This window comes from Nonomuraea sp. NPDC026600 (assembly GCF_040638335.1).
GTDB lineage: Bacteria > Actinomycetota > Actinomycetes > Streptosporangiales > Streptosporangiaceae > Nonomuraea.
Map to the genome: position 1 here is coordinate 113057 of NZ_JBEZYD010000010.1, position 55323 is coordinate 168379.

58 protein-coding genes and 1 pseudogene (2 of these 59 only partly in view) are annotated in these 55323 nt (G+C 69.4%); 23 read left to right on the plus strand and 36 right to left on the minus strand.

What is annotated here, in order from left to right; genetic code table 11:
- The 4 genes from AB0F17_RS24075 to AB0F17_RS24090 all read right to left on the minus strand — a co-directional run.
- Positions 1-18 carry the beginning of a sugar ABC transporter permease gene (locus tag AB0F17_RS24075; RefSeq protein ID WP_358026468.1) on the minus strand. Its footprint begins 867 nt before the window's first position, so the window shows 18 of its 885 coding nt (coding positions 1-18); it begins with the start codon at positions 16-18; its stop codon lies off the left edge, out of view.
- A 70-nt stretch (positions 19-88) separates the two neighbouring features.
- Positions 89-1348, minus strand: a complete 1260-nt coding sequence (locus AB0F17_RS24080) for an extracellular solute-binding protein (RefSeq protein ID WP_358026471.1) — start codon at positions 1346-1348, stop codon at positions 89-91.
- Positions 1349-1536: 188 nt separating this feature from the next.
- Positions 1537-3399, minus strand: a complete 1863-nt coding sequence (locus tag AB0F17_RS24085) for an acyl-CoA dehydrogenase family protein (RefSeq protein WP_358026473.1) — start codon at positions 3397-3399, stop codon at positions 1537-1539.
- Positions 3400-3494: 95 nt separating this feature from the next.
- A complete protein-coding gene (locus AB0F17_RS24090; protein ID WP_358026476.1) occupies positions 3495-4682 on the minus strand; it encodes an amino acid permease in 1188 nt (395 codons plus the stop codon).
- Between the two features lie 80 nt (positions 4683-4762).
- Between AB0F17_RS24090 and AB0F17_RS24095 the strand changes: the two genes are divergently transcribed.
- Positions 4763-5245: an Lrp/AsnC family transcriptional regulator gene (locus tag AB0F17_RS24095; protein WP_219534828.1), complete on the plus strand. Its 483-nt coding sequence runs from the start codon at positions 4763-4765 to the stop codon at positions 5243-5245.
- Here AB0F17_RS24095 and AB0F17_RS24100 read toward each other — a convergent pair.
- From AB0F17_RS24100 to AB0F17_RS24115, 4 genes are all read right to left on the minus strand, one after another.
- A complete protein-coding gene (locus tag AB0F17_RS24100) occupies positions 5235-5888 on the minus strand; it encodes a response regulator transcription factor (protein ID WP_358026478.1) in 654 nt (217 codons plus the stop codon). The two genes, AB0F17_RS24095 and AB0F17_RS24100, sit on opposite strands and share 11 nt — an antisense overlap.
- The gene (locus AB0F17_RS24105) at positions 5885-7072 is read right to left on the minus strand and encodes a histidine kinase (RefSeq protein ID WP_358026480.1); all 1188 of its coding nucleotides are present in this window, start codon (positions 7070-7072) and stop codon (positions 5885-5887) included. Before AB0F17_RS24105 ends, AB0F17_RS24100 begins: the two co-directional genes overlap by 4 nt.
- Positions 7073-7127: 55 nt before the next feature.
- The gene (locus AB0F17_RS24110; protein ID WP_358026482.1) at positions 7128-8636 is read right to left on the minus strand and encodes a serine hydrolase domain-containing protein; all 1509 of its coding nucleotides are present in this window, start codon (positions 8634-8636) and stop codon (positions 7128-7130) included.
- Positions 8637-8726: 90 nt separating this feature from the next.
- Positions 8727-9269, minus strand: coding sequence for an RNA 2'-phosphotransferase (locus AB0F17_RS24115; RefSeq protein WP_358027064.1), 543 nt, complete (start codon positions 9267-9269; stop codon positions 8727-8729).
- 12 nt (positions 9270-9281) lie between these two features.
- Here AB0F17_RS24115 and AB0F17_RS24120 point away from each other — a divergent pair, with 12 nt between their 5' ends.
- Both AB0F17_RS24120 and AB0F17_RS24125 read left to right on the plus strand, forming a co-directional pair.
- Complete coding sequence (locus AB0F17_RS24120; protein WP_358026485.1) at positions 9282-9488, plus strand: hypothetical protein; 207 nt, start codon at positions 9282-9284, stop codon at positions 9486-9488.
- On the plus strand, positions 9485-10096 hold the full coding sequence (locus AB0F17_RS24125; protein WP_358026487.1) for a TetR/AcrR family transcriptional regulator C-terminal domain-containing protein: 612 nt from the start codon (positions 9485-9487) through the stop codon (positions 10094-10096). Before AB0F17_RS24120 ends, AB0F17_RS24125 begins: the two co-directional genes overlap by 4 nt.
- Positions 10097-10118: 22 nt before the next feature.
- Here the strand turns inward: AB0F17_RS24125 and AB0F17_RS24130 are convergent, their stop codons facing one another.
- Positions 10119-10574, minus strand: coding sequence for a carboxymuconolactone decarboxylase family protein (locus AB0F17_RS24130; RefSeq protein WP_358026489.1), 456 nt, complete (start codon positions 10572-10574; stop codon positions 10119-10121).
- A gap of 180 nt (positions 10575-10754) precedes the next feature.
- On the opposite strand from AB0F17_RS24130, the gene AB0F17_RS24135 reads away from it, so the two are divergent.
- Both AB0F17_RS24135 and AB0F17_RS24140 read left to right on the plus strand, forming a co-directional pair.
- Positions 10755-13235, plus strand: coding sequence for a tetratricopeptide repeat protein (locus AB0F17_RS24135; RefSeq protein WP_358026491.1), 2481 nt, complete (start codon positions 10755-10757; stop codon positions 13233-13235).
- Between the two features lie 174 nt (positions 13236-13409).
- Positions 13410-13547, plus strand: a complete 138-nt coding sequence (locus tag AB0F17_RS24140) for a hypothetical protein (RefSeq protein ID WP_358026493.1) — start codon at positions 13410-13412, stop codon at positions 13545-13547.
- Between the two features lie 125 nt (positions 13548-13672).
- On the opposite strand, the gene AB0F17_RS24145 is transcribed toward AB0F17_RS24140, so the two are convergent.
- From AB0F17_RS24145 to AB0F17_RS24170, 6 genes are all read right to left on the minus strand, one after another.
- Positions 13673-14818 carry an acetyl-CoA C-acetyltransferase gene (locus AB0F17_RS24145; protein ID WP_358026496.1) on the minus strand — a complete coding sequence of 382 codons (1146 nt, stop codon included), beginning with the start codon at positions 14816-14818 and terminating at the stop codon, positions 13673-13675.
- A gap of 72 nt (positions 14819-14890) precedes the next feature.
- Entirely contained in the window at positions 14891-15901 is a 1011-nt protein-coding gene (locus AB0F17_RS24150; protein WP_358026498.1) for a hypothetical protein, read from the minus strand.
- Positions 15902-15926: 25 nt separating this feature from the next.
- Positions 15927-16679, minus strand: a complete 753-nt coding sequence (locus AB0F17_RS24155) for a class F sortase (RefSeq protein ID WP_358026501.1) — start codon at positions 16677-16679, stop codon at positions 15927-15929.
- 5 nt (positions 16680-16684) lie between these two features.
- Positions 16685-17587, minus strand: coding sequence for a hypothetical protein (locus AB0F17_RS24160; RefSeq protein ID WP_358026503.1), 903 nt, complete (start codon positions 17585-17587; stop codon positions 16685-16687).
- A gap of 130 nt (positions 17588-17717) precedes the next feature.
- Positions 17718-18491: a class F sortase gene (locus AB0F17_RS24165; protein ID WP_358026505.1), complete on the minus strand. Its 774-nt coding sequence runs from the start codon at positions 18489-18491 to the stop codon at positions 17718-17720.
- On the minus strand, positions 18488-19885 hold the full coding sequence (locus AB0F17_RS24170) for a hypothetical protein (RefSeq protein WP_358026508.1): 1398 nt from the start codon (positions 19883-19885) through the stop codon (positions 18488-18490). Before AB0F17_RS24170 ends, AB0F17_RS24165 begins: the two co-directional genes overlap by 4 nt.
- 160 nt (positions 19886-20045) lie before the next feature.
- Between AB0F17_RS24170 and AB0F17_RS24175 the strand changes: the two genes are divergently transcribed.
- From AB0F17_RS24175 to AB0F17_RS24190, 4 genes are all read left to right on the plus strand, one after another.
- Positions 20046-21191: an acyl-CoA dehydrogenase family protein gene (locus AB0F17_RS24175; RefSeq protein ID WP_358026511.1), complete on the plus strand. Its 1146-nt coding sequence runs from the start codon at positions 20046-20048 to the stop codon at positions 21189-21191.
- 11 nt (positions 21192-21202) lie between these two features.
- A complete protein-coding gene (locus tag AB0F17_RS24180) occupies positions 21203-22255 on the plus strand; it encodes a ThiF family adenylyltransferase (protein WP_358026514.1) in 1053 nt (350 codons plus the stop codon).
- A 67-nt stretch (positions 22256-22322) separates the two neighbouring features.
- Positions 22323-22448 (plus strand): hypothetical protein, encoded by a 126-nt coding sequence (locus AB0F17_RS24185; protein ID WP_281428996.1) that lies wholly within the window; start codon positions 22323-22325, stop codon positions 22446-22448.
- A 40-nt stretch (positions 22449-22488) separates the two neighbouring features.
- Complete coding sequence (locus AB0F17_RS24190; RefSeq protein ID WP_358026516.1) at positions 22489-22650, plus strand: hypothetical protein; 162 nt, start codon at positions 22489-22491, stop codon at positions 22648-22650.
- On the opposite strand, the gene AB0F17_RS24195 is transcribed toward AB0F17_RS24190, so the two are convergent.
- The gene (locus tag AB0F17_RS24195; protein ID WP_358026518.1) at positions 22647-23075 is read right to left on the minus strand and encodes a MarR family transcriptional regulator; all 429 of its coding nucleotides are present in this window, start codon (positions 23073-23075) and stop codon (positions 22647-22649) included. The genes AB0F17_RS24190 and AB0F17_RS24195 overlap by 4 nt on opposite strands.
- 20 nt (positions 23076-23095) lie before the next feature.
- Here AB0F17_RS24195 and AB0F17_RS24200 point away from each other — a divergent pair, with 20 nt between their 5' ends.
- Positions 23096-23464, plus strand: coding sequence for a hypothetical protein (locus AB0F17_RS24200; protein ID WP_358026521.1), 369 nt, complete (start codon positions 23096-23098; stop codon positions 23462-23464).
- Here AB0F17_RS24200 and AB0F17_RS24205 read toward each other — a convergent pair.
- From AB0F17_RS24205 to pdxH, 5 genes are all read right to left on the minus strand, one after another.
- Positions 23461-24237, minus strand: a complete 777-nt coding sequence (locus tag AB0F17_RS24205; protein ID WP_358026523.1) for an alpha/beta fold hydrolase — start codon at positions 24235-24237, stop codon at positions 23461-23463. The genes AB0F17_RS24200 and AB0F17_RS24205 overlap by 4 nt on opposite strands.
- A 17-nt stretch (positions 24238-24254) precedes the next feature.
- The gene (locus tag AB0F17_RS24210; protein WP_358026526.1) at positions 24255-26474 is read right to left on the minus strand and encodes a SpoIIE family protein phosphatase; all 2220 of its coding nucleotides are present in this window, start codon (positions 26472-26474) and stop codon (positions 24255-24257) included.
- Positions 26475-26597: 123 nt separating this feature from the next.
- Positions 26598-27302 carry a metal-dependent transcriptional regulator gene (locus AB0F17_RS24215; RefSeq protein WP_358026529.1) on the minus strand — a complete coding sequence of 235 codons (705 nt, stop codon included), beginning with the start codon at positions 27300-27302 and terminating at the stop codon, positions 26598-26600.
- Positions 27303-27487: 185 nt separating this feature from the next.
- Positions 27488-28723, minus strand: coding sequence for an MFS transporter (locus AB0F17_RS24220; RefSeq protein ID WP_358026532.1), 1236 nt, complete (start codon positions 28721-28723; stop codon positions 27488-27490).
- Between the two features lie 10 nt (positions 28724-28733).
- Positions 28734-29387 carry a pyridoxamine 5'-phosphate oxidase gene (gene pdxH / locus AB0F17_RS24225; RefSeq protein WP_358026534.1) on the minus strand — a complete coding sequence of 218 codons (654 nt, stop codon included), beginning with the start codon at positions 29385-29387 and terminating at the stop codon, positions 28734-28736.
- A 176-nt stretch (positions 29388-29563) separates the two neighbouring features.
- Here pdxH and AB0F17_RS24230 point away from each other — a divergent pair, with 176 nt between their 5' ends.
- Positions 29564-30670: a citrate synthase 2 gene (locus AB0F17_RS24230; protein ID WP_358026536.1), complete on the plus strand. Its 1107-nt coding sequence runs from the start codon at positions 29564-29566 to the stop codon at positions 30668-30670.
- A 52-nt stretch (positions 30671-30722) separates the two neighbouring features.
- Here the strand turns inward: AB0F17_RS24230 and AB0F17_RS24235 are convergent, their stop codons facing one another.
- On the minus strand, positions 30723-33359 hold the full coding sequence (locus tag AB0F17_RS24235; protein WP_358026539.1) for an ABC transporter substrate-binding protein: 2637 nt from the start codon (positions 33357-33359) through the stop codon (positions 30723-30725).
- Between the two features lie 129 nt (positions 33360-33488).
- Between AB0F17_RS24235 and serC the strand changes: the two genes are divergently transcribed.
- A complete protein-coding gene (serC, locus tag AB0F17_RS24240; protein ID WP_358026542.1) occupies positions 33489-34610 on the plus strand; it encodes a phosphoserine transaminase in 1122 nt (373 codons plus the stop codon).
- On the opposite strand, the gene AB0F17_RS24245 is transcribed toward serC, so the two are convergent.
- Positions 34589-34963 (minus strand): BlaI/MecI/CopY family transcriptional regulator, encoded by a 375-nt coding sequence (locus tag AB0F17_RS24245; protein WP_214643254.1) that lies wholly within the window; start codon positions 34961-34963, stop codon positions 34589-34591. The two genes, serC and AB0F17_RS24245, sit on opposite strands and share 22 nt — an antisense overlap.
- Positions 34964-35096: 133 nt before the next feature.
- Here AB0F17_RS24245 and AB0F17_RS24250 point away from each other — a divergent pair, with 133 nt between their 5' ends.
- Complete coding sequence (locus AB0F17_RS24250) at positions 35097-35633, plus strand: TIGR00645 family protein (RefSeq protein ID WP_358026545.1); 537 nt, start codon at positions 35097-35099, stop codon at positions 35631-35633.
- On the opposite strand, the gene AB0F17_RS24255 is transcribed toward AB0F17_RS24250, so the two are convergent.
- The 10 genes from AB0F17_RS24255 to AB0F17_RS24300 form a co-directional block, all read right to left on the minus strand.
- A complete protein-coding gene (locus tag AB0F17_RS24255) occupies positions 35634-36506 on the minus strand; it encodes a hypothetical protein (protein WP_358026548.1) in 873 nt (290 codons plus the stop codon).
- Positions 36503-37036, minus strand: coding sequence for an RNA polymerase sigma factor (locus AB0F17_RS24260; protein ID WP_358026550.1), 534 nt, complete (start codon positions 37034-37036; stop codon positions 36503-36505). The genes AB0F17_RS24255 and AB0F17_RS24260 overlap by 4 nt, the downstream gene beginning before the upstream one ends.
- A gap of 102 nt (positions 37037-37138) precedes the next feature.
- Positions 37139-37753: a rhomboid family intramembrane serine protease gene (locus AB0F17_RS24265; protein WP_358026552.1), complete on the minus strand. Its 615-nt coding sequence runs from the start codon at positions 37751-37753 to the stop codon at positions 37139-37141.
- 101 nt (positions 37754-37854) lie between these two features.
- On the minus strand, positions 37855-38619 hold the full coding sequence (locus AB0F17_RS24270) for a crotonase/enoyl-CoA hydratase family protein (RefSeq protein WP_358026555.1): 765 nt from the start codon (positions 38617-38619) through the stop codon (positions 37855-37857).
- A gap of 6 nt (positions 38620-38625) precedes the next feature.
- Positions 38626-39399, minus strand: a complete 774-nt coding sequence (locus tag AB0F17_RS24275; protein ID WP_358026557.1) for an SDR family NAD(P)-dependent oxidoreductase — start codon at positions 39397-39399, stop codon at positions 38626-38628.
- Between the two features lie 48 nt (positions 39400-39447).
- Positions 39448-39786 carry an STAS domain-containing protein gene (locus AB0F17_RS24280; protein WP_214643247.1) on the minus strand — a complete coding sequence of 113 codons (339 nt, stop codon included), beginning with the start codon at positions 39784-39786 and terminating at the stop codon, positions 39448-39450.
- A gap of 117 nt (positions 39787-39903) precedes the next feature.
- Positions 39904-40644, minus strand: a complete 741-nt coding sequence (locus tag AB0F17_RS24285; protein WP_358026560.1) for an ABC transporter ATP-binding protein — start codon at positions 40642-40644, stop codon at positions 39904-39906.
- A complete protein-coding gene (cbiQ, locus tag AB0F17_RS24290; protein WP_358026563.1) occupies positions 40641-41396 on the minus strand; it encodes a cobalt ECF transporter T component CbiQ in 756 nt (251 codons plus the stop codon). The genes AB0F17_RS24285 and cbiQ overlap by 4 nt, the downstream gene beginning before the upstream one ends.
- 44 nt (positions 41397-41440) lie before the next feature.
- Positions 41441-42460, minus strand: a complete 1020-nt coding sequence (locus AB0F17_RS24295) for an energy-coupling factor ABC transporter permease (RefSeq protein WP_358026566.1) — start codon at positions 42458-42460, stop codon at positions 41441-41443.
- Positions 42461-42536: 76 nt separating this feature from the next.
- Positions 42537-44363, minus strand: coding sequence for a glycosyltransferase family 2 protein (locus AB0F17_RS24300; protein ID WP_358026569.1), 1827 nt, complete (start codon positions 44361-44363; stop codon positions 42537-42539).
- Between the two features lie 331 nt (positions 44364-44694).
- Between AB0F17_RS24300 and AB0F17_RS24305 the strand changes: the two genes are divergently transcribed.
- Both AB0F17_RS24305 and AB0F17_RS24310 read left to right on the plus strand, forming a co-directional pair.
- Positions 44695-45054 carry a hypothetical protein gene (locus AB0F17_RS24305; protein WP_358026571.1) on the plus strand — a complete coding sequence of 120 codons (360 nt, stop codon included), beginning with the start codon at positions 44695-44697 and terminating at the stop codon, positions 45052-45054.
- Between the two features lie 17 nt (positions 45055-45071).
- Positions 45072-45221 (plus strand): annotated as a pseudogene (locus AB0F17_RS24310) (ClpX C4-type zinc finger protein); the annotation flags it as partial.
- A gap of 416 nt (positions 45222-45637) precedes the next feature.
- Here the strand turns inward: AB0F17_RS24310 and AB0F17_RS24315 are convergent.
- The gene (locus AB0F17_RS24315) at positions 45638-46123 is read right to left on the minus strand and encodes a CHRD domain-containing protein (protein WP_358026573.1); all 486 of its coding nucleotides are present in this window, start codon (positions 46121-46123) and stop codon (positions 45638-45640) included.
- Positions 46124-46283: 160 nt separating this feature from the next.
- On the opposite strand from AB0F17_RS24315, the gene AB0F17_RS24320 reads away from it, so the two are divergent.
- Positions 46284-47210, plus strand: a complete 927-nt coding sequence (locus AB0F17_RS24320) for a D-2-hydroxyacid dehydrogenase family protein (protein WP_358026575.1) — start codon at positions 46284-46286, stop codon at positions 47208-47210.
- Positions 47211-47267: 57 nt separating this feature from the next.
- Here the strand turns inward: AB0F17_RS24320 and AB0F17_RS24325 are convergent, their stop codons facing one another.
- Positions 47268-47837: a CGNR zinc finger domain-containing protein gene (locus AB0F17_RS24325; RefSeq protein WP_358026578.1), complete on the minus strand. Its 570-nt coding sequence runs from the start codon at positions 47835-47837 to the stop codon at positions 47268-47270.
- Positions 47838-47907: 70 nt separating this feature from the next.
- Between AB0F17_RS24325 and AB0F17_RS24330 the strand changes: the two genes are divergently transcribed.
- Positions 47908-48705 (plus strand): class I SAM-dependent methyltransferase, encoded by a 798-nt coding sequence (locus tag AB0F17_RS24330; RefSeq protein ID WP_358026581.1) that lies wholly within the window; start codon positions 47908-47910, stop codon positions 48703-48705.
- Positions 48706-48762: 57 nt separating this feature from the next.
- Here the strand turns inward: AB0F17_RS24330 and AB0F17_RS24335 are convergent, their stop codons facing one another.
- Positions 48763-49863, minus strand: coding sequence for a 5-methyltetrahydropteroyltriglutamate--homocysteine S-methyltransferase (locus AB0F17_RS24335; RefSeq protein WP_358026584.1), 1101 nt, complete (start codon positions 49861-49863; stop codon positions 48763-48765).
- Positions 49864-50028: 165 nt separating this feature from the next.
- Between AB0F17_RS24335 and AB0F17_RS24340 the strand changes: the two genes are divergently transcribed.
- The 6 genes in view from AB0F17_RS24340 to AB0F17_RS24365 are tightly spaced (at most 2 nt apart) and all read left to right on the plus strand, a layout consistent with a single transcriptional unit that may run on beyond the window.
- On the plus strand, positions 50029-51207 hold the full coding sequence (locus AB0F17_RS24340; protein WP_358026586.1) for an ABC transporter substrate-binding protein: 1179 nt from the start codon (positions 50029-50031) through the stop codon (positions 51205-51207).
- A gap of 2 nt (positions 51208-51209) precedes the next feature.
- Complete coding sequence (locus AB0F17_RS24345; RefSeq protein ID WP_358026588.1) at positions 51210-51965, plus strand: ABC transporter ATP-binding protein; 756 nt, start codon at positions 51210-51212, stop codon at positions 51963-51965.
- On the plus strand, positions 51962-52621 hold the full coding sequence (locus AB0F17_RS24350; protein ID WP_358026590.1) for an ABC transporter ATP-binding protein: 660 nt from the start codon (positions 51962-51964) through the stop codon (positions 52619-52621). The genes AB0F17_RS24345 and AB0F17_RS24350 overlap by 4 nt, the downstream gene beginning before the upstream one ends.
- Positions 52618-53478: a branched-chain amino acid ABC transporter permease gene (locus AB0F17_RS24355; RefSeq protein WP_358026593.1), complete on the plus strand. Its 861-nt coding sequence runs from the start codon at positions 52618-52620 to the stop codon at positions 53476-53478. The genes AB0F17_RS24350 and AB0F17_RS24355 overlap by 4 nt, the downstream gene beginning before the upstream one ends.
- Positions 53475-54440 carry a branched-chain amino acid ABC transporter permease gene (locus tag AB0F17_RS24360; RefSeq protein WP_358026596.1) on the plus strand — a complete coding sequence of 322 codons (966 nt, stop codon included), beginning with the start codon at positions 53475-53477 and terminating at the stop codon, positions 54438-54440. Before AB0F17_RS24355 ends, AB0F17_RS24360 begins: the two co-directional genes overlap by 4 nt.
- A protein-coding gene (locus AB0F17_RS24365; RefSeq protein ID WP_358026599.1) for a hypothetical protein crosses the window boundary here: on the plus strand, positions 54413-55323 show its 5' portion. 145 nt of this gene lie beyond the right edge of the window; 911 of the gene's 1056 nt are visible here — the first part of the coding sequence; it begins with the start codon at positions 54413-54415; its stop codon lies off the right edge, out of view. The genes AB0F17_RS24360 and AB0F17_RS24365 overlap by 28 nt, the downstream gene beginning before the upstream one ends.

The window sequence follows — 55323 nt, forward strand, 5'->3', positions numbered from 1 at the left end:
GGCGCGCAACCTTTTCATGCGAAACCTTCCATAACGGTACGGCCAGCGCTCTGGACGCGGAGCGCCGGCCGTACGGGCCCCCGAAGGGTCAGCTGCCCTCGGCGGTCTTCTGGAGTTCGCCGAGCACCTTGGCCGGATCGTCCTTGACGGCCCCGCCGATGGTCTGCTTGATCGCCGGGTTCACCTCGGCCCACTTGGGGTCCTGGAACGGGTAGAAGCTGGCGTTGGGCAGCGCGTCGAGGAACGGCTTGAGCTTCTCGTCGCTCGACAGCTTCTGGATGCCGCCGTTGGTCACGGGCAGCAGCTTGTAGGTGTCGCTGATCTTCTGCGCGGCGCTGCCGGTGTAGAAGAAGTCGAAGAACTTCTTGATCTCGGCGGCGTGGCCGTTCTTGTTGAACGCCATGATCCAGTCCATGACGCCCAGCGTGGTGTCGAGCGGGCCGGCCTTGCCGGGGATCGGCGCGACGCCGTAGTTCTTCAGCCCGGCCGCGTCGAAGATCGGGATGGACATCGGGCCGCCGTTGACCATGCCGACCTTGCCGGCGCCGAAGTCCTCCCAGACGGTCTTACGGTCCTTGGTGCCCGGGTTCGGGGTGGTCAGGCCGGCGTTGACCAGGCCCTTCACGTAGTTGAACGTCTCGACGTTCTGCGGGGAGTTGATCGCCCACTTGCCGGAGGCGTCCTTGTAGCCGCCGCCGTTGCCGAGCATCCACAGGAACGACTCGGCCTGGGCCTCCTCCTGCCCGAGCGGGAGGCCGAACGGCTGGCTGACGCCGGCCTTCTTCAGCTTCTCGGCGTCGGCCTTGAGCTCGTCCCAGGTCTTGGGCGGCTCGGCGATGCCGGCCTTCGCGAACAGGTCCTTGTTGTAGAACAGGGCGCGGGCCGAGGACACGAACGGGATGCCGTACGCGGCGCCGTCGACCTTGCCGAAGTCGGCGAACTTCTGCAGCATGTCGCCGGAGACGTTGGGCGACAGGACCTCGTCGACCTTGTAGAGGAGCTGGTCCTTGACGAAGCCGGAGTAGTCGCCGGTCTGCAGGATGTCGGGCACCTGGCCGTTCTGGACCATGGTGGCGACCTGCTTGTCGATGTCGTTCCAGTTGATGACCTGGACGTCGACCTTGATGTTCGGGTTCGCCGCCTGGAACTCGTCCACGACGCCCTTCCAGAACGTCTCACCAGAGTTCGGCTTGCCTGGGCCGTCGCCGTAGTCGGCGGCGACCATCTTGAGCGTCACCGCGCCGCCCGCGGAGGCCTTCGGGGTGCTCCCGGAATCGCCTCCCGAGCCGCAGCTGGACAGGACCAGCACGGTCGCCAGGCCGAGAGCGGCGCCGCCCACAAGTTTCATGTTCACCGAAAGTACCGCCTTCTCATCGGACGGGTCTCGCTGGTCCGTACCAGCCGCCGGGCGCGTGAGCCGCAGCTCAACGCGTTTGCGTCAGAGTAAGCCCCGATTTGGCGTCTGGTCTATACCGGTTGGTCTCGGTTTGAAAACACTAGGACGCGAAAAACCTCACAACCGGTCTAGACCGCGCGTCAGAGGATCTTTCTCCGGACGTTCTCCCCGCCCTGCGGTGACCCGATCCACGGCCCGTCGATGGACGGGTCGAGAATGCCCTCCTCGACGAAGGTGTAGCGGCCTTCGAGGACGTAGCGGGCCAGCCGCGCGTCCTGGCTGTCGCTGTTGTCCCAGAGCCTGGCGAACAGTGCCTCGGCCCGCCGCCGCGCCTGCTGGCAGAACGTGTCCGCCAGCTCGTACGGCCGCCGCCCCAGGTCGTGGGCGTCCTCCTCGGCCTTGACGCAGACCGCCGTCATGGCGAAAAGTTCGGCCCCGATGTCGATGATCCGGCCGAGGAACGACTGCTTGTGTTCGAGCCGCCCCTGCCAGCGGGACATCCCGTAGAAGGTGGACCGGGCCAGCTTCCTGCTGGTCCGCTCGACGAAGCGCAGGTGGGCGGCCAGCGGGCCGAACTCGGCGTAGCCGGCGGGCAGGTTGCCGCTGCCCGCGACCAGGGTCGGCAGCCAGCGGGCGTAGAAGCGGCCGGCCTGCCGCAGCGCCTGCGCGCGTTCCTTCCTGGACGCGTCGGGGTTGATGAGCTCCCCGGCCGCCGACAGGTGGGCGTCGACCGCCTCGCGGGTGATCAGCAGCCGCATGATCTCGGAGGAGCCCTCGAAGATCCGGTTGATCCGCGAGTCGCGCAGCATCTGCTCGACCGGCACCCCGCGCTCGCCCCGCGCGACCAGCGACTCGGCGGTCTCGTAGCCGCGCCCGCCCCTGATCTGGACCAGTTCGTCGAGCACCTGGTAGGACAGCTCGGAGGCGTAGAGCTTGGCCAGCGCGGCCTCGATCCTGATGTCGTTGCGCTGGTCGTCGGCCATGCGGCTGGTCAGCTCGCAGACGGCCTCCAGGGCGTAGGCGGTGGCCGCGATGAAAGCGATCTTCGTGGCGACGGCTTCGTGCTCACCGATCTTGCGCCCCCACTGAACGCGGGCGTTGCCCCACTCGCGAGCGATCTTCACCGCCCACTTGGCGTTGCCCGCGCAGGTGGCGGGCAGCGACAGGCGCCCGGTGTTGAGCGTGGTGAGAGCGATCTTCAGCCCCTCGCCCTCACGCCCGATGAGGTTCTTGGCAGGCACTCTGACCTGGGAGAACTCGGTGACACCGTTCTCGATGCCCCTGAGTCCCATGAACGCGTTGCGCCGCTTCACCGTGATGCCGGGCGAGTCGGCCTCGACCACGAACGCGCTGATCTTCTTGCCGGTACGGGCCATGACCACGAGCAGGTCGGCGACCACGCCGTTCGTCGTCCACAGCTTGACGCCGTCGAGCACGTAGTCGTCGCCGTCCCTGACGGCGGTCGTGGCCAGCCGCGCCGGGTCGGAGCCCACGTCCGGCTCCGTCAGCAGGAACGCCGACACCTCGCCGCGCGCGCACCTCGGCAGGTACTCCCGCTTCTGCTCCTCGGTGCCGAACAGCTTGAGCGGCTGCGGCACCCCGATCGACTGGTGCGCCGACAGCAGCGTGGCCAGCGCCGGGCAGTAGGACCCGACGAGTATGAGCGCGCGGCAGTAGTACAGGTACGGCAGGCCCAGCCCGCCGTACTCCTCACTGATCGTGATCCCGAACGCCCCGAGCCCGGCCAGTCCCTTGACCACCTCGTCGGGCACCTGCGCGGTCCGCTCGATCGCGGCGGGATCGACGTGCGTGTCCAGATACCTCCGGACGGCTCTGACGAAGTCCTCCCCGCGCTTGGTCGCCTCGTCGGCCAGCGTGGGTGCGGGATAGACCAGGTCGAGGCGGAAGTCTCCAAGGAACAGCTGCTTCGCGAAGCTCGGGCGGGTCCACTCCTTCTCGCGGGCCTGCTCGCCGAGCTCTCTCGCCTTTGCGTAGTCGGTCATCGCGTCCCTCTTCCGTTCGGTGAGGGGTTTCTTTCCTTTTACGGCAAGCATGGGTTGCCCGCCACCCGCCGCACCCGGTTCCGGGCCTGCGCCCGTCAGCGCTTTGCCGCCAGCAGGGCTATCAGGGAAAGAGCCGCCGGTACTGCTAGGTATGTGCCGCAGCAGGCCAGGGCTATGCATGACAAAGCGGTCGCCGCGACGGCCGTGTTGCGCTGCTTTCCCGGCGGAAGGATTCGGGTGGCCGCGGCCACGCCCGCCGTGGTCACCGCGGCCAGGCAGGCCGAGGTGGCTCTCATGAGGGTGTCGAGGTCCGCCGGCCACAGCATGACCAGGCCGGTCAGGGCGGCCAGGAGTGCCAGGCTGCGGTAGGGAGTCTGTCCAGGGGTGCCGCCTTTGCCGAACCAGGACGGCAGGGATCCGTTCCCGGCCATGGACGCGCCCAGGCGGGCGGCACCGGCTATGTAGGTGTTGATCGCGCCGAAGGTGAGGGCGATGGCCGCTGCCATCGTGATCGGACCGGCCGCGGCGCCGATGCCGGTCGCCAGCAGGGCGGACATGGGGGCCGGGCGGCCCAGGACGGCGATCGAGGTGATCGAGACGCTCAGGTAGAGGACGGCGATCACGAGCAGGGTCACCGTGGTGGCCCTTCTGATGTCGCCGATCTCCGCCGATAGGTGGGTGGCGGCTTCCCAGCCGACGAAGGCGAAGAAGAGCACTCCGGCCGCGGAGACCACGCCTGCCAGGCCGTACGGGGCGAATGGGGTGAAGTTCGCGGCGCTGGCGTGTGGCGCGGCGGTGGCGACGGCCGTCGCCAGGAGCGCGATCAGGAGGAGTACCAAGGTCATCTGGAGACGTCCCGAGGTGCGCAGGCCCGCGGCGTTGGCGAGGAAGGCGGCGGCGAGCAGCGTGCCGGCGGCGATGGTCTGGTCCACGCCCAGGGTGGCGGCGACGTAGACCGCGCCCACCTGCGCGCCGGCCACGATGCCGAGCGGAACCGCGCCGTAGAACCACCAGCCGGCCACCGCGGCGGCCCGGCCGCCGAACGCGAGGCCGGTGAAGGCGGCCACGCCGCCGCCGTTCGGGTAGCGGGCGCCGAGCGTGGCGAACGTGATCGCCACCGGTGCGCTCAGCGCCAGCAGGCCCACCCAGGCCAGGATCGACGCCGGTCCCGCGGCCTTGGCGGCCAGTTGCGGCAGCACCAGCATGCCCGGTCCGAGTACCCCGCCCAGCAGCATCGCCGTGCCCTGCCCGGCACTCAGGCGACCTTGCGTTTGTTCCGACATGTCACCTGAAATTAGTCGGATGCGTGATGCTGCCTGCCTGCTGGCGAACGTTTGATTGGTTCCGAGGGGATAATGCCGCCGTGGATGAACTTGATTCGGGAATCATTCGACTTCTTCAAACGGATGCGCGGCAATCGAACCGGGAACTGGCCAGACAGCTGGGCGTCGCCCCCTCCACCTGTCTGGAACGCGTCCGCGCGCTGACCCGGCGCGGGGTCATCCGGGGCTACCACGCCGACATCGCCCCGGCTGCACTGAACCGGAGCGTCCAGGCGCTCGTCTCCGTCCAGGTACGTCCGCTCAGCAGGACCGTCATCGAGACGTTCAAGCAGTCGGCGGCCGAGCAGCCGGAGGTGCTGAGCGTGTTCGTCCTGGCGGGCGGGGACGACTTCCTGCTGCACGTGGCGGTCCAGGACCTGGACCACCTGCACGCCTTCCTGCTCGACCGGCTCAGCAAGCGGCGGGAGATCGCCGGGTTCCGTACGTCGGTCATCTTCCAGCAGGTGCACAACACCGCGCCGGGCCTGCTGCCCTACGAGCCTCCGGATGTCCTCAGCCCGTGACCAGGCCCGCCTCATAGGCGATGATCGCGGCCTGGACGCGGTTGTTCACCTCCAGCCGCAGGAGGATGGCGCTGACGTGGGCCTTGACCGTGCCCTGTGACAGGAACAGCTCGCGGCCGATGTCCTGGTTGGACAGGCCGCGGCCGACGAGGGCCAGGACCTCGTGTTCGCGCGGGGTGAGGGATTCCGTCCGCTTGCGGGCGGTGGTGGTGCGGGTGAGCCGGCCGTCGTTCAGCTCGGCGATGACCTGGTGGGCGATGCGTGGCGACAGGTACGCCGCGCCGCCCGCGACCGCCCGGACGCCGATGATCAGCTCGCGCGGGTCGGCGGCCTTGAGCAGGAAACCGCCCGCGCCCTCCTCGAGCGCCCTGGCCACGTACTCGCGTTCGTCGAACGTGGTCAGCATGACCACCGCCACCTCCGGCAGTACGGCCCGCAGCTCGGCCGCCGCGGCCAGGCCGTCCAGGCGGGGCATGCGGATGTCGAGCATCGCCACGTCCGGCCGGTGCGCGAGGGCCAGCTCGACGGCCTCCCGGCCGTCTCCGGCCTCGGCGACCACCTCGATACCGGTGTCGGTGGCCAGGATCGACCTGACCCCTGCTCGGACCATGGGCTCGTCATCGGCCAGCAGGACTCGGATCATGCGCTTTCTCCTGTGTCGGACGGCTGCCAGGGGAACCGGGCCGTCACGGCGAACCCGCCCATGTGCTTCCTGGCCACCGCATTCGGCCGAGCCGACGCGTCCGGCCGGCTCATCGCGTACGGCCGGGCGACCACGGCTGGATGTGGCGGCACGTTCGGTGCGGCCGCGCCGGTCGGTCCGGCCTCCAGCGTGCCGCCCAGTAGGCGGACCCGTTCCCGCAGGCCGGCGAGCCCGGTGCCACCGCCGCCACCGGTAGGCGCGCTATGGTCACCGACCCGCGCGGCCCGTCCACCGTCGCGGCCGCCAACCGGCGCCTGCTCATGCTTGGCGCCTTCGCCGGCCAGGGCCGGTTGCGTGGGCGAGGGTGCGTTGGTCACGGTGACGGTGAGCGTACCGGCGTCGTGTTCGATGGTGACCTGAACCTCGGCGCCCGGCGCGTAGCGGGCGGCGTTGGTCAGTGACTCCTGCGTCACCCGGTGCGCGGCCCGGTCCAGCAGGGGCGGCAGGACCGCCGACCGTTCGTCGCGGTGCAGGGTCACCGCCATGCCGGCCCGCACAGCCCGTTCCACCAGCACTTCGATTGATTCGTCCGGTGGGTCCGTCGTGGCGCCGCCCGAGTCCCGCAGCAGGCCGATGGTACGGCGCAACCGGTCGGTGGCCGTCACCGCCGAGACCCGCAGTTGGGCGGCCGCCTCCCGGTTCGCCTCGCTCATGTCGGCGGCCAGTTCCAGGGCCCCGGCCCGCAGCGCGATCAGCGCCAGTTCGTGGCCGAGCGAATCGTGCATGTCGGAGGCGATACGAGCGCGTTCATGGAGCTTGACGCGTTCGGCGGTGTACTGCTGCTCCCGCTCCAGTTGGCCGACCCGCTGCCGTCCCGCCTCGACCAGCTCCGCCTGCTGCCGCCGGAACCGCCCCGCCAACCAGGGCAGCACGACGAACAGCCCCAGGGCCATCAGCGCGCCCACGCCGTCCCAGACGTTCACCCCCAGCGCCACGACACCGGGTATCGCGACCGCCCCCAGGACCAGCCAGTCCCGGCGTACCGGAAGATGCCTGCCGTGCAGATAGGCGACCACGGCCACCACCACGAACAGCAACTGCCGCCAGGCCGGGATGTAGTCGAGGTGCAGCCCGTTGACCAGGCTGATCCCCGCGACAACCGCCAGAATCGCCCCGTTTCTCACCTGCCTGACCCTATCGAGCGCATGGCCTTGCGGCCCGCGACCCAGACGACCCGCATCACCGCGTCGGCCTTCCTGCCCGCAGCCGGACGAGCCGCATCACCGTCGTGGCCATGCCTGCCAGCGCCGCGACCGTCAGGGTGATCGTGATGGGTATGGCGAAGTAGGTGAGCTGGGCCCAGGTGACCGTCCGCCCGTTCGAGATGAACGAGATCAGGTCCGGATATGCCGCCAATAGCACGATCGGCAGCAGTACCGGCACCATCCGCAACGCGATCAGCCACCCGGGACGCCCGGCCCGCCTGGCCGCCCAGCGTCCTGACCGTCGCACGCCCACGATGCCCAGCCCGGCCGCCGCCAGCCCGATGAGGCCGAGCACCAGCTCGAACGTCTGCCGCTCGCCACCAGGCAGCTCGGGCGTCCGCCCCTCGGTCATCGCGACGAGACCGGTGGCGATGTCGTACGTGGGGTCGGTGAGGGCCGCGCTGTTGGTCATGACCGCGAAGCCGTAGCCGGTCTCGGGGGAGATCGCTTCGACGGCGGTGTAGGTGAACAGGTTGCCGGAGTGCACGAGCAGCTTGGTGTCGTCGTCGAGGCTCCAGCCCATGGCGTAGTCGCTGATCTTCGACGGCGTGTGCATGGTCCGCAGGCTCTGGGGTGTGACGAGTCGCTTGCCCTTGCCGTTCTGGCTGACCAGCCAGGCGCCCATGTCGGCGGCGGTGGTGATGACCCCGCCGGAGCCGCTGCCGTCGAGGAACCCGGGAAGTTCGGGACGCGCCATCCAGGCGCCGAACACCGAGTTGTAACCGTCCGACGGCCGGACCACCTCCTGTCGCAGGGCGCTGTGGGTCATGCCGAGCGGGGTGAAGACGTGCTGCTTCAGGTAGTCGTCGAAGCTCTGGCCGCCGGCCACCTCGACCAGGCGAGCGGCCAGGTCGTAGTTGACGTTGCAGTACGCCCAGTGGGTGCCGGGGTCGGTGGCGAGTGTGCCGGTCTTGAGCCGGTCCACGTACTGGGCGAGGGAGGTGCTCTCCTCCAGGGCGTTGATGTCGAGGGTGGTGTCGGACAGGCCGGAGGTCTGGTCGAGCAGCTGACGTACGGTGATCGTCGTGGCGCGCGGGTCCGCCATGTGGAAGCCGGGCAGTTGCCGGGCGACCGGCTGGTCCAGTTGGATCTTGCCCGCGTCGACCAGCGTGAGCACGGCCATGGCGGTGAACGACTTGCTGAGAGAAGCGACCCGCATGGGGGTGTCGGCGGTGACGGGCTTGCCGTCGGAGCCCTGACCGTAACCGGCGGCGTGAATCACTTGGTCGTTGTGGGTGACCACGACGGATATACCCGGCAGGCCAGTGGCCTCCATGACCTTGCCGAGGTAGGCGTCGATGGCGGCCGGGGTCAGCTCCGCAGTCGACGCCCCCCGGCCGGTCGAGGTAGCGGCCTGCGCGGGTGGGGTGGCGGCCTGCACGATCGAGGTGGCGGCCTGCCCGGTTGAGGCGGCGGCGGGTGCGGACAGCGCGGCGATCAGCGCCGTCGCCGCGGCGAGGGCGCCGATGAGCTTGGGGTGCATGGTGACGACGGTAGAAATCGGCGGCCGGGAAAAGATCCGCCGACCGTCCAGGACCACCCCTGACGAAAGTCTGACGTCAGTCCGGATTCGTCAGTCCGGAAAGCGGAGGAACGCCGGTGGCACCCCGTCCACCAGCCACACCCCGTTGGCGCTGACGCGGAACTCGTGTCCGGCCTCGTGCATCGCCCCGGCGTCCACCGACAGGACCACCGGCTTGCCTCGCCGCGCTCCCACCCGCGTGGCCGTCTCGCGGTCGGGCGACAGGTGGACGTGGTGACGGTTCATCGGTCGTAGGCCCTCGGCTCGGATCGCGGCCAGGCTCCGCGCCACCGTGCCGTGATACAGGTACGCGGGCGGCGGCGCCACCGGCAGGTCCAGGTCCACCTCGATGGAATGGCCCTGGTTCGCCCGGATCATGCCGTTCTCAAGGGCGTACCGCTGCTTGTCGTTGCCTGCCACGACCCGCTGCAGATCAGCCGGGTCGATCGGGAACCCGTGGGAGGCGGCGGCCCGCAGGAAGACGTCGACCTCCACCCAGCCGCGCTCGTCCAGCTCGATCCCGATCCGCTCGGGCTCATGGCGTAGGTGCTTGGCCAGGTATTTCGAGATCCGCACCAGCCTCCGGTCGTCCATCATCCCCCGAGCATGTCCCAGCGACCCGATCTCCGGCAACCCTATTGCGGCCATTTTGTGTACGACGTAAGCTTACAACGTACTCAGAATCACAGCCGGACGCTCAAGATCCTGCCGACCGAGGGGCATGATGTGGTGATCGACGTTCAGCACCTGGTGGTGGGCGCTCTGTCTGTGTTCATGCTGGCCACCACGCTGATCGTTACCCTGGGTGGATGAACGAGCCCGCAGCCCGGCGCGGCCGGGGACGCCCGGCCGTCCTGACCCGCGAACGGATCGTGGGCGCGGCCATCGACGTGCTGGACGCCGAGGGGCTGGACGCGCTCACCATGCGCCGCCTCGGCACCCAGCTCGGGGTCGCGGCCATGTCCCTGTATCGCCACCTGCCGAACCGGGACGCGGTGCTCGCCGCGGTGGTCGATCACCTGTTCGCCGAATCCGTGATCGACCTCGAAGCGGACACGCCGTGGCCCGAGGCGCTCGGCCGGTTCGCGGGGGCCTACCGGCGGATGCTGCTCGGCCATCCGCACGCCGTACCGCTGCTGGCGACCCATCCGGTGGACATCGACCTGGGGCTGGAACTGCTGGCCGGGCTGTTGGACCGGTTCGGGGCGGCGGGGATCCCGCGTCAGGACGCGCTCACCGCCATCCAGTCGATCGCCGTCTACGTCCTGGGCCACGCCCTGGCCCAGGTCGGCACCCCACCGGGCACCGGCACCCCACAACTGGACGGCATGGCGGTGGTGGCGTTCTACGACCAGTGGTTCGAGGCGGGGCTGCGGGCCATGGTCTCGGGGTTCGAGGGGCAGCTCGGCCAAGAGCGCTGACCACGGCCGTCTTCGGGATCGCTCACCCCCATGCGCCGGCGATCTGCCGGGTGGTGGCGTTGAGCCGGTTGAACAGGTTGGTGACGCCGATCATCAGAACGATCGCGGCCAACTGCTTCTCGTCGAAATAGGTGGCGGCCCTGTCCCAGACCTCGTCGCTCACCGCGTCGGCACGGTCGGCCAGCCGCGTCGCGGCCTCGGCCAGCTCGAGCGCCGCCCGCTCCTCCTCGGTGAAGTACGGGGCCTCCCTCCAGGCGGCGACCGTGGCCAGCCGCTCGTCGCTCACCCCGGCCTTACGAGCGGTCTTGGCGCCCCCGTCGACGCAGGCACTGCAGCCGTTGATCTGGCTGACCCGCAGATGCACCAGCTCCAGCGTCTGACCGTCCACCCCGCCGGCGTGCACGGCCTTGAAGAGCTGCTGGATGGGCTGCATCGCGTCGGGCAGGATGACGGCCGGGTTCTGCATACGGGACTGCATCGTGGTTCTCCTCTTCCGGATCGACGCCCCGTCCCTCGGGGCGTGACTCCATGACAGCCGAACGGGCTTGCCGTGACGATGGCCGTGGGACACCGTGGGACAGCTGGAACGGCTATGGCCTGCGGCGATTCGTCCAGGTAAGTTGCTTCGGCAGCGGGACAGAGAGGCAGGACACAGCGGATGACCAAGGCGGACCCTCAAGACGAACTGGCCGCCCGGCTGCGCCTGCTCCAGGAGCTGTCCGGGCGCGGCGTGCGGGCCCTCGCGCGGGACACGGGCCTCAGCTCGTCGTCGCTGTCGCGCTACCTCAGCGGCCAGTCGGTGCCGCCCTGGTCCGTGGTGATCGAACTCTGCCGCCTCGTCAAGCGTGACCCCCGCCCGCTGCGCCCCTTGTGGGAACGGGCGACGAACCCCCTACCGGCGCCCCCGAAGACGAGCCGCCAGGTCCAGCCCCCATCGCCACCCGTCGGTGCCCCACGCCCACCCCGCAACGATCTGCCGCGCGACGTGCCCGACTTCACCGGACGCGAGGCCCAGCTCGCCGCCGTCCTCGCCGCGGTGGACAGCAGCCGGGTGGTCGCCGTCGATGGCATGGCGGGCGTCGGCAAGACCTGTCTGGCGGTGCACGCCGCGCACCGGCTCGCCGCCGAGTACCCGGACGCCCAGCTCTATCTGGACCTGCACGGGTTCACCGACGGGCGGGAACCGCTCGATCCCGAGCCCGCGCTGCGGACCTTGCTCGCCGCGCTCGACGTCCCGTCGGAAAAGGTCCCGCAGGAGGGTGGTGTCGAGCCGCTGGCCGCCTGCTGGCGGTCGGAACTGGCCGGCCGGCGGGCCGTCGTGGTCCTCGACAATGCCGCCGGCGCTGACCAGGTCCGCCTGCTGCTGCCCGGCGCGGGCCCCTCCGTCGCCCTGATCACCAGTCGTAACCGGTTGCTGGGCCTGGAGGAGGTGCCTCCGGTGTCGCTGGACGTGCTGACCCCGGAGGAGAGCGCGGAGCTGCTGGTCCGCGCCAGCGGTGAGCCCAGCGGCCCCGACGGCCGGCTGGCCCGCGACCCGGAGTCCGCGGCCGAGGTGCTGCGGTTGTGCGGCCATCTGCCGCTGGCCCTGCGGCTGGCCGGGGCCCGGTTGCGGCACCGGCCGGGCTGGACCGCAGGCATTCTCGTCGAGCGTATGGCGGAGGGCGCGAGCGAGTTCGACACCGCGTTCGCCATGTCCGTACGGCAGCTCGGCCGGGGCGAGCGCCGGTTGTTCCGGCTGCTGGGCCTGCTGTCCGGGTCGTCCTTCGACGAGTACGTGGCGGCGGCACTGGCGGACGTGCCGCTGCGCGGCGCCCGGGCGATGCTGGAGGACCTGCTCGACGCGCACCTCGTCCAGCAGCCGTCGGCTGGTCGCTACACGCTGCACGACCTGGTGCACCAGCACGCGCGCCGAGCCGCCGCGGAGCAGGATTCCCCGGCGGAGCGGGAGCAGGCGCTGGGCCGGGTGCTCGACTATTACGTGCACGCGGCGGCCGCCGCCGACGCCGCGATGCCGTACGTGTCCGGCAGCCGCGCGGCCTCCGCGGGCCGGCCCCCGGCCGAGCTGCCGCGGTTCACCGACAAGCACGCGGCCCTCGGCTGGTTCGCCACGGAGTACACGAACCTGATGGGCGTCTTCGAGGTGGCGCTCGCCACCGGAGCCGACGCGCACGCGTACGAGCTGCCACGCTTCATGCGGGCCTTCTTCGCGCGGCGCTGCGGCACGACGCACCTCAACGTCCTGTTCGAGCGGTCGCTGACGGCCGCCCAGCGCCTGGGCGATCCGCGGCAACTGGCCGAGGCGCACAGCGACCTGGGCTTCGCCCGCTACAACGCGGGCCGGATGGCGGAGGCCGGCGCCGCGTACGAGGCGGCGACGCCGCTGGTGTCCCAGGCCGGGGACACCCGCTCCGAAGCGGATCTGATCATGCGCCGCGGCTTCCTGAGGTGGGACGAGGGCTATGTCGAGGAGCCACTCGACCTCTTCCGGCTGGCGCGGAAGCTGTACGCGGACGCCGGCTGCCCGGCGGGCGCGGCCCATGCGACCGCCTACGAGGCTTGGGCGATGCTGCAGCTGGGGCACCGTGAGGAGGCGGCGCGGCTGGCCCGCGAGGTGCTGGACATCGCGCACCCCGACCCCGCCTGGCCGGCCGCGCTGACCGCCCGGATCACCCTCGGCATGGCCATCGCCCACGAGCGACCCGACGAGGCCGCGGAGCACCTGTACCAAGCCCTGGAACTCGCCCGCGAGGACGGCCACAAACACAACGAGGCGTGGTGCCTCAACTGCCTGGGCGTCGCCCTGCGCCAGATGGGCCGCTACGAGGAGGCGCTGGCCGGCCATCGACAGGCGTTCACGCTCCTGGACGAGCTGTTCGAGGAAGAGTGGAAGATGCACTTCCTCCACGATTACGGCGAGACCTGCCGGCTGGCCGGCCTGCCCGACGAGGCCATGCGCTTGCACCGTCAGGCACTCGAACTGGCCCGGAAGGTGGGCTACCGGCACAAGGAGGCGCTGGCCCACGAGGGGATCGCGACCGTGCTCGACGAGACGGACCCGGCTGCCGCCGCCGAACACCGCGCGGCGGCACAGGCCATCCGCCAGAAGCTCATACGGACACGCGACGGAGCGGGCGAATAAATCGGTTGCGAGGGGCAGTGGACGCCGCATAGGGTCGATGACATGCGCCTTTACCTGTAATTCGGCATCCCGTCCGGCGGTGCGAACACCCGCCGACCTCGTCCAAGACGCGGCAGCTGAGCTTGTCGACCGGCCCCAGGGCCGCGTCGTGAGTTTTTGTAAAGGAGCTTCCTCATGCGAGTTCGTTCAGGCAAGAAGAAAAACGGTAAGAACCTCCCGGGACAGGAGACCCCGCCGATTCCCCGGCAGATGCCGAGGATGCCGCAGCGGCCCATCGCGCCGCCCAGGCGGATCCCGTCCAAGGGACGCTAGTCCACTACCCGGGATGGTAGTACGTGCGGCGCGCGACCCGACGCCATGGGCGCTCCGCACTCCCCGCGGCGCCCCGGCCCCTCGTTCGAGGAGCCGGGGCGCCGTCGTGAGAACTGGGTAGCGGGTCAGAGGCGCTCGATGATGGTGACGTTGGCCTGGCCGCCGCCTTCGCACATGGTCTGGAGGCCGTACCTGCCGCCGGTGCGCTCCAGCTCGTGCAGCAGCTTGGTCATCAGGATCGCGCCCGTCCCGCCCAGCGGGTGACCCAGGGCGATGGCGCCGCCGTTGGGGTTGACGGTGGCCGGGTCGGCGCCGAGTTCCTTCATCCACGCCAGTGGCACCGGCGCGAACGCCTCGTTGATCTCGGTGACGGCGATGTCGCCGATCGACATCCCCGCCTTCCGCAGCGCCCGCCGCGTCGCCGGGATCGGCGCCGTCAGCATGAACACCGGGTCGTCACCCATGAGCGCGAGCTGGTGGATGCGGGCGCGCGGGGTCAGCCCGTGGTCCTTCACGGCCTGCTCCGAGGCGATCAGCACCGCGCCCGAGCCGTCGGAGATCTGCGACGCCGTGGCGGCGGTGATCTGGCCGTCCTCCTTGAGCGTCTTCAGCCCGGCCATCTTCTCGAGCGTCGTGTCCGGCCGCGGACCCTCGTCGTCGGAGACGCCGTTGATGGGGGCGATCTGGTCCTTGAAGTGGCCGTTCGCGATGGCCTTGGCGGCTCGCTGGTGGGATTCGAAGGCGTACCGTTCCAGCTCGTCGCGCTTGAGGCCCCACTTCTCGCACATCAGCTCCGCGCCGCGGAACTGCGAGATCTCCTGCTTGCCGTACCGTTCCACCCACATATCGCCGAACGGGAACGGCATGCCCTTCTCCAGCGCGGCCGTGATCGACGAGCCCATGGGCACGATGCTCATCGACTCGACTCCGGCCGCCACGACCAGGTCCTGGGTGCCGGACATGACGCCCTGCGCCGCGAAGTGGATCGACTGCTGCGAGGAGCCGCACTGCCGGTCGATGGTGACACCGGCCGTGGTCTCCGGCAGTCCCGCCGAGAGCCAGGCATTGCGCGCGATGTCCATGCTCTGGGGGCCGAACTGCATGACGCACCCCATGATGACGTCCTCCACCGCGGTGGGGTCGACGCCGGTGCGGTCGATCAGCGCCTTCAGCGTGTGAGCGGCCAGGTCAGTGGGGTGGACGGTGGAAAGGCCGCCCTTCTTCTTGCCGACCGGGGTACGGACCGCCCCGACGATGTACGCCTCTGCCACAGTGCCCTCCTGAAACCGAGCATTGTTCGGTTATTAGGGAGAGACTACAACAGAACGATGCTCTGCGCCCCGTCACCCCGGGGGCAGAAGGTCCTCCACCGCGTCGACCCGGAACCGCCACCGGTCCACGATCAGCCCGTTCAGCTCGTCCGACAGGCGCAGTGCGAGCGCGCCGACCTTCGCGGGGTCGTCGCCGCGCAGCTCGATCGCGGTCAGCTCGGTGGCGAAGGGCAGCAGCTCCTGTACGGCGGGCGGGCGGCCCTTCTCCGGGACCACGAGGATCCGTATGTCGCCGACCGTGTAGAGGAAATCGTCCTGGTCGGTGTCACCGGTGGGAGCGGCTACCTCGGCAACCGCTTCGGCCTCGGCTTCTCCGTCGGCATCGGCGTCACTATCGGCGTCCACTGTCGCGGCGTCGGCCTCAGACCCGGACTCGGCTTCGCTGTCGGCGTCGGCGTCGGCGTCGGCGTCGGCGTCGGCGTCGGCGGCACTGTCGGCGTCCGCGGTCGCGGCGTCGGGCTTGGCGTCGCTGTCCGAATCCGCACCCGCTTCCGCATCTGCGGTCGCGACGTCGGCGATCGCGGTGTCCTCGGTCGCAGCGTCCGTGGTCGCGGTGTCCGTGGCGCTGTCGCTGGCGGCATCGTCGCTGTCGCCTGTTTCGGCTCTGTGGTCGCCCTCGATGCGGCTCAGGACCGCCCGCAGCTCGTCCGCCGTCGGACGTACCGGAAGGATCACCGCCGGACCGCCGCGATCGTCGTCGGCGGGATCGGTCACCTCTCCCCTGCACACGGCCAGCCCACCGAGGCGGAAGGCGATCCCCTCGGCCAGGTAACGGTCGAAGTAGTCGAACGGCAGGGGCCCCTCCGCCACCACCCGGCAGGCCCATACCTGTTCCAGCTCGCCGCCCACCAACTCGGGCTCGGCCTCGACCGGGGCATGCACGCGAACGTCCACCGCCACGATGTCGCCGCCGTCCTCGCGGGCCTCCGGGTCGGCCAGCCGTACCACTCGCAGCAGATCTGCCTGGCTCGGTTTGGCGGGCAGGGCCGCCGTCGGGCCAGTACGCAGTCTCCGCTTAGCCATCCAGCCCATGCGCGCGCCTCCGCGTTCAACCTCGATAAGAGCTTGTCATCGTCGCATAGACGATGATGTTGTCGGTGTAGTGACCGATGCTGCGGTTGTACGTGCCACCGCAGGTGATGAGGTGGAGCTGGGCGTTGTCCCGGTTGCCGTAGACCCGCTCGGTGGGGAAGGTCTTCTTGCTCGCCTGCTCCACGCCACCGACGGTGAACACGGCGGTCGTGTGGTCCTGCCGCTTGACCTCGATGGTGTCGCCGTTGCGGATCTCGTACAGGCGGCTGAAGACGGCACTGCGCGTCCGGGTGTCCTTGTGTCCGAGCATCACGGCCGGACCGGCTTCGCCGGGGGTGGACATGTTCCGGTACCAGCCGACCAGGTTGGGGTTGTCGCCCGCCGGCACCTGGATGGTCCCGTCCTTGGCGAGCCCGACGGACTCGACCGGCGCGTTGATCCCCAGCCGCTTGATCACGATCCGCTGCGGGGTGGACGGCAGCATCGCGGGCGCCGGGGTCGGCTGCGGCAACGGCGGCGGCACCGTGGGCGCCGCCTTGAACAGGGCCTGCGCCGGCGGTCCCGTGGCCTTGCCGTCGGGCTGAACGGTGACGGGCAGTGTGTCCCGCTGGCTGGCCAGGCCGTACTCCTCGGGCGCACGGAGCACGATCAGCATCCCGGCCACCACGGTCACCACCCCGGCCACGGCGGCCAGGATCAGCACCGACCTGAGGACCGTGCTTCCCCTGTCCTGGGGCGGCTCACCCCCGTAGGGGTACTGTCCAGCCACGCCGGTCAGCCCCTGGTGATGGTACGGCGACGCAGCACGAGTCCTCCAACGCCGGCGGCGAGGATCAGTAGGGATCCGGTCAGCACGACCATCCTGCCGTCGGGACCCATGCCACCGCCACCACCTGTGTCGGCTCCGGCTTTGGGGGTCTTGGAGCTCTTGGTGGTGGTCTTCGTCGCCGTGGGCGTCTTGGTGACGGTGACGGTGTGCGTCTTGGTGGGCTTGGGGGACGAGCTGGTGGGGGTGGTCGTGGGGGTGGAGGTGCTGGTCGGGGTGCCGGTGGGGGTGGTGGTGGGGGTGCCGGTCGCGACGGTGATCAGGGCCGCAGCGGCGGTCGCCTCGGCCTCGGAACCGGCCTTGACCTTGCAGGTGTACCAGGGGGACGGTGCCGTGCCGCTTATCGGGCCCACCTGCAGGACGAAGTCGTCGGGCATCACGGCGATCACACCGGTCGCCTTGGGCGTGAGCGAAATCAGGACCTGCGGGATGGGCATGGTGGCGTTGGGGGTGATCGTGCCCGGCGTCATGGAGGCGCCCACTGACCGCGTTTCGGTCGGACTCGGATTCGGCGTCCCGGTGACGATCACTGTCGCCTGGATGACCACGCGGTCCGTGGCGGCGATCGCCGACGGTGCCGTGAACGACGTCGGAGAGGCGGCGGGCTGGGCGATCTTCCATGTCACCACCGCTGTGGAGCTGGGCGTTGGTGTGGTCAGCGGCCCTTGCAGGTCCATCTCGAATTTGTAGTCGGTCCCGGTGCCGCCCGCCGCCGTCGTGCACGTGTAGGTCACCGGTTTCAGCGCCATCGCCTGGGCCACCGCCGGAACCACCCAGAAAATACCTGCACCCGCTACGGCCAGGCCAGATGCCTTGAGGGCGAGGCGGTGCCTCGCCTTGGAGGTCAGCACTGTCCTTCTCCGTTCAGCGCAGTATCAACAGGCGTATCAGAATCCCAGCCGTTGGTCACGGTTAGGTAGAGATGATACGAACTGTCCCTGTGAAGTTCCCGTAAACCCTACAAGCAAGCACTTGCCCGCCTTACCCCTTCGTCTTGGACAGGGTGGCGTACACGATGATGTTGTCCGTGTAGCTGTGGGCCGTCTTGTTGAAGACGCCCCCGCAAGTGATCAGCCTGAGCTGCGCGTTCTTCGTGTTCCCGTACACGCGAGCGGTCGGGAACGAGGACTTGCTGACCTGCTCGACCCCGCTGACAGTGAACCGCGTCACCTTCTTGTCCGACCGGTACACGTAGATCTGGTCCCCCTTGGCCACCTCGGAGAGCCGGGAGAACACCGCCGCGCCCTTCGTGGTGCTCACGTGGCCGTTGATCACCGCGGGCCCCAGCTCGCCCGGGACCGGCGAGAACTTGTACCAGCCCGTCAGGCTCGGCTTCGACAGCGGCGGGGTGGTCAGGTTGCCCTTGATGTCGACGGTGACCGAACCGATCATGGCATTGACCTTGATCTTCGGAATCTTGATGCGGACCGGCGCCGCCTTCTTGGCCTTGGTCTTGGCCGGCGGGATCGGGGCGACGACCGGGGCGGCGGCCAGCGGGGGCGGGGCGTCGAGGCGTGCCGGGGTGAGCGGCACGTTCTTGCCGCCCGGGCCCACGGTCGGGGGCAGGACGAAGGCGCCCGCCGCGTTCTGGATCTTGACTGTGCTCGGCTGGGCCTGCGGTGCGGGACCCGAGCCGTCGTCCACGGTCGGCGCCAGCGACAGCAGGCCGACCATGATGGCGCCCACCCCGCCCAACGACCCGGCGATCAGCAGCCCGGGAAGTGCCCTGTTCAGCAGTGGCTTCTGCTCGGTCATGACTCGACTCCTCCGGCGTGCCCGGCCTTGCGCCGCCGGAGCAGCAGCCCTCCTGTGAGGCTCCCCATCAGCAGCATGGAGCCGCCCGCGATCAGCCCGTACGATCCGCGTCCCGGCTCCGGCGCCTCACCGGAGTCCACTCCGCCCTTGGGTGTCTTGGCCACCTGCGCCTTGACGTACTTGGTCTTGGTCGTGGTCGGTTTGGGGGTCGCCGTAGTGGTTCTCACGCCGCCCGGCACCACGCTCACCAGGCTGCGGTCGATACCCGGGTCCACATTCGGGGACGAGACCGTCGGGGTGCTCGACGGGGTGACCGAGCCGGTCGGCGTGGAGGTGGGCGTACGCGTCGGTGTGATGGTGGGAGTCTGCGAGGTGGTGGGTTCTCCTCGCTCCCTGACCGTGACGATCACCGAAACGGGCCCGCCGATCATGGTGCAGGTGGCGCGGTGGTAGCCGGTGGGCACCTTGGCCGTGCTGGTCGTCACCTCGAAGGCGTCCAGCCAGACCGGAGCGGTGGAAGTGCTCTTGATCATGATGGTGTGGCTGCCGTACGCCAGCGACGGCGACTTCCACAGGGTGGCGCCGCCGTTGAGGTCGTCGTTCACCGGATCGTCGTTGTCGTCGCGCGACGGGTCGACCGTGGCCCGCTTGGTGCCGTCGATGTAGATGTCGACCGGACCCGCGTCCTTGTCGCGCGGGCCGATGTACTCGACTCCGGTGCCGACGAAGGTGAGCTGGGCCGAGTCGCCCGCGGTGGTCGTCTCGTGCAGGTCGTTGTGGACGTGGTGCTCGGAGGACGGGCGGCCGATGATCGGCGTCCAGGACCCGGTGTAGACGATCTCCAGGTCGCTGGGGTTGTCGCTGTCGTTGCCGTCGTTGACCTCGACGCTGCCGTCCGGCGGCATGAAGTCGAGGACGATGTCCTTCGGCGTCACCTTGATGGTGCCCGGCTTGTCGATGAGACCCGGGTCGGTCAGCGCCTCGGGAAGCGACAGCGGGTCGTCGGGCCGCAGGTTCGACTCCTGGTCGGCGGCGCCCTTGGGCTTCAGGATGCCCTGCCAGCTACTGTCGAGCTCGACGTTGCCGACCGCGTGCACCTGGGCGCCGGCGGCGAAGTAGCCGGGCGACTGGAGCCGGGTGTCGTTGGCGTAGTCGAGCTTCCAGGTGAAGTTGAGCGGATCACCGACGACGAGGTCCGTGGCGAAGTTGAGCCGCGTGCTCAGCTGAACGTCGTCGTGCCTGACGATGCTTTTCGGACCCGTCGGCTTGCACAGGTACTGGACTTCCAGATCCGCCGGAGCGGCGGACGCCGGGACATCGTGCAGCACCGTCAGCCCAACGGCCGCCGTTAATCCGGCCGATGCGGCGATCAACGCCTTTCGCCATCGAGTCACGGCACACTCCGATCAACACTAAGCCGAAGGTCGATCTTAGGGTCGATGTCCGCCGAACACCGTAACTATCGGCACTTGTGATGAACCCGTGTCCGCCCCTGGAAAAGCCGCAACAGAATTGTATTCTGTCCTGCACGATCACCCTGCTTGGAGGCGACTGATGCGGCGAGACCTCTTCGACGAGGAGCACCTGCTCTTCCTGGAGACCGTGCGCGAGTTCATGACCCGTGAAGTGGCACCCCACCACGGTCAGTGGGAGAAGGACGGCGTCGTCCCGCGTGAGGTATGGAAGAAGGCCGGGGAGATCGGCATGTTCGGGTTCTCCGTCCCGGAGGAGTACGGAGGGGCCGGTGTCACCGACTTCCGGTTCAACGCGGTCATCGTCGAGGAGATCATCCGGCACGGCGCGTCAGGGCTCGGATTCGGCCTGCACAACGACATCATGGCGCCGTACCTCGTCGACCTGACCGATGAGGAGCAGAAGCGGCGGTGGCTGCCCGGGTTCGTCAGCGGGGAGCTCATCACGGCGATCGCGATGACCGAGCCGGGCGCCGGGAGCGACCTGCAGGGGATCAGGACGACCGCGGTCCGCGAAGGCGATCACTACCTGGTTAACGGGCAGAAGACGTTCATCACGAACGGGATCAACGCCGACCTCGTCGTGGTGGTCGCCAAGACCGATCCCGGGGCGGGGGCGCGCGGCACCACGCTGCTGGTCGTCGAGCGGGGTATGGAGGGGTTCGGGCGCGGCCGCAACCTCGACAAGATCGGGATGAAGGCGCAGGACACGGCCGAGCTGTTCTTCGAGAACGTCCGCGTCCCCGTGGCCAACCGGCTCGGCGCCGAAGAGGGCCAGGGCTTCTTCCAGCTCATGAACAACCTGCCTCAGGAGCGCCTGTCCATCGCGGTGGCGGCGGTCGCGGCGGCGGAGGTCGTGCTGGAGCAGACCATCGAGTACTGCAAGTCCCGCCAGGCATTCGGGCGAAATATCGGGTCCTTCCAGAACACCCGGTTCGTCCTGGCGGAGCTGGCCACCGAGACGGAGATCGCCCGCCACTACGTGGACAAGTGCATCGTGGCGCTCAACGCCAAGGAGCTGACCGTGGTCGACGCCGCCAAGGCCAAGTGGTGGACCAGCGAGCTCCAGAACAAGGTCATCGACCGCTGCCTCCAACTGCACGGCGGCTACGGCTACATGATGGAGTACCCGGTCGCCAAGGCGTGGATCGACAGCCGCGTCCAGACCATCTACGGCGGCACAACAGAGATCATGAAGGAGATCATCGGACGGTCCTTCGGGTTCTAGAATCCGGACGCATGACGCGTCCTCGGGTAAAACCGGAGCATCGCCCGTATCGTCTCGACAACGGCACGATCCGGATAGGCGGGGAAATCTACGGACTCGCCAGTGAGATCGAGGACCCGAACGGCCACGCCTGGCACGCCCTCGAGCTCATGGACGGCACCCGTACCCGCGGGGAGATCGTCACCGCGCTCGCGGACCGCTGCCCGAACGCGGCCGAGCTCGTCACGACGCTGCTGGACTCCGGCCACGTCGAGGACGCGTCGGCCGCGCCGCCGCCGGAGCTGGCCCCCGACGAGCTGGACCGGTACGCCAGGAACGCCGCCTACTTCCGCTGGGCGAGCCTGCGCCCGCGCGAGCCGAGCTGGGCACCGCAGCTCCTGCTCAAGCGGGCCAGGGTGGTCGTGCTCGGCCTGGGCGGCACCGGCTCGCACGCCGCCTGGGCCCTCACCGCCGCCGGCGTCGGCGCGATCCACTGCGTCGACGGCGACTTCGTCGAGCTGTCCAACCTCAACCGCCAGACCCTGTACGGCGAGGAGGACGTGGGCCGACCCAAGGTGGACGTCGCCACGGAACGGCTGCGAGCGGTCAACTCCCACGTCGAGGTGACCGGCGAGAACCGGCGGATCGGCAGCCCCGCGGAGCTGGCTCGGCTGATCACCGGCTTCGACGTGCTCGCGCTCTGCGCGGACGAGCCACGCGAGCCCGATGGCATCCGCCGGTGGGCGAACCGGGCCTGCGCCGCCGCAGGCATCCCCTGGGTGGGCGGCGGCTACGAGGGCCCGCAGTTGTCGGTGGGCGTCTTCGCGCCGGGTTTCCCGTGTTACGAGTGCCTGCGGGCGGAAGGCGAGCGTCATGGAAGGATGACCGACTTCGGCTGGCCCGGCGTGCTCTCGACCTCGGGCGGCCTGTCGGGCCTGCTCACCGCCCACGCGGTGATCTCACTGCTGACCGGCATCCCCGACGTCGCCCCCGGTTACGCGTACGGCATCAACCTGGTGGCGCCCGACGACCAGATCTTCGTCCGTTTCCCCGCGCGTGACGAGTGTGACGTCTGTAGTGCTTGACAGCAGTCGTTGATCGTTCAGAATCGCGTCAGTCACCCATACCGAAACCGACCCAGGAGGCTGCTGAGTGCGTCCCGAAGAGATCGCGCCGGAGGACAGCCGAGAGACCCAGCCGAAGAAGAAGATCACGGTTCGCCGGCTGGCGAAGATGGAGACCAAGGGCTGGCCGGCCAGCCACGGCAACTCCAACTGACAGCGCGCGAGAAGGGCTCCGACACCGCATACTGGTCAGCATGTACGGCGGCCTGATCCTGCTGGTTTTCCTGGCGTTGCTGTTCGCCTGGGGCCTCAACCGCGTGCGCCGGGCGCTGCGCCTGGGGCCGGTGGGCTACGTCGGGGTGATGATCGTCTTCGTCATCGTCATGCTGCTCGTCTATGGCCAGACGATCCGCTAGCCGGGGAGCCCCTCGACGAAGCGGGTGAGGAGCCGCGCGAACTCCGCGCGCTCCGCGTCCGACCATCCCGTCATGGCTTCGGCGAACGCCATCTGCCTGCCGCGATGCGCCTGCTCCAGCGCCGTCCGGCCCGCGTCGGTCAGCACGAGCAGCGCCCTGCGCCCGTCGGCCTGGTCCGCGTCGCGCCTGACCAGGCCGGCCGCGACGGCCGCCGCCACCAGCCTGCTCGCCCTCGGCTGGTCGACCGAGAGCGCGTCGGCCACGGTAGAGACGGTGACGGGCGGGCTCGCGGCCTCGATCACGTCGAGCACCTCGAACTCCGGCCCCGGCGCACCCTGCAGCCGCGCCAGCGCGCGCCTGCTCTGCCGGCGCCTGATGGCGACCATCGCGCGTTCGACTGCTTCAATTTCATTGTCAAAGTACATATAGTTGCTATTATACATGCATGAACCGGAGAATCGGATACCTGCTCAAGCACGTCCACACGCTCCTTGAGGAGACGATGGGCCAGGCACTCCACGACCATGAGCTCTCGCGCCGCGAATGGCAGGCGCTCAACGCCGCGTCCGAGGGCAACGACCCGTACGAGGCGCTGAAGGCGTTCGACGGCACCGGCGACGCGGTGCGCGAGTTGACCGCCAGAGGATTGATCACCGGCACCACCCTCACCGACGAAGGCAAGGCGGCCCACGCGGCTGTCGTCAGCCGCGTGGCCGAGTTCAGGCAGCAGGCCACCAAGGGCGTGAGCCCGCAGGACTTCCAGACCACCCTCGCCGTGCTGACCCAGATGGCCGCCAACCTCGAAGCCGCCTAACCACCGCTGCCTTCCAGCAGCACCCGGGCCACCAGCCCGGGATCATCGCTCATCGGCACGTGACCGCAGCCCTTGAGCAGCTTGACCCGCTGCCCCGACCACCTGGCGGCGCGCACGGCCTGACGGCGCAACAGCAGCCGGTCGTGCTCGCCCCAGGCGATCGTGATGGGCGACTTGGGCGGCGCGGGCGGCATCACGCCGGAGAACGCCTCCAGCGTCTCGTCGAAGCCGGGCGAAGCGACCAGAGCCTGGGTGGCGGCGATCAGGGCCGTCGGCGACATCCGGGATGGATGGGCCACCAGGAGCCCGGCCGACAGGGCCCGGCCCATCGGGTTCGCGGCGAGCCAGCCGGCCTGCTCCGGCGGCAGCGACCTGGCCGTGGCCCGCAGCGCGCGCAGCACCGCCTGGCAGTACAGCAGCTCGGGGCGCGTCCAGAAACCCGCGGGCGACAGCGCGGTGGCCGTCGTGACCACGCCGCGCGAGGCCAGCTCCAGCGCGATGTAACCGCCGAGCGAGTTGCCCGCGACGTGCGGATCGCGCACGCCGAGCAGCGCGCAGAACGACTCGACCGCGTCGGCGAGCGACTCCGCGGTGTACGGAATGGCGTCGGGCAGGCCGGGCGAGACCCCGAAACCGGGCAGGTCGATGGCGATGACGGTACGCGAGGCGGCGAGGCGGTCCATGACCGGCAGCCATGCCTGCCAGTGGTGGCCGATGCCATGAATGAGGATCAGCGGCGCGCCGGTGCCGCGACGCTCATAGGCCAGCTCCATGGCCTCGAGTCAACCACTCAGCGGCTACGGGTGGGAATCTCGAACCAGACGGCTTTGCCTTCCCTGGTGGGTCGCGACCCCCAGCGCCTGGCGAGCTGGTCCACCAGGTAAAGGCCGCGTCCGCCCTCGTCGTTCTCCCCCGCGCTCCGGATCCGCGGCAGGCGCAGGTCCTGGTCGAACACCTCGACCCAGACCGACTCCTCGCCCCGGCGCAGCCGCAGCGTGAACTCCTTGTCGCCCACTACTTCGTCCTCGAAGCCGGGCACGTCCCAGGACTCCTCGAACGGCAGCGGCGGCCCCTCGGCGACCAGCTCCCTGCGGGGCACGCCCGCGTGAGCCGCGTGGAGCACCACGTTGGTGACGACCTCGGAGACGAGCAGGCAGGCCAGCTCGGCGCGCTCCTCGGGGACGTTCCAGCCGCCGAACGCCTCGGAGGCCATCCGGCGCGCCTCGCCGACCATGATCGGCTGCGCCGGGAACGTGCGTTCCTCGACGTCGAGGTCCGACTGGCTCGACCGGACCACCAGGATCGCCATGTCGTCGTCGATCTCGCCGGGCACCGCGATGGTCGCGGCGTCGGCGACCCGCTCCACCTCGGCGTCGGCCATCTTCGCCAGCTTCTCGCAGAGCACGCCCAGCGTCTCGGCGTCGGTCGGCATCCGGCCGTCGCGGCCGGGGCGGCGGTCGACCAGGCCGTCGGTGTAGAGGAGCAGCGCCGCGCCGGGCGGCAGCGTGCGGGTCTCCTCCTTGTAGACGAGGTCGGCGTGCAGGCCCTTGGCGCGTACGCCCAGCGGCTGGCCGACCTCCTCGATGTCGAGCTCGACGCACTGGCCGTCGACCAGCAGCAGCGGCGGCGCGTGGCCGGCGTTGGCGAACGAGAGCTGCCGCGACCAGGCGTCGTAGACGAGGTATTGGCAGGTCACGATCGGCGGCACGCTGATGTCGGCGCCGCTGTCGTCCTTCTCGGGATCGGCGATGATGCGGGTCCACTCGTCGAGCCTGGCCAGGATGTCGGCCGGTGACTTGTCGTCCTGGGCGAAGGCCCGCAGCGCCGCCCTGAGCTGGCCCATGATGGCCGCGGCCTTGGCGCCCCGGCCCTCCACGTCGCCGATGACGATGCCGACGCGACCGGCCGACAGCGGGATCACGTCGTACCAGTCGCCGCCGACCTGGGTCTGGATGCCCTGGCCGTGGGAGGCGAGCGGCGCCGCCGGGTAGTAGCGCACCGCGATCTGCAGGCCGTCGAGCTGGGGCAGCGCCCGCGGCAGCAGGTGCTTCTGGAACGACTCGGCCGTGTGCCGCTCCTCCTCGAACAGCAGCGCGTTGTCGATCGCGAGCGCGACCCGGGTGGCGATGGCGCCGACGAAGTCGCGGTCGAACGCGTCGTAGTGGGGGCTGCGGCGGTCGGTGAGGTTGGACAGGCCCAGGTACATCAGGCCGAGCGTCTCGCCGCGTACGCACAGGGGGGCGACGATGGCGGAGGTCATGCCGACCTCGCCGCACAGTTTGGCGCTGCCCTCGCTCGGCGAGGGGAAACTGCTGGCGGCGAAGTCCTCGACGAGGATGGTCTCCTGGCGGCGCAGCGCGGTGTCGGCGTAGTGGCTGGCCGGGTAGCGGATCTCCGCGCCGATCGGCTTCCAGGTGCCGGGCGGCGGGCTCCATCCCTGGACGTGCTGCGAGACCCGGCGGACCAGCCGGTCGCCCTCCATCAACTCGATGAAGCAGTGGTCGGCGAACTGCGGGACGAGCATCTCGGCCACCCGCTTGAGCGTCTCCTCGACGTACAGCGAGCCGGCCAGCCGCTCACCGATGCGCTCCAGCAGGCCGAAGCGGTCCTTCTCCCGCTCGTTGCTGCGCAGCGCCTCGCGGGCGGTGACGACGATGCCGGTCACCGACCCGGAGGGATGGCGCAGCGGGACGGCCTGGGCGCGCACATAGACGATCGTGCCGTCACCCCGCCGCACGTCAAAGGTGCCCTCCCACACGCCGCCCTTAAGTACGTGCTTGGCCAGCTCGGTGGCGAGCGGGTGGTCCTTCTCCATGATGCCGAGCGACAGCATCGAGGTGTCACGTGACGACTTCGAGGGGCGCCCGAAGAGCTTCTCGGCGAACGGATTCCAATAGAGGAGATTGCTGAAACGGTCGGTCACGACGACCGCCATCTCCGCATGATCAAGTACAGATTCGGCCGCAAGCTGATCAGCCTCGTCGTGCGACAGATCCCCCCAACGCTTCATCCGGAGACCACTCCTAGGGAGGGCATGTGCGCAAAGCGAACCACGGGCACTCCTGCAACAGTGTCGACCGGCGGGGAGTGGAGGGCCTCCCAAGAGGGATTCAACCAAGGAGTAGCGGGCGAGTCAGCGTCTGGAGACGAAAACATGCGCGGCAACGTCACGCGGAAGCTCCGCGAGAGTGTCGTTCGCGTCACCGTCACCTGTCACCCGCACACCGTCGTCGCTCGCCGCGAGCGTCACCTCGCGTCCGGGTTGTATCCCAACTTGCTTGAGTTTAAGCATCACAGCAGGATCGCTTTGCACTTGTTCGCTAATTCGCCGCACGACTACGGGTATATCTCTGGGTCCGGCGAGGTCGGACATGGATGTCAAGAGGTCCGGGCTGCCTTCTACGGGCTCTCTGGCCCCGAGTTCGCCCAGACCGGGGATCGGGTTGCCGTGCGGGCAGACCGTCGGGTTGTCGAGCAGCGTCACCAGGCGGGTCTCCACGGACTCGGACATCACGTGCTCCCAGCGGCACGCCTCGATGTGCACCTCTTCCCAGGGCAGGCCGATGACCTCGGTCAACAGGCACTCCGCGAGGCGGTGCTTGCGCATGACGCGCGTGGCCAGGGTGCGGCCGAGCTCGGTCATCGACAGGTGGCGATCACCCTCGACGCGGACCAGGCCGTCGCGCTCCATCCGGGCCACGGTCTGGCTCACGGTGGGACCACTCTGCTGGAGCCGCTCCGCGATGCGCGCGCGCAACGGGACGATGCCCTCCTCCTCGAGCTCGAAGATCGTGCGGAGGTACATCTCCGTTGTGTCGATCAGGCCGTGTGCGGTCAAGGCTCCTCCCATCTGAATGCTACGCCGGTCAGGGCAGGTACTGGACCCGTCGACTACGGGCACAGAAGTCACACGGAACCCTATGGGGAGAACGACCGGCGAGGGTGATGGACGACAACACCGGAGCGACCCAGTTCCTTCCCGGCCGGCCCGACCGCCGGGGCGCGGCGCATCCGCGGGTACGGCTAACCGGCCCGGTAGTTCCGGAAGCTGGGCACCGACAGGCCGACGACCAGGACCGCGATGGCGCACGCCAGGCCGCCGCCCACCCACGCCCAGGTCATCCCGAACCACACGGCGGTGAGGCCGGCCCGCAGGTCGCCCAGGCGCGGGCCGCCCGCCACGACCACCATGAACGCCCCCTGCATCCGCCCGCGCATCTCGTCGGGAGCGTGCAACTGCAGGATGGACTGCCGCCAGACCGACGAGACCATGTCGGCCACCCCGCCGACGGCCATCAGAACGACCATCAGCCACAGCTGCTGGGCCAACCCGGCCGCGGCCACGCTGAGGCCCCAGAGGGCGATTGTGACCGTCAGAGCCACCCCCTGGCGGCGTACGCGGCCCAGCCAGCCGGAGCCGAGCGCGCCGAGGACCGCGCCGATGGCCATGCCGGCCGACAGCCAGCCGAGCGCGATCGGCGAGCCGTCGAAGCGCTCGGCCACGGCCTGCGGGATCAGTGCCCTCGGCAGGGCGAACACCATCGCGATGATGTCCACGACGAACGACATCAGCAGGACCGGCCCGGTCGCGATGTAGCGCAGCCCGTCGAGCACCGACCGCCAGCCGGGCCGCTGGATCTCCCCCATGGGGAGCAGTTCGGGCAGCCGGATCGCCGCGTACAGGCCGGCCGTGAAGAGGACGGCGTCGACCGCGTACGCCAGCGGGTAGCCCTGCCAGGCCAGCAGCACGCCCGCGATCATCGGCCCGACGATCGCGCCGAACCCGTAGACCAGCGAGTTCAGCGCGTTGGCGGCGGGCACCAGCTCGGCGGGCAGGATCCTGGGGATGATCGCGCCGCGGGCGGGCGAGGCCATGGCGAACCCGGTGGCGCTCACCGCCGAGGCGAGCAGCAACAGGTAGACGTTGCCCAGCCCCAGGAGGGCCTGCGCCAGGATGAAGAGCGTCGCGACCCAGGAGATGAGCGAGCTGGCGATCAGCAGCCGGCGCCGGTCGACCGCGTCGGCGAACGCCCCGCCCCACAGCCCGAACACCAGGAGCGGGATCAGGTTGGCCAGGCTCAGCAGGCCGACCCAGAACGAGGACTGGGTGAGGTCCCAGACCTGCTTGCTGACCGCGACGACGGTCACTCCGATGCCGATGTTGGCGATGGCCTGACCGGACCAGAGCCGCCGGTAGGTGGGAACGGCCAGCGGCCGTATGTCTATGAGATGACGCTTGACCAGCTCCCCGATTGCCACTTAAGGCACATTAAGGGGCAAGTCTCTCCAGGACCCACCCAGGGCGGGTTCGCCGGTAGCGGAGCCTGTCATGCATCCTGTCAAGCTGCCCCTGCCAGAACTCCACCTCCAACGGGCTGACCCGGTAACCGCCCCAGAAGTCGGGCACGGGCGGATCCTCCGGCCATCGGGCGGCTAGCTCCTCGTATCGGGCGTCCAGCTCCTCCCTGGACCGTACGACCGCGGACTGGCGCGACGCCCAGGCCCCGATCCGCGAGCCGTACGGCCTGGACTTGAAGTAGTCGGCCGACTCCTCGTTCGAGAGCCGCGCGACCGTGCCCTCGACGCGTACCTGGCGGCGGATCGGGTGCCAGGGGAACATCAGCGACGCGCGGGCGTTCTCGGCCAGGTCACGGCCCTTGCGCGACTCGTAGTTGGTGTAGAAGACGAATCCGTGCTCGTCGTAGCCCTTGAGCAGCACGGTCCTGGCACTCGGCCGGCCGCCGGCCGAGGCCGTGGCCAGCACCATGGCGTTCGGTTCCGGCAGGCCGGCGGCGAGCGCCTCCTGGAACCAGATGGCGAATTGCGTGATCGGATCGGGGGCGAGATCGGCTTCGAGCAGCGGCTCGCCCTCATAGGTACGGCGAAGCCCCGCCAGCGCGGGCGGGCGCGAGGTTCCATCCACGAGACGGTATTCTTGCGCGCTTGGTGGCAGATCCCACACAACACTCCCTACCAGCGGCTTTCACGTTCCGGCGGGTCCGGAGACGGACCACGGGCGGGTAGGGGGTTAAATTGACCCGCCGGTATCTCGACATCAAGGCATTGCCGGAACATGGCAAGAAAGGGAGGCGGCCGAGAATGTCCGACTTCAAACCCGGCCTCGAGGGCGTTGTAGCTTTCGAGACCGAGATCGCGGAACCGGACAAAGAAGGGGGCGCCCTTCGCTATCGGGGCGTCGACATCGAGGAGCTGGTCGGCCGTGTCCCCTTCGGGCACGTCTGGGGCCTGCTGGTCGACAACAAGTTCCAGCCGGGCCTGCCCCCGGCGGAGCCGTACCCCATTCCTGTCCACTCCGGTGACATCCGCGTAGACGTACAGAGCGCCCTGGCCATGCTGGCCCCGGCCTACGGCTTCAAGGCGCTCCTCGACATCAGCGACGAGGAGGCCCGCGACCAGCTCGCGCGTGCCTCCGTGATGGCGCTCTCCTTCGTGGCGCAGTCGGCGCGCGGCCTCGGCCTGCCGATGGTGCCGCAGAGCCGCGTCGACGAGGCCAAGACCATCGTCGAACGGTTCATGGTCCGCTGGCGTGGCGAGCCCGACCCCAACCACGTCAAGGCCATCGACGCTTACTGGACCTCGGCCGCCGAGCACGGCATGAACGCCTCCACGTTCACCGCCAGGGTCATCGCCTCCACCGGCGCCGACGTGGCCGCCGCGCTCTCCGGTGCGGTCGGCGCCATGTCCGGCCCGCTGCACGGCGGTGCTCCGGCCCGGGTGCTGCACATGATCGAAGGCGTCGAGCACCTGGGCGACGCCAAGAAGTACGTGCAGAGCGAGCTCGACAAGGGCAGCCGGCTGATGGGCTTCGGCCATCGGGTCTACCGTGCCGAGGACCCGCGCGCGCGGGTGCTGCGCCGTACCGCGAAGGAGCTCAACGCGCCTCGTTACGAGGTCGCCGCCGCTCTGGAGCAGGCCGCACTGGAGGAGCTGCACGCGCGTAAGCCCGACCGGGTGCTCGCCACGAACGTCGAGTACTGGGCGGCCGTGGTGCTGGACTTCGCCGAGGTGCCGGCGCACATGTTCACCTCGATGTTCACCTGCGCCCGTACGGCCGGCTGGGCCGCGCACATCCTGGAGCAGAAGCGCACGGGCCGGCTGGTCCGCCCGAGTGCCAAGTACATCGGCCCGGCGTCGCGTCCGCTCAGCGACGTGCCCGGCGCCTCCGAGGTCGTCGGCACCATCTGACGCCTCGATCCCGATCTGTACGGCTGCCGCATCCCGATGCGGCAGCCGTACTTCATTTGGTAGCGGGCGGCGAGTCCGCGGTGTCGGGCAGGCCGTCGCACACGGTGTTCTTCGGGGGCGCCTCGGTGGCGTCCAGCGAGCCGCAGCGGACGACCGGCTTCGGGCGGCCCGCCCGCTCCACGTCCACCTTCATGATCGAGACGGCCTTGCCGACGGGGGTGTGCAGATCGGCGGCACCGAAGTCGATCTTCCCGCTGGATCCGTTCCAGACCCTCCGGGTGAGCCGGTAGAGGATGTCGCCCCGGCTGGGCAGGTCGCCTCCCTCCTGTGCTCCGGCCCGGTAGGCGGTGCTGGCCGCCTGGTAGAGCAGGTTGGCCGCGTCGAAGGTGAGGATGAGGTTGTCGTCGGAGGACTTCGCGTGCGCGCCCGCGAGCAGGCTGCTGATGAACGCGGTCTGCTTGGTGGAGCTCTCCTTCCACACCGCCCGGGGCGCCAGCGCCAGGTAATAGACCTCCATCTGCTTCAGCTGGCCGATCTCGCCGCCGTGGTCGCTCATCGCCTTGACGACATCGTCGCCCGCGATCACCTTCGCCTCCTTGCAGCCGCTGCCCTCAACCGAGCTGAGGAAGCCGAGGAACTCCGAAGCCCGCCCGGCATAGAGGAAGACGTCCGGCTTGAGGCCGCAGGCCCCCACAGCGGCCTCCTGGATGCCGCCTGACTCGACGCTGTAGTCCTTCAGCTCCTTGACGGTGATGCCCTGGGCCTTCAGCGCCGTCACGAAATCGTCGGCCAGGTTCGTCGTGTACTGGTCGGTGGTCGAGGCGTCCCGGACGATGACCGCGACCGGCTTGGCGACGTGCGGGAGGAGCATCTTCCGGGCGAACCGCGCGCCCAGCGTCGCCTCACGGAAGTTGGTCGGCCCCACCTGGAAGTAGTAGGGGGACGGCTGGCCGGACTGCTTGGCGTCGGCGGAGTCGCCGACGTAGCCGAGCCGATCCGCCGTCGCCGTGCTCGACACCATCGGGATCTTCGCCAGATGCAGCTCCTCGATCGCCTGGCTGACGCCCTCCACGCTGCGCGGCAGGCCGATCACGCCCATCACGTGCGGGTCCCGCGCGGCGAGCTCGGTGACGAGCTGCGCCGCCCGGCGACCATGGAGGAAGTTGTCGCCGGCGTTGGCGATCAGCACGCGGAGCCGGGGCGTGGTGCTGGCGGTCCGCTGTTGCTCCTCCACCGCTTCCAGCTCGGACACGGCGGCCGCGAGCCGGGTGTCGTTCGCCTCCGTCTTCGTGATCGAGTACTCGCCGAACACGACCACGCTGACGTAGCGCCCCGAGCCGATGGCGTAGGCGTTGTTCGCGTCGATCTTCTTGACCAGCTCCTTCACGTCGTCCACGAGCAGGCCGTCCGGCGTGTCGCCGATGGCGTTCACGACGCCGACGCACTCGGTGCCGATCCGCTCCGCCCACTCCAGGCCGCCGCAGTGGGCCGCCCTGTCCCGCTGCACCCAGAAGACCAAGGCGAACGGCAGGACCAGCAGCAGCCCTATGGCCGTCCAGTAGCCCAGGGCCCGCTTCCTGCGCGGCAGCACCTGCGGGTATTCCCCGGCGGCGGGCACGGCCGTGGCATGGACGCCGATCCGCAGATCCGGAACGCGCAACCGGGCCGCGGCCCGCCACCGCCCGACGGCCTTGGCGAGCTCGTCCAGTTCCTCGGACTCGGTCGGCGGTCCTGGCGGGACAGAGGGCACGGCCGCCAGCACGACCATCGGCGGCAGCATCCCTGTCTTCTTGGTGGTCTCCTCCAAGAGCTGCAGGAACTCAGCGTTGATCCCGGCGGGATCGGCCACCTCGATCAGCAGCAGGGCGTACTGCCCCCTGCCCCAGCTCGGCCACGGAATGATCCACTTCTTGTACGCCTCGCGCAGATCCCGCATCAGCGCGTGCACCAATAACCGCTTGATCTCCTCGTCGTCGGCGTTGGCCAGGCGGAGCGCGTACGGGGCGGGCCGGTCGAACCGTTTCCGCCGTTCGTACGGCTGCTTGCGGAGCCAGCCGGTGAACAACGTCCCCCTGATCGAGAAGAAGGCCTGGCCGGTGGTGCCGAGCGCGGCCACCACCAGGCCGAGCACCCACGGAGCGAGGCCGACGAGGTCGGCGGGGCCGTTGAACCACCAGACCGCCAATGTGCCGACCGGCACCCAGGTCGTCGCGGCGCGCGCCAGGAAGTCGGCTGACGTCCTTCGCCCCCGGTCGGTGTCGCGGCTGCTGCGCTGCCACTCCTTGAGCCGTTCCTTGAACATCCGGTAGCCCGTGTGCGTGCCCGGAGCCGGCAGCCAGCTTTCGGGATCATCGGGATCGCCGCCCGGCGGCGGCAGATACCGCTGCTTCCTGGCCCACAGCACGAACTGCGCGAGCGGGAAGCGCGGCGGCGGCAGCAGCGACCCGCCCACCGGCTTGCCCAGCTCGCCCTGCTCGCCCGCCAGCTCCTCCACCAGCGCCTGGATCGACTGGTGCGCGCCCTCCTTGACATGGGCGTAGGGCACGCTGCCCACGAACGGCTTGGCGAGCATCTCGGCCGCGTCGAGCGCCGCGGGACCCGTCACGAACACCGTGGGCAGCGGCGGGTCGGCCCGCCAGAACGCGGGCCGGCGAATCAACCCCTCGACGACACTCCGCAGATCGGCCACCCGGACGCCCCTCCAGCCGGTGCTCTTCTGTGCTGCTGGTCCAACGAATGATCCGTGGAAATGGTTCATCCTTTCTCACCATCCGGACCCGGGTCCAGGCAACCTTCAGGGGTAAGTACCCTTGGTCAGGTGGCTGACATCGTGATTCCCGCTGACATCAAGCCCGTCGACGGCCGTTTCGGCTGCGGGCCCTCGAAGGTTCGCTCCGAGCAACTGGCCGCGCTCGCCGCCTCCGGCGCGAGTCTCATGGGCACTTCACATCGCCAGAAGCCGGTCAAGAACCTGGTCGGCCGTGTACGCGCCGGCCTCATCGACCTGTTCGCGCTCCCCGAGGGCTACCAGGTCGTGCTGGGCAACGGCGGCAGCACCGCGTTCTGGGACATCGCCTCCTTCGGGCTCATCCGGGAGCGATCCCAGCACCTGTCGTTCGGTGAGTTCTCCTCGAAGTTCGCCACCGTCGCCAAGAAGGCGCCCTGGCTGGGCGAGCCCACGGTGATCAAGTCGGAGGTGGGCACCTACCCCGCCGCAGTGCCCGAGGACGGCGTCGACGTCTACGCGCTCACCCACAACGAGACCTCGACCGGCGTGGCCATGCCGATCGAGCGGCCGATCGAGCTGGGCGGCTCCGACGACTCGCTGGTGCTCGTGGACGCCACCTCCGGCGCGGGCGGCCTGCCCGTGTCCATCGAGGAGACCGACGTCTACTACTTCGCCCCGCAGAAGAGCTTCGCCTCCGACGGCGGCCTGTGGATCGCGCTCATGTCGCCGCGCGCCCTGGAAAGGGTCGAGGAGATCGCCGCCACCGACCGCTACGTGCCGGAGTTCTTCAGCCTGCCGGTCGCGATCGACAACTCCAGCAAGGACCAGACCTACAACACCCCGTCGGTGGCGACGCTGTTCCTGCTGGCCGACCAGCTCGACTGGATGAACGGCAACGGCGGCCTGGCCTGGACCACCGCCCGCACCGCCGACTCCGCCCAGCGCCTCTACACCTGGGCCGAGAAGACCTCCTACACCACGCCGTTCGCGGCTCCCGAGTTCCGCTCGCAGGTGGTCGGCACGATCGACTTCTCCGACGACGTGGACGCGGCCGCCGTGGCCAAGGCGCTGCGCGCCAACGGCATCGTCGACACCGAGCCCTACCGCAAGCTCGGCCGCAACCAGCTCCGCGTCGCGATGTTCCCGGCCATCGACCCGGCCGACGTCGAGGCCCTGACGGTCTGCGTCGACTACGTGGTCGAGCGTCTCTGACCCGTCCTGCGTGACAGCTCGTCCAGCAGGGCCAGGGCGTCCTCCTCCTCGACGCTCTGCGCGAACCTCGCCAGCACCGGCAGCCGGTCGGTGCTGGCCGCCAGCGCCTCCAGCATGAGCCGCGTGACGTGCTCGTCCCTGGAGTAGGCGGCCGCGTACTTGAAGGCGTTCCGGTACGGCGTGCGGACGAGCAGCCCCTTCTTCACCAGCCGTTCGGCGACGGTCTGCACCGTGGTGTAGGCGAGCTCGCGTTCCTCGTTGAGCGTGGCGAGCAGCTCGCGCACCCGCATCGGCTTACCGGCATCCCACAGCACGTCCATGATCGCGCGCTCTAGGGACCCCAGCTTCGCCAACTGACCAACCTCCGGCTAGGTGAGTTAGGAAACATTCTTACCGATAAAGCTCGCACACGCGAACGGAATTGATCTTCCTTCCGCCCAGTTGAGCGGATATATCGTCATGTGACGGGGGTTATACCGGATGAGTATGAGCAGGCGGCCCAACGGCCTGGGCTACCTGATGTTCGCCAGCCGCTGGCTCCAGGTCCCGCTCTACCTCGGGCTCATCGTGGCCCAGGGTGTGTACGTGTGGCAGTTCGGGGTCGAGTTATGGCACCTGATCGAAGGCGTCCTCCACGGCACCAACAAGGACATGGAAGTCACGGTCATGCTGTCGGTGCTGGGCCTCATCGACGTCGTGATGATCTCCAACCTGCTCATCATGGTCATCGTCGGGGGCTATGAGACGTTCGTCTCGCGCATCAACCTCAACGAGCACCCCGACGAGCCGGAGTGGCTGTCCCACGTCAACGCGAACGTCCTCAAGGTCAAGCTGGCGACGGCCATCGTGGGCATCTCGTCGGTCCACCTGCTGCAGACGTTCATCAAGGCGCAGACGATCCCGGACAGCAAGATGATGTGGCAGACGATCATCCACCTGGCCTTCGTCCTCTCGGCCATCGGCCTGGCGTTGATAGATCGCCTGCTCTCATCCTCCCCGGCCGAACGGGTGCACACCTCCTAGTCAGTCACCGGTGACCGGGTTCTTCTTGAGGTGCTTCTCCGTGACCAGCAGTCGCACCGTGCCGACCTGCTCGGGTTCGGCGGCCCAGACGTACCAGTGGTCGCCGACCTTGGCCGACTGATCCCGGCTCAGGCCGAAGCCGTCACCGTTCGGGTTCGCCTCGATGATCTGGAAGACCACCCGCAGGCCCCTCCGGTGCGCCTCGGCCGTGATCTTGCCCACGGTCCGCCCGTCGGCGTCGTAGCCTTCGAGCATCTCGCCCTTCCCGCCGGCCTCAGCGTAAGCCTGGTACTTCTCCCCGGGCTTGGCCGGCCGACCCAGGTAGAAGACGCCCCGGCCCTTGAATCCCTTGCTCACCGTGACGGTGAGGGAGCAGGCTTCCTTGCCGAACGTGCACCCATCCGGTTCCAGACCGCCGCCGAGCCTGTCGGCGCTGGTGGTGACCGCGAATCCGACGCGCACGATTTTGCCCACCTGGGTCGGTGAGGCGGGTATCAGGTCCATGCCGATGTCGAGGCCCATCGCCTGGAACGCCTCGGCGTACAGGGCGTGGTCGGCGAACGGGTCTTTGATCGTGGCGACGTAGTCGTCACCCCGCAGCTCGATGTCGATGGCCGTGTTCGCGTATGAGGTGGCGTCCTCCTTCTTCAGCAGGGTCGGGCCCATGACTGCCACGGTGGCGAGCGCGGCCGTGGCGACCAACCCCACGACCAGGCGGCGGGCACGGCGCGATCTCGGTGCCCGGCTCCGGGCGGCTTCCGTGCCCGGCTCCTCGGCGACGATGGCCGCCAGCAGCGCACGGGCCCCCGCGCCGGACGCCTGACCGGCCAGTTGCTCGTCCCGGACCCTGGCGAGCTCGCTCAACTCGTTCATACGGACTCCACGGAAAGACGGTTGACGGAGATGCCCGCCCCGGCCAGCGCCTTGGCGAAGCGCTTGCGGGCGCGATGCAGCCGGATGCGTACGGCGTTGCGCGAGCAGTCGAGGACCTTGGCGAGCTGGGCGTGGTCCAGCCCCTCCCAGGCGACCAGGGACAGCAGCTCCCGGTCGTCCTCGTGCAGCTCCTTGAACGTCTGCGCGATCGCGCCCAGCTCGACGCTGCCCTCGGGCGTGTAGGCGTACAGGTCGGCGAGGTCGGCGTCGAGCCGCACGCTCCTGGACTGCCGCCTGACCCGGCCGCGCCGGTGGTTGGCCAGGACGTTCCTGGCTATGCCGTACAGCCAGAGCCTGACCTCCGCGTCAGGCGGCAGCACGTCGGCGCGGCGCCAGGCGATGGCGAACGTCTCGGCCACCACGTCCGCCGCGTCCTCAGGGGACTCGCAGCGGCGCATGGCATATCCGAGAATCGGCTCGTATGTCTGGGCATACATGGCCTCGAACCGGCGTCTCCGGTCGTCATCCACGGGCGATTCCCATGGTGGCCTCCTTCATGCGGGGGTTGTGGACACCCCTTACATGTCTGAGGCCCTTTCGGCATTTCACCCCAATCAGGGGGAAATGCCGACCTACAGCACTTCGCGCTTGCGGCGCAGGAGCCAGGCCGCGATGATCCCGCCCACCAGGCCGAACAGGTGGCCCTGCCACGAGATGCCCTCGTGGTTGGGCAGCAGCCCCCACAGGATCGAGTAGTAGGCGATCGCCACCCCGATCCCGATGACGATGTCGAGCACGCGCCGGTCGAAGATCCCTCGGGCCAGCACATACCCGAAATATCCGAACACCAGGCCGCTCGCGCCCACCGTGACCGTGTCGGGGCTGGTGAACCAGGTGCCGATGCCGCCGATCACGATGATCAGCAGGCTGGCCGTGAAGAATCGCCCGAGCCCGCGTAACGCCGCCAGGAACCCCAGGATCAGCAGCGGCAGCGAGTTGGCCATCAGGTGCTCGAAGCCCACGTGCAGGAACGGGGCGAAGAAGATACCCAGGAGCCCCGAGGGCACCCAGCCGACGATGCCGAACTCCCGGTCCAGGCTGCCGTTCATCGTGAAGTCGACGACCTCGACCGCCCACATCACGCCGAGCATCACGATCATGACGACGGCCGCGCCCAGCGCATCGGTGAGGAAGGTGCCCGCACGACCCTTGGCGGACTCGTACGCTGACCTCGAATTGTCGCTCATGCGCCCTCCCGCTGGCCGTCTCCTTCTTTACCGTACGTAGAAGAACTTATGCGTGGGCTAAGAAATCCCCCTCCCGAAGAGGGAGGGGGCCGGGAAAAGGGTTACTCGCCCTTCCACTGGGGGGCGCGCTTCTCGGCGAAGGCCGCCGCGCCCTCCATGGCGTCCTTCGAGCCGAACACCGGGTTGATGATCGTGCCCTGCTTCGCGAACATCTCCTCCAGCGACCAGTCCTGCGACTCGATGATCACCTTCTTGGTGGCCGCGAGCGCCAGCGGGGCGTTGGCGGCGATCTTGCGGGCCAGCTCCAGCGCCCCGTCCAGCGCCTCGCCCGCCGGGGTGATCCGGTTGACCAGCCCCAGCTCGTACAGGCGCGCGGCGGGGTAGTGGTCGCCGGTCAGGGCGAGCTCCATGGCGATGTGGTACGGGATCCGGCGCGGCAGCCGCATGATGCCACCCGCGCCCGCCACGAGCCCCCGCTTGGGCTCCGGCAGGCCGAACTTGGACTCCGACGACGCCACGATCACGTCGCACGACAGCGCGAGCTCGAAGCCGCCCGCGAGCGCGTAGCCCTCGACCGCCGCCACGATCGGCTTCTTGGGCGGCGACTCGGCCAGGCCGCCGAAGCCGCGGCCCTCGACCACGGGGAAGTCGCCGGACAGGAAGCCCTTGAGGTCCATGCCCGCCGAGAAGTAGCCGCCCGCGCCGGTCAGGACATAGGCGGAAATGTCGGTGCGGGCGTCCAGTTCGTCCAGAGCGGCAGCGATGCCGCGGGCCACCGCGCCGTTGATGGCGTTGCGCGCGGCGGGGCGGTTGATCGTGATCACGGCGACGCCGTCGGACTCTTCGACGAGCACTTCGTCAGACACGGAACCTCACTTGGGCTGGAAGCGGATGCCGCCGTCGAAGCGGACGACTTCGGCGTTCATGTAGTCGTTCTCGATGAGCGACCTGACCAGGTGCGCGAACTCGTCGGCCCGTCCCATGCGCTTGGGGAACACCACGGGCGCCACCAGCTTGGCCTTGAACTCGTCGGCGTTGGCCGAGAAGCCGTAGATCGGGGTGTCGATGATCCCCGGGCAGACGGTGTTCACCCGCACCCCGATGGCCGCCAGGTCGCGCGCCGCCGGCAGGGTCATGCCCACGATGCCGCCCTTGGAGGCCGAGTAGGCGAGCTGCCCGGTCTGACCCTCCAGCGCCGCGACGGAGGCGGTGTTGACGACCACACCGCGCTGCCCGTCGGCGTCCACCGGCTCGGTCTTGGCGATCGCCGCCGCGCCGACACGCATGAGGTTGAACGTGCCGATCAGGTTGACCTCGACCACCTTGCGGAAGGAGGCCGGGTTGTGCGGGGCGCCGTCACGGTTGACGGTGCGCTCGGCCCATCCGATGCCCGCGCTGTTCACCACGACGCGCAGCGGCTTGCCGGTGGCCACGGCCGCGTCGACGGCCGCCTGTACCTGCTCGTCGTCCGTCACGTCGGTTTTGGCGAAGACACCGCCGAGCTCGTCGGCGAGGGCCTTGCCGCGCTGCTCGTTGAGGTCGGCGATGACCACTGTGGCGCCGTGACCCGCGAGCTCGCGGGCCGTCGCCTCGCCGAGGCCACTGGCCCCGCCGGAGATGATTGCTGCAGATCCGTTCACGTCCATAACCCGGACCCTAACCCGCCTACCGAATGTAGTTCTACTCGGAGTGGGTTAAATCTCACCTACGGCCGTGTCGACATCGGAATATACCTTGATCCGCCGGTCGAGCCCGGTCGTACGCAGGATGCGGGCAACGGGGGCCTGTGGCGCGGCCAGTGACACGCCGCCGCCCTCCCCCGTGGCCAGCCGCCATGCCTCGATGAGCACCGACAGCCCGCTGGAGTCCATGAACGACAGCTGCTGAAGATCGAGCACCAGCCAGGCGCCATCCTGTTTGATGGCGTCGCGGACCTCGTCGCGGAGGAACGGCGCCGTGAACAGGTCAAGCTCCCCCTCAACGGCCACCACCACGGCATCACCCAGGGCGTGTCGCGCAAGCCGCAGCTTCATTTGGCCCCTCCTCGATGAGCCACTGTACTTCGACATCCCCGGATACCGGGCATGCACAAACTCGGATGGTTTTGATGTTGAGGACCAAAACCCGAAAAAGACCTGCCGGGATCCGCCTTATTCGGCCGCCGCGGGGATGGCGAAGCCGTAAGGGAGCTCCAGGCGGTGGCGGGCGAGCAGCTCGGAGTCGGCCAGGAGCTCGCGGGTCGGCCCGTCCGCGACGATCACCCCGTCAGAGAGGATGAGCGAGCGTTCGCACAGCTCCAGCGCGTACGGCAGGTCGTGGGTGACCATGAGCACGGTCACGTCGAGCGAGCGCAGGACCTCGGCCAGCTCCCTGCGCGCGGCCGGATCGAGGTTGGACGACGGCTCGTCGAGCACCAGGATTTCCGGCTCCATCGCCAGCACGGTCGCCACGGCCACCCGCCGGCGCTGACCGAACGACAGGTGGTGCGGCGGCCGGTCGATGACCTCCAGCATGCCGACCCGCTCCAGCGCGCCCTTGACCGCGCGCTCCAGCTCCTCGCCGGCCACGCCCGAGTTGGCCGGGCCGAACGCGACGTCGTCCCTGACCGTGGGCATGAAGAGCTGGTCGTCCGGGTCCTGGAAGACCAGGCCGACGCGCTGCCTGATCTCCTTGAGCGTGTCCTTGCGCACCGGCGTGCCCGCCACGCTCACCGAGCCGTGCCCGGCGGTGAGGATGCCGTTCAGGTGCATGACGAGCGTGGTCTTGCCGGCGCCGTTCGGGCCGAGCAGCGCGACGCGCTCGCCGCGCCGGATCGCGAAGTCCACGCCGAACAGGGCCTGCGTCCCGTCGGGGTAGGCGTAGGCCAGCCGGTTCACTTCCAGAGAATTCACAGCGAGAGTCCTAGTACGGCTAGAGCCACGGCCGGCAGGGCGAGGGCCGTGGCCCACTGCCCAACAGATCCCGAAATTTCGTCCATCATCGGCATCCGCCCGGAATAGCCGCGGCTGAGCATCGCGAGGTGCACCCGCTCACCGCGTTCGTACGAGCGGATGAACAGGGCGCCCGCCGAGCGGGCGATCACCGGGATGTGCCGGAAATTCCGCGCTTCGAAGCCACGAGACTCCCGCGCCACCCGCATCCGCCGCATCTCATCCATGATCACGTCCATGTAGCGGAGCATGAACATCGCGATCTGCACCAGCAGGCTGGGCAGCCGGAGCCGCTGGGCCCCGATGAGGATGACCCGCGGTTCGGTGGTGGCCGCGAGCAAGATCGAGGCGACCACTCCCAGCGTCGCCTTGGCCAGGATGTTCCAGCCGGCCCAGAGCCCGGCCACGCTCAGCGAGACCCCCAGCACGGTCGTCCGCTCCCCCATCCCGATCACCGGGATGAGGAAGGCGAACAGCACGAAGGGCAGCTCGACCACCATCCGCCGCAGCACGTACGTCAGCGGCACCTTGGCGGCCACGGCGACGCCGGCGAGCAGGACCGCGTAGAGCCCGAACGCCCAGAAGTGCTCCCGCGGCGTCGCCACCACCACGATGGCGAACGCGGCGACGGCCAGCAGCTTGCACTGCGGCGGAAGCCGGTGCACGACCGAGTCCCCCGCCAGGTAGAGCTGATGATGGTGCCCAGCGCCCACCCGCTACTCACCATCTCTCGTTCATATGTCATCGCCCATGCTGCTCAAACCCGGACTTTCCCTCGGCTACGGGCCGCGTAGGCCACGCCGCCGGCGATGAGCAGCACGAGCCCGACGCCGATAATCCCGGCGATCCCTACCGGGATGCCGCCCACCTCACCGTAGTCGGCCAGCGCCCACGAGCCGAACACGTGGCCGGTGGCCTGGTCGAGAAACCCCTTGTTCTCGGCGACCGCCTCCAGTCCGTCGGGGCTGGAGGAGGCGAAGAAGGACACGATCCCGGCCAGCAGCAGCGTCAGGCCGAGGCCGGTGAGCAGGAACGGCTTCACCGAGGCGCGGGCGGGGGCCGTCTCCTCGGCGGCCACCGTGATCGGCTCCCCGGTGGTCACTCCGTCGGCATCCCTCAGGACGAGGGATCTGGTCAGCCCGCGCGCGCCGTACACGAGGTCGGGCCGGACGGCCAGCACCGCGCCGACGGTCAGCGCCGTGATGACGCCCTCACCGATGCCGATCAGCACGTGCACGCCGCCCATGGCGGCCGCCACCGCGGAGACCTCGATCGGCGCGGTGCCGCCGACCCAGAACAGCGCCGAGAACACCAGCGCGGCGGACGGCACGGAGATCAACGCCGCGAGGAACGCGGCCGCCGTCACCCCGCCCCTGCTCTTGGTGAGCCTCGCGACCAGCCGGAAGACCCCCCAGCCGACCACCACGGTGACGATGCCCATGATCGTGATGTTGATCCCCAGCGCCGTGAGGCCGCCGTCGGCGAAGAACACGCACTGCACCAGCAGGACCACGGCCATACAGAGCACGCCCGTATAAGGCCCCACGAGGATGGCGGCCAGCGCCCCGCCCAGCAGATGGCCGCTGGTGCCCGCGGCGACGGGGAAGTTGAGCATCTGGACGGCGAAGATGAACGCGGCCACCAGCCCGGCCATGGGCGCGGTCCGGTCGTCGAGCTCGCGCCGGGCCCCGCGCAGGCAGACCGCCAGCCCGGCGGCGGCGACCGCCCCGGCGGACACGGATACGGCCGCGTTGAAGAAGCCATCAGGTACGTGCACGACAAAGCCCTTCATCAAGCGGTGCAGCAACGTGCCTAGTTTAAGACATCAACTTGCACCTGCACATAGGTGGCAATTAGCCGAGGATTTTACGGAAGGCCGTACGGGTCGTCATCTTGCGCACCACCGTGCTCAGCCGCCCCTTGCCCGAGGTCGCGTACGGGCGCACGCTCCTGACCACGGCCCCGCCCCGCAACCGGCCCCACAGCCGGCGCGGAGCGGCGACGGTCTGGGCGTCGGTCTCGATCCGGAACCTGGCCGGCGGACCGCCCAGCTCGACCTCCAGATAGGCGTCCCAGATGCCCGGCGCGAACCTGCCCATCGCGGGCCGGGCCGCGAACCCGCCGCCGGGCAGCGCGACCACCCGCTCGGCCCGTTCGTTGCCCGTTTGCCGCTCGCGCCAGACGAGCCGGCTGATCGCCGACGCCGCCGGGACCACCCCGACGACCGTGACCTCGCCGTCGATGACCAGCCGCCGCCCGAGCGTCCACCGTGTCCGGTGGATCCTGGCCCGGCCCGGCACCGTCATCAGGTGGCCGCCGACGTCGATGCTGAGGTTGCCGTTGTCCCTGGTGAAGTACGGCAGGACCGCCACGGCGCCGATGAGCCGGGGCGCCGGCCGGGTGACGCAGCCGTCGCGGTCGGCGCCGAGCCGGCCGTACCTGACCACGCCCTCCATCTCGACGGCCACCCGCAGGTCCCAGATGCCCGAGTCGAGCGCGGCCACGTCGATGCGGGCGGTGAACGCGGCGCCGTCGCGCTCGGCGGGCACGATCAGCTCCTGCCCGCGCACGTTGCGGGCGCGCAGCACGACCGCGACCCCGTCGTGCTCCGGCATGCCGTCGAGCCCGGCGATCCCCGTCACGACCAGCCGGTTCGCCTCCCAGCGCAGGCCTGTCAGCCGGCGGCGTACGGCGGCGCCCTCGATCTCGGCCAGCCGTACCAGGCGGTTGATGTCGCCGAGCGCGGTGAGCCGCTGCTTGTCGGTCCGGCTGAGCCGCGCGTGGACGCCGGGCGTCATCCACCTGTCGCAGAGCGCGGCCACCTCCTGCGCGATCTCCTTGCGCTGCACCTCGTCCGCCTCCAGGAACGGCGCGCCGAGCTGCTCGAACACGTCGAGCCTGAAGTGCCGGCGGAGCAGGTGGTCGCGGAGCGGCCCCGGCGGGACGTGCTCGGTCATGAGCTGGATCGGCCCGCGGATCATGGTGAGCCAGCCGCGCGGGTCGCGACTGCCCGGCTGCTGCATGATGCTGCTGCCGTCGGCCCTGGCGACCAGGTGGTAGCAGTCGTAGTCGGCCACCACGGAGATCACCTTGGCGTGGCAGTAGGCGTGCACGGTGAAGTGGATGTCCTCGCCGACGAGCATCCCCTCGCCGAACTTGATGCCGTGGCTGATCAGCATCTCCCTGCGGAACAGCTTGAAGCAGCTCAGGCTGTTGTAGACGGCGCTGTCACCGAGCTCGGCCCGCTCGGCGCCGCGGTGGAACATCGACATCGGAGCGCGCCTGCCGTGCCCGACGACCTTGCCGAGCACGATGTCGGAGCCGTTGCGGTCGGCCATGGCGACCATGCGTTCGAGCGCCTCGGGGCCCAGGTAGTCGTCGGCGTCGCAGAAGAAGACGTAGCGGCCGGTGGCGTGCTCGATGCCGACGTTGCGCGGCCGTCCGGCGCCGCCGGACCCGGCGATGCTGACGACCTTGACGCTGCCCTTGTGGTAGGTGGCGTAGAGGTCGAGCAGCTCGTCGCTGCCGTCGGTCGATCCGTCGTCGACGACGATGATCTCTTTCCTGATCCGCTGGACCAGCGCCGCGGTGAGGCATCGGTCGAGGTATGACCGGCAGTTGTGGGCCGGGATGATGACGCTGACGTCCACCGCGTCCTCGTCGCCGTTCGATGTCGCCATAGCCACAAGCGCGCCCCTCAGCCGTCACAATCCGCTGTCACGTCGTTTCAGTATGTGATGGCGGGCGGGCGTCGCGTGGCCGATCTCATCTCTTCATCCGCAGCTCTTCCGCAGACCGAAGATTCATCGCACTCTTCGCATAAGTGCAGGTGGGACTGCCTATTAGCACAATCCGGCACGACCGAATCGGGTTCAGGGACGCTGTTTTCCCACCCGGGAGGAGAGAACTCCCCCGGGGGAAGGATGCGGTACCCCCACGTCAGGCCAGGTGATCCACCGGAAGGGGTGGCGCGTCTACAGTGAGGCAACCTTGAGCGGGGAGGTGGCGAGAGTGGGATCCGATCTTCGCGGACCCAGGGTGAGCGGCTCGGCCGTACACGCTGCGGAGTTCATCGTCTCCTCGGCGCGGCTGGGAGAGCTCTACGAATGCTCCGCCCTGCTTCGCCGTACGCGGATCAGGGCGGAAGAGATCGTGGACGAGGCGCGGGCGCTGCTCACCGAGGCCGAGATCCAGGACGACCCCGAGCGGATCGTCATCCGCGCGGCCCAGCTCGACGAGGCGCGTCAGGCGTACTGCAAGGTGCTGAACGCGTACGTGACGATCTGCCGCCGGATCAACGAGGAGCGGCAGGAGATCATGCAGGCGCAGATGGAGAGAGATCGGCTCACCGGCTTGTCAGGCGTCACCTGACGCGCTACCGTCAGGCCATGCCTGACTGGAAGGAAAAGGTGCGCTGCTCGTTCTGCCACAAGAGCGGCGCCGACGTGACCAAGCTCATCGCCGGACCCGGCGTGCACATCTGCGACGAGTGCGTGGGACTGTGCGCCGAGATCCTGAAGCAGGAGCAGCTCGCCGCCTCCACCGAGCCGCGCCTGCCCATGTGGGAGACCATGAGCGAGGACCAGATCCTCGACCACCTCCCCAAGATCGCCACCGTGCAGACGCAGATCGACGACAATCTCCACGACTGGGTGCGGCACCTGCGCACCAGAAACGTCAGCTGGGAGCGCATCGGCGCCTCGCTCAGCATGACGCGGCAGTCCGCCTGGGAACGCTTCCGGGAATGATCTGGTAAACCGCTGTGACTGATGGGACGTCCTTGCTAGAGGGAGGCCCATCATGCATGTCCTCGACAGCCTCGCGGCGCCCGATCTGGCGGAGCTCCACCTGGAGCTGATCCTCATCGTGGCCCTGCACGAGGAAGCGGAAAGCCTGTCCACCGGCTGAACGGGCTCCAGCTCCCCGCATCGCACCGGGGAGCTGGAGCAGGGGGTCACAACTGGCCGCGGATGGCGCCCATGGGGAACTTCTCGTTGTGCACGTTGGCGTAGTACTGCTGCGGCGAGCTGACGATGCCGTGCAGCTCACTCCGGGTCAGGACGAGCGCGGCGTTCTTCTTGCTCTCCTCCTTGACCGCCTTGATGCAGCCTTTCGCGAAGCCCTTCGTCGGGGTCTTCAGCGTGACGACGATCGGGCCTGCCACGCCCTTCTTGCCCTTGTGGATGTGGGCGGCCGTGGCCGGCTTGATGTGGCGGTCGGTGATGGTGTAGCAGAGCTCCCAGCCCTTCACCTGGTAGGTGAAGACCCCGATCCCGTTGTGGTCACCGGGGCCGGGCACCTCCTGCCGGCCGTTCATGAAGACGCGGTGCGTACGGTCGGCGGTGCCGGCCGGGCTCGCGTTCGCCGGGCCAGGAATGGCGACGAGGGCGGTGATGAGGGCCGCTGTTGTGAGGGTGGCGGCTGCCAAGGGTCTGCGCATGGGATGATTTCCTCCCCATGAGACTTCAGGACACCCTTCCGCACGTATGTGGCGGTATGCCAAGGCGGCGAAGTAAGGGCGACGTGACGACACGGCAAGCGACCTGTGCCTGCCGGGGACAGCGCCGGTAATATCCGCATTTATGCTGCGCTGTGCTGTATTGGATGATTACCAGGATATCGCACTGGGCCTGGCCGACTGGGCGACGGTCCGGGCGACGAGCTTCCGCGAGCACTTCGCCACCCAGGACGACCTCGTCCGGGCCATCCACGAGCACGAGATCGTGGTGATCATGCGGGAACGCACCCCGTTCCCCGCCGAGCTCTTCGCCCGCCTCCCGAACCTCCGCCTGCTCATCACGTCGGGCATGCGCAACGCCTCCATCGACCTCGCCGCCGCCCGCGCCCACGGCGTCACGGTCTGCGGCACGGCCGGCAGTTCGGCGCCCCCTACCGAGCTGGCCTGGGCCCTGATCCTCGGCCTGGCCCGCCACCTGGTCCCCGAGGCCACCGCCCTGCGGGCCGGCGGCCCCTGGCAGCACACGATCGGCCTGGACCTGCGCGGCAGCACCCTCGGCCTGCTCGGCCTCGGCAAGATCGGCTCCCAGATGGCCGCCATCGGCCGCGCCTTCGGCATGGACGTCGTCGCCTGGAGCCGCAATCTGACCGCCGATCGGGCGGGCGAGCTGGGTGTACGGTACGCGGCCACGAAGGAGGCGCTCCTGGCCGAGTCGGACGTCGTGTCGATCCACCTCGCCCTGGGCGACCGGACCCGCGGGCTGCTCGGCGCTCCGGAGCTGGCGCTGATGCGTCGCACGGCTTATCTGGTCAACACCTCGCGGGCGGCCATCGTGGACCAGGCCGCCCTGATCGAGGCGCTGTCCGAGGGCCGCATCGCCGGCGCCGGGCTGGACGTCTTCGACCAGGAGCCGCTTCCGGACGACCACCCGCTGCGCACGCTGCCGAACGTCCTGGCCACGCCGCACCTCGGTTACGTCACGCAGGGCAACTACCGCACCTACTTCCGCGAGGCCGTGGCCGACATCGAGGCGTTCCTCGCGGGCGCCCCGGTCCGGCTGCTCACGTGACCTCCCCGCTCACATGACCTTCCCGCTCACGTGACCTTCCCGCTCACACCTTCCCGCTCACGTGACCTTTCCGCGTGCCCGGAAGGCCGCGGTCTTGACCCGGTTCTGGCAGGCGGTGGAGCAGAAGCGGCGCGCGCCGTTGCGTGACACGTCCACGTAGACCCGGTCGCAGTGCGGCGCCGTGCACACGCCGAGCCGGTCGGAGAACTCGCCGCCGAGCACGATCGCGAGCCCGGTGGCGCAGCTCGCCGCCCAGTCACCGGCCAGGGTGCCGCCCGTGCCGTGGAAGTGGAGGTGCCATGGCTCGCCGTCGTGCCGCTGGAGCATCGGCCGGGCGCGCGACTCGTCGAGCAGGCTGTTGACCTGCGTCGCCGCCGTGTCGATGTCGTCATCCGCGACGGCCTGGAAGACCGCGCGCAGGCGCGCCGCGATCTCGGCGTACTCGCCCGCCTCCGCCTCGGTCACCTCGGGATGGGTGGGGTAGACGGCGCGGAGCACGTCGGTGGCGGTGGCGGCGAGATCGCGCGGCACCGGCCAGGGCCGCCCCCGGCTCTCGCCCGGGGTAAGCGCGTTGACCACCGACACGGCGACCCTGATGACCGCGTCCGTGTGACTGTTGAAATTCACTTGACCAGTTACATCCTGTGTTTTAGTGTGTGACCGTCTAAAGCTTAAACGATGGTCACAAGGAGACGACGTGCTCACTCACGAGATCGCCCTCGACTGGATCACGCGCTGGGACCGGCAGCAGGAGGGCTACCTGCCCGACCGTGAGGAGCGCTTCACCGCGCTGATCGACGCCGTCGAGGCGCTGGGCCGCCCCGACCCGCTGGTCATCGACCTCGGCTGCGGGCCGGGCTCGCTGTCCGCCCGCCTCCTGGAGCGGCTGCCCAAGGCCAGGGTGATCCCGGTCGACGCCGACCCGCTGCTGCTCGGCCTCGGCCGGGCCGCGTACCCGCAGCTCGGCTTCGTCGATGTGGACCTGCGGACACCGGGCTGGACGGAGTCCCTGCGCCTGGACCGCCCGGCCGACGTCGCGGTGAGCACCACCGCGCTGCACTGGCTGGCCGTACCGGACCTCCGGAAGTTGTACGCCGATCTGGTCACCGTGCTGCGTCCGGGCGGGCTGCTGCTCAACGGCGACCACTTCGACTCCGACGACGACGCCACCCCGGCCATCGCCCGCCTCGAACGCGCCATCCACGACCGCCACACCGACCGGGTGTTCGCGGGCGACCGCCCGGAGGACTGGCGGCAGTGGTGGGACGCGATCGCCACCGAGCCCGCCTTCACCGAGCTCAACGACGCCCGTACCGCTCGCACCACCGCGGGCGCGACGCACAGCGGCACCGAGTCCGGCCTGCTGTCCCAGCACGTCGAGGCCCTGCGCCAGGCGGGCTTCGCCGAGGTCGGCACGCTCTGGCAGCGCGGCAACAACCGCCTCCTCTGCGCGGTCCGCGCCCGCCGCTCCGCGCGGTCCGCCGTCCGCACCTGACGCCCGCCGCTCTGCGTGGTCCGCGCTTGACGCCCGCCGCGACCTGGCCGGGGCTTCCTAGCCCCACACCTCCCGCGCGGTCTCGACTATCAGGGCCAGCTTGGCGAACTGCTCGTCGGCGGTGAGCACGTTGCCCTCGACCGTGGAGGAGAAGCCGCACTGCGGGGACAGGCAGAGCTGGTCCAGGTCGATGAACTTGGCGGCCTCGTCGATGCGCCGCTTGAGCGCGTCCTTGGACTCCAGCTCGCCGCGCTTGGTGGTGACCAGGCCGAGCACCACCATCTTGCCCGGCGGCACGAAGCGCAGGGGTTCGAAGCCGCCGGAGCGCTCGTCGTCGAACTCCAGGAAGAACCCGTCCACGGCCAGCTCGCCGAACAGCGCCTCGGCCACGAAGTCGTAGGCGCCGGAGGCGGCCCAGGAGGAGCGGAAGTTGCCGCGGCACATGTGCGTGGTGATCGCCATGCCCTCGGGCTTGGCCGCGAGCGCGATGTTGATCTGCTTGATGTAACGCAGGTGCATGTGCTCGGCGTCGTCGCCGCGCTCGGCGAGTTCCGCCCGCTGCGCCGGGTCGTTGAGGTAGGCCAGGCTGGTGTCGTCGAACTGCAGGTAGGCGCAGCCCAGCTCGCCGATCCTGCGGACCTGCTCGGCGTAGGCGGCACTGAGGTCGCTCCAGAACTCCTCGACGTCGGGGTAGACGTCCGGGTCGATGGAGGCGGGCCCGCCCCGGTAGTGGACCATGCTGGGCGAGGGGATGGTCAGCTTGGGCACCGCCGTGGTCACGGTGTCGCGCAGGAACCTGAAGTGGTCGGCGAAGATCGGCTCATCCAGCCTGATCCTGTCGTGCACCCGCATCGCCGCCGGGGTGAACTCGAGGTCGCCCTGCTCGTTGTGGAAGCGGACCGTGATGTGCTCGCCGGTCGCCTGGCCGATGCCGCCGAGCTGGTAGATGAAGTCCATGTGCCAGGAGGCCCGGCGGAACTCCCCGTCGGTCGCCGCCTGCAGCCCGAGCTCCTCCTGCCTGCGTACGACCTCGCGGATCGCCTCGTCCTCCACCTCGCGCAGCGCCTCGCCGGTGAGACTCTCACGGGCGCGGAGCAGGGCGGGCGGCCGGAGCAGGCTGCCGACGTGGTCTGCCCGGAAAGGGGGTGAGGTGCGCATGCGGATCACCTTCTCTTGAGCGTCGTACGCCCCAAGTTAGGCCACCGTGCAACGGCTGTCACCGTTCTGCCCAACGTCCTCCCGATCACAATGTTGGGCACTCTATTGACAGTCGTAAAAAGCCTGCCTACATTCAGGGCCACATTCGCGGTCCCGGAGGTCCTGATGCGCAGGTTTCTCCCGTCCCTGGCCTGTCTCGTTCTCGCCACGGCCGCCTGCGGCAGTGGCGGATCGGGCGCCCAAGACCCGATCAGAGTGGGCCTCATCGTCTCGCTGACCGGTAACTACACCCCGCTCGGCAGCGAGGACAAGAAGGCCGTCGAGCTGGCCGTCGAACAGATCAACAACGGGGGCGGCCTGCTGGGCCGCAAGGTGGAGCTCGTCGCCCGCGACGACAAGACCGCACCGGACCAGGGCATCGTGGCCTACAACCAGATCAAGGGCGAGATCGACGCGCTGATCGGCCCGGTCTTCTCCAACTCGGCGCTGGCGATCGAGCCCCTGGCGCAGCGGGACAAGATGCCGTACCTGTCGCTGGCGCCCGCCCAGGAGCAGGTCGAGCCGATCAAGTCGTACGTCTTCGTCACGCCCGCGCTGTCCAGCATGTACGCCGAGCGCTACCTGCAGTACATCCAGGCCACCGGCCTCAAGACGATCGCGGTCGCCTACGACTCCAAGAGCGCCTACTCCGTCTCCGGCCACAAGGCCATGGTCGCGCTCGCCCCGAAGTACGGCGTGACCCTGGCCGTGGACGAGTCGTACGAGACCACGACCTCCGACTTCAGCCCGCTCTTCACCCACGTACGCGGCTCCGCCGCCGAGGCGCTGGTCTTCTGGGGCTCCGGCGCGCCCGGCGTCACCGCCGCCAAGCAGTACGCCGCCGCGGGGCTGAAGGTGCCGCTGTTCCTGACCGCGTCCCAGGCCAGCAAGCTCTGGCTGGAGCCGATGGGCGCCGCGGCCGAGGGGATGACCGTGCAGAGTGCCATCGGCGTGGTGGGCGAGCAGTTGCCCGACGGCAAGCAGAAGCAGGTCATCGAGCAGATGGCCAAGCCGTACCAGCAGAAACACGGCTACCCGCCACCGCAGTTCGCGCAGGACGGCTACAGCGCGAGCCTGCTGCTGTTCGAGGCGATCAAGAAGGCGGGGGGCACCGACAAGGCCAAGGTCCAGCAGGCGCTGGAGACCATGGACCTGGTCACGCCGAACGGCCGGTTCCGTTACTCCCCCACCGACCATTCCGGGCTCTCCCCCGAGTACATCTCGGTCAACACCGTGAAGAACGGTCAGTTCATCACCACGTCCTGGGCCAAGGCGGAGCTCGCCAAGACCGTGGCCGCGGAGTAGCGGTGCTGACGGTCACCGGGATCTCGCGCTCCTTCGGAGGCGTCTACGCCGTCGGCGACGTCTCGCTGAGCGTCGCCGAGGGCGAGGTGTGCGGGGTCATCGGACCCAACGGCGCCGGCAAGTCCACGCTGTTCAACCTCATCACCGGCCATCTGCCGGCGGACCGGGGCGAGATCACCTTTCTCGGGCGCCGGGTCGAGCGGCTGCCGCCGCACCGGCGGGCCCGGCTCGGCATGTCCATCGTCTTCCAGGGCGCCCGGGTGTTCCGCGGCATGACGGTCAGGGAGAACGTCATGGTCGGGATGCACAGCCGTACCCGGGCCGGGTTCGCCGCGGCGGCGCTGCGGCTGCCCCGCCATCGCGCCGACGAGCGCGAGATCGCCCGTGAGGCGGATCTCGCCCTCGACCGGGTGGGGCTGGCCGAGTGGGCGGACCGGCCCGCCGACCAGCTCCCGATCGGCCAGCAGCGGGCGCTGCAACTGGCCCGCGCCCTGTGCGCGCGGCCCAGGCTGCTGCTGCTCGACGAGCCCGCGTCCGGCCTGCGCGGCGGCGAGCGCGAACGGCTCGCGGCCCTGGTCGAGGAGCTGCGCGCGAGCGGGCTGACCATTCTGCTCATCGAGCACGACGTCGCGTTCGTGACCCGGCTCGCCGACCGCGTCGTCGTCCTCGACCTCGGGCGGGTCATCGCGGACGGCTCTCCGGCCGAGGTACGCGCGGATCCGCTCGTACTCGCCGCCTATCTCGGACAGGCTTCATGATCGACGTCTGCGACCTGGTCGTCTCGTACGGCGCGGCCACCGCGCTCGATCACGTCACGCTCTCGGTGGCGCGCGGCGAGATGGTCGCGCTGCTCGGTCCGAACGGCGCGGGCAAGTCGACACTGGCCAACACCCTGGCGGGCCTGCTCACCCCGGCGTCCGGCACCGTGCGGATCGGCGGCCGGCTGGCGCTCATCCCCGAGGGCCGCCAGGTTTTTCCGGATTTGTCGGTCGCCGACAACCTCGCCCTCGGCGGCTGGCGCTCCGGCCTGCGCGACCCCTCCCCCGTCTACCGGCTGCTGCCCCAGCTCGCCGAGCTGTCCCGCCGGCGCGCGGGCGTGCTGTCGGGCGGCGAACAGCAGATGGTGGCCTTCGGCCAGGCCCTGATGTCGCGGCCCGACGTGCTCGTGGTCGACGAGCTGTCGCTGGGGCTGGCCCCCCTGCTCACCGCGAAGCTGGCGGGTCACCTGGTCGAGCTCAACCGGACGCTGGGCCTGACGGTGCTGCTCATCGAGCAGAACGCGCGGCTGGCCTTCGAGCTGTGCGAGCGGGCGTACGTCCTGGAAGGAGCCCGCGTGGTGGCCGAGGGCGAATGCGCCGAACTGGCCGACGACCCGCGCGTGGCCGGCGCGTACCTGGGCGGGGCGATCACATGAGCGCGTTCATCGGTTACCTGCTCAACGGCCTGGCAGTCGGGTGCGCGATCGCGCTCATCGCCAGCGGGCTGGTCACCATCTACCGGGTCACCGGGGTGGTCAACTTCGCCCAGGGCACCTTCGCCGTCGTCGCCGGGCTCTGCACCTCCTCGCTGCTGGGGCTCGGCGTCCCCCACGGGGTCAGCGAGGTCGCCGCCGTCCTGGTCGCCGCGCTCGCGGGGCTCCTGACCGGTCTGGCCGCCACCGGCAAGCGGGACACCACCCCGTTGTCGTCGCTCATCATCACGCTCGGCGCAGGCGTCCTGGCATACGCCGTGGAGATCGTCCTGTGGGGCGACCAGCCGCGCTCGGCTCCCGGCCTGGCCGGCTCCGTGACCATCGCCGGGGCTCATGTCCAGACCCAGCATCTGCTCGTCATCTCCGTCGCCGCGGCGACGTTCGTCCTGCTCGTCCTCTTCTTCGGCCGCACCTACCTGGGCAAGGCGCTGACCGCGTGCGCCTCCAACCCCTTCGCCGCCCGCGTGATCGGCATCGACACCCGGCTGATGGGCCTGCTGGCCTTCGCCCTGGGCGGGCTGCTCGGCGGCATCGCCGGAGTGCTGGTCACGCCACTGCGGCCCATCTCGTTCGACACCGACGTCACGCTCATCGTCAACGGCTTCGCCGCCGCCGTGTTCGGCGGGCTCACCCGTCCGGCCGTCGCGCTCGGCGGCGCGCTGCTGCTCGGCGTCGCCGAGACCATGGCCGCGGGGTACGGGTACGGATCTCACCAACTGGAGGTCGCCCTGGGTCTCATGCTCGTGGTCATGGTCGTACAGGCGAGCCGCCGATCGACCATCCACCAGGAGGCGGTATGAAACGCCTGGCCGGCGGGCTGCTGATCGCCGCCGTCACGCTCGCCCTGCCCGCTGTGCTGGACGACAGCTCGCTGGCCGTGTACATCCTGCTCGGCCTGGCTGCCATGGTCACGGTCGGGGTCTCCCTGCTCATGGGATACGCCGGGCAGGTCTCGCTCGGTCAGGGCGCCTTCTACGCCATCGGCGCCTACACCGCCGCCCTGCTCGCGCTGAACGGCGTCCCTCCCCTGGTCGGGCTGGTCGCCGCCCCCGTCGCGGCGGCCGCGTTCGCCCTCGTGATCGGCACGCCGCTGCTGCGGCTCCGCGGCCACCACCTGGCCTTCGCCACCCTGGCCATGCAGCTGATCCTGCTCTCCCTGGCCGGGCAACTGGACGTCACCGGCGGCGACATCGGGTTGCAGGCCATCCCCCAGTTCGGCATCGGCTCGTTCGAGGCGGGCAGCGCGTCGGCGTACGCCTACCTGACGTGGGCGGGCCTGGCGCTGGTGATGCTCGTGACGCACAACGTGATCACCTCCCGGCCGGGCCGGGCCCTGCGCGCCCTGGCCACCAGCGAGACCGCCGCCGCCTCCGCCGGCATCCCGGTCGGCCGCTACAAGCTCGTCGTGTTCGCGCTGTCGGCCGCCTTCGCCGGCCTGGCGGGCGGCATCTACTGCTTCTACACCGGGTACGTCGCGCCGGGGTCGTTCCCGGTGCTCATCTCGATCCAGTACATCGTCATGGCCGTCGTCGGCGGGCTGGGCACGGTCTGGGGAGCCGTCGTCGGGGCCACCGCGATCACGCTGCTGGTGCAGGGGCTCGACCGGGTCGCGAGCCTGCCGGGGATGCCCACGTACGCGCCGAGCGTGCTGTCGTACGCGGTCTACGCGCTCGTCCTCATCCTCGTCGTCCTCTTCCTGCCCCGGGGGCTGCTGCCCACGTTCACCCGCGCACGATGGAGATTGTTTTCCGGCAGGGGCTGAAAAACGGCGGTGTGCTGATCTGGAATACCAGTGAACCTCTAATGGGGCGCACTGCGTACATCGTGGCAATCGACTTTCCGGAGACGGCCATGAGAATCCGGTACCTAGCCATTTTCTTCGCACTTTCCGGCGTCACCGCGTGTAATGGCGGCGAACCCGCGCAACCGGCTTTCGCGGGTGGCACACTGCCCTCTGCCGCGGCCTTCGCCCCGATCCCCCAGCCCGAGGCCAAGCGCATTCTCGACCAGTACGAGAGCCTGGCGAAGCAGGCGAACTGGAAGTCCGCGGAAGCCGGACTCTCGTTGCAACTGACCAACGCCGACAACCGGGTGAACGCACTGCTCGGCGAACGCCCAGAGAAGCGACCCACCATCACCAAGACGCGGTTCGCGATTCCGCCGAGTGGTGCCTGGTTCATGGCCGAGTACAAGACCGGGTCGAACTGGACACAATTGATCTTCCAGAAGACCGCCGAGGGGTGGCGTGTGGTCTCCGGCTCCGTGGCACGGCCACCCGACATCGCGACGGACCCCAACGGTCTCGCCACCGCCCTGAACGTGGACCAGCGCGGCGGCCTGGCCGTCTCTCCCCGGCAGGCGGCCGAGGCCCACACGCGCCTGATGAGCACGCTGGGCGAGGACGCGGCCGCCCAGCGGATGTTCGCCTCCGGTGACTACACCACCGAGCTCGTCGCCGCCCTGCGGAGCGACCGGCAGAAGGCTCGTGGTCAGTGGACGCTGAAATACCAGCCGCAGCTCGTACCGGAGATCTTCGCGCTCGAGACGTCGGACGGCGGCGCCGTGGTCTGGTACGGCGTGCGCCAGCAGGACACCTACACCGCCCGTCCCGGCGCGGCGGAGCTGAGGCTGACGCAGCGCGGATG

Excerpts from the sequence above, each read along its gene's own strand:
- AB0F17_RS24080 (WP_358026471.1), bottom strand. The coding sequence starts at position 1,348 with ATGAAACTTGTGGGCGGCGCCGCTCTCGGCCTGGCGACCGTGCTGGTC.
- AB0F17_RS24085 (WP_358026473.1), bottom strand. The coding sequence starts at position 3,399 with ATGACCGACTACGCAAAGGCGAGAGAGCTCGGCGAGCAGGCCCGCGAG.
- AB0F17_RS24090 (WP_358026476.1), bottom strand. The coding sequence starts at position 4,682 with ATGTCGGAACAAACGCAAGGTCGCCTGAGTGCCGGGCAGGGCACGGCG.
- AB0F17_RS24100 (WP_358026478.1), bottom strand. The coding sequence starts at position 5,888 with ATGATCCGAGTCCTGCTGGCCGATGACGAGCCCATGGTCCGAGCAGGG.
- AB0F17_RS24110 (WP_358026482.1), bottom strand. The coding sequence starts at position 8,636 with ATGCACCCCAAGCTCATCGGCGCCCTCGCCGCGGCGACGGCGCTGATC.
- AB0F17_RS24115 (WP_358027064.1), bottom strand. The coding sequence starts at position 9,269 with ATGGACGACCGGAGGCTGGTGCGGATCTCGAAATACCTGGCCAAGCAC.
- AB0F17_RS24120 (WP_358026485.1), top strand. The coding sequence starts at position 9,282 with ATGTCCCAGCGACCCGATCTCCGGCAACCCTATTGCGGCCATTTTGTG.
- AB0F17_RS24125 (WP_358026487.1), top strand. The coding sequence starts at position 9,485 with ATGAACGAGCCCGCAGCCCGGCGCGGCCGGGGACGCCCGGCCGTCCTG.
- AB0F17_RS24130 (WP_358026489.1), bottom strand. The coding sequence starts at position 10,574 with ATGCAGTCCCGTATGCAGAACCCGGCCGTCATCCTGCCCGACGCGATG.
- AB0F17_RS24135 (WP_358026491.1), top strand. The coding sequence starts at position 10,755 with ATGACCAAGGCGGACCCTCAAGACGAACTGGCCGCCCGGCTGCGCCTG.
- AB0F17_RS24140 (WP_358026493.1), top strand. The coding sequence starts at position 13,410 with ATGCGAGTTCGTTCAGGCAAGAAGAAAAACGGTAAGAACCTCCCGGGA.
- AB0F17_RS24150 (WP_358026498.1), bottom strand. The coding sequence starts at position 15,901 with ATGGCTAAGCGGAGACTGCGTACTGGCCCGACGGCGGCCCTGCCCGCC.
- AB0F17_RS24165 (WP_358026505.1), bottom strand. The coding sequence starts at position 18,491 with ATGACCGAGCAGAAGCCACTGCTGAACAGGGCACTTCCCGGGCTGCTG.
- AB0F17_RS24175 (WP_358026511.1), top strand. The coding sequence starts at position 20,046 with ATGCGGCGAGACCTCTTCGACGAGGAGCACCTGCTCTTCCTGGAGACC.
- AB0F17_RS24180 (WP_358026514.1), top strand. The coding sequence starts at position 21,203 with ATGACGCGTCCTCGGGTAAAACCGGAGCATCGCCCGTATCGTCTCGAC.
- AB0F17_RS24190 (WP_358026516.1), top strand. The coding sequence starts at position 22,489 with ATGTACGGCGGCCTGATCCTGCTGGTTTTCCTGGCGTTGCTGTTCGCC.
- AB0F17_RS24195 (WP_358026518.1), bottom strand. The coding sequence starts at position 23,075 with ATGTACTTTGACAATGAAATTGAAGCAGTCGAACGCGCGATGGTCGCC.
- AB0F17_RS24200 (WP_358026521.1), top strand. The coding sequence starts at position 23,096 with ATGAACCGGAGAATCGGATACCTGCTCAAGCACGTCCACACGCTCCTT.
- AB0F17_RS24205 (WP_358026523.1), bottom strand. The coding sequence starts at position 24,237 with ATGGAGCTGGCCTATGAGCGTCGCGGCACCGGCGCGCCGCTGATCCTC.
- AB0F17_RS24210 (WP_358026526.1), bottom strand. The coding sequence starts at position 26,474 with ATGAAGCGTTGGGGGGATCTGTCGCACGACGAGGCTGATCAGCTTGCG.
- AB0F17_RS24230 (WP_358026536.1), top strand. The coding sequence starts at position 29,564 with ATGTCCGACTTCAAACCCGGCCTCGAGGGCGTTGTAGCTTTCGAGACC.
- AB0F17_RS24250 (WP_358026545.1), top strand. The coding sequence starts at position 35,097 with ATGAGCAGGCGGCCCAACGGCCTGGGCTACCTGATGTTCGCCAGCCGC.
- AB0F17_RS24255 (WP_358026548.1), bottom strand. The coding sequence starts at position 36,506 with ATGAACGAGTTGAGCGAGCTCGCCAGGGTCCGGGACGAGCAACTGGCC.
- AB0F17_RS24265 (WP_358026552.1), bottom strand. The coding sequence starts at position 37,753 with ATGAGCGACAATTCGAGGTCAGCGTACGAGTCCGCCAAGGGTCGTGCG.
- AB0F17_RS24275 (WP_358026557.1), bottom strand. The coding sequence starts at position 39,399 with ATGGACGTGAACGGATCTGCAGCAATCATCTCCGGCGGGGCCAGTGGC.
- AB0F17_RS24280 (WP_214643247.1), bottom strand. The coding sequence starts at position 39,786 with ATGAAGCTGCGGCTTGCGCGACACGCCCTGGGTGATGCCGTGGTGGTG.
- AB0F17_RS24300 (WP_358026569.1), bottom strand. The coding sequence starts at position 44,363 with ATGGCGACATCGAACGGCGACGAGGACGCGGTGGACGTCAGCGTCATC.
- AB0F17_RS24315 (WP_358026573.1), bottom strand. The coding sequence starts at position 46,123 with ATGCGCAGACCCTTGGCAGCCGCCACCCTCACAACAGCGGCCCTCATC.
- AB0F17_RS24335 (WP_358026584.1), bottom strand. The coding sequence starts at position 49,863 with ATGCGCACCTCACCCCCTTTCCGGGCAGACCACGTCGGCAGCCTGCTC.
- AB0F17_RS24340 (WP_358026586.1), top strand. The coding sequence starts at position 50,029 with ATGCGCAGGTTTCTCCCGTCCCTGGCCTGTCTCGTTCTCGCCACGGCC.
- AB0F17_RS24350 (WP_358026590.1), top strand. The coding sequence starts at position 51,962 with ATGATCGACGTCTGCGACCTGGTCGTCTCGTACGGCGCGGCCACCGCG.
- AB0F17_RS24355 (WP_358026593.1), top strand. The coding sequence starts at position 52,618 with ATGAGCGCGTTCATCGGTTACCTGCTCAACGGCCTGGCAGTCGGGTGC.
- AB0F17_RS24360 (WP_358026596.1), top strand. The coding sequence starts at position 53,475 with ATGAAACGCCTGGCCGGCGGGCTGCTGATCGCCGCCGTCACGCTCGCC.